Consider the following 56,655-nt stretch of genomic DNA (forward strand, 5'->3'; position numbering starts at 1 on the left):
CCGTGATCCAGCCGCGCTTCTCGACGAGATCGCGACGCATATAGCCGGCGAGCGCCACCGGGCCTCCGAACCCCAACGCGCCGAGTCGCAACATGTATCCGACCAGTTGGCCCAGCGAGTAGCCCGGCACGTTTGACGCTACCGTCCTGGTCATGGCCCACCTCCGGTTTCGCTCTTTCCGTTCGACGCGAAGTGCGCATACAGCGAATCAAGCACCGCACTCATCTGTTCCAGCAACTGATCGTCGTTTTCCGTGCGTTGACGCGTGCCGGCCATCACGGCCTCGAAGCCGACCGCTTCGGGTGCGGCGGTGCCGCCGACGTCGAGCGCATGCACGATCTCGCCGAGCCGCATCAGCGCCGGGTTCTGGTCGAGCCCGAAACTCGCCAGCAAGACCTCGAACGTCACGCGCTCGCCGACGTGCGTGAACGCGGCGCCGTCGAAATCGAAGCCCAGCGCGTCAGGCGGGCAATCCGCGGGCGACGCGAGCCAGACGAAGCGGGCGCGCGCGTCGATGAAGCGGCGGATCAGCCATGCGCTGGCAACACGATCGACCCACATCCGCTGGCGGGTGGCCCAGGTGCGTCCCTGGTACTCGTCGGCCGCAAGCCGGCGGATGACGCGATCCGCGGCGTGCGGCTCGCCCGGCGACAGCAGCGTGTCGACCAGCGCGATGAAGTCCTGCAGCGCGACTTCGGCGCGGCTCGCCGCATCGCCCGGGAAATAGTCGATCGCCCTGACGGCGTCGAAATCCTTGCGCAGGCGGCGCAACAGCCGGGCGAGTTCCGCGGCCGATTGCCCGGCGAGCGTCTTGCGCACATCCGCGAGCTCGCGGATGAAGGCGGTGTAGTCGTCGTCGCGACCGAAGCGTGCGCGGAATTCCTGCTCCTGCGATGCGTCGAGGCTCGGCGTGCGCAACAGATGGGCCGTCCCGCCGCTTTCGGTGATCGCGTTCGCGAGTTCGCGCAGCACGCGTTCGTGTTCTTCCGTGTGCGGAAGCAGGTAGACGCCGTCGCGCAGCACGGCGCAGCCCTTCGCCTTGAGCGCGCGCCAGAAACGCATGCGGGCCGTCGCGTTTTCCGTGGGAAGGGTCAGAACGAGAATCGACCAGGTCGAAAGAGGAATCATGTAGAAGATGCTACTTATCTGTCTGAATCTCTACAAGTAAACTTTCACGGATGGGCGACGTGGCGTCGTGGGCACGTGTAGCGGCAGTCAAGCGCCGGTGGTCCGCAGTTCGAGCTCTACCGCTCGTCTCGCTGAATATAGCCCTACCCCCTATATGGAAAGTCCTTTCGGGATATACTCCCCCCCGGTATATGAAAGGATCGCCATGAGCCACACCGTCAAGGAAAAGCAGAAGCTGCTGAATCGTGTCCGCCGGATCAAGGGACAGGTTGAAGCCATCGAACGCGCGCTGGAGGAAGAGCGCGGTTGCAACGAGATCCTCCAGCTCATCACGAGCGGCCGCGGTGCGATGAACGGCCTGCTCGCGGTCGTGCTCGAGGATCACATCCGCAGCCATCTCGTCGATGCCGAGGGGCACGAGGACGAGGGCAGCGCGACCGAACAGCTGATCGAAGTCGTTCACAGCTACTTCAAATGATCGAGGCAGGAATGAGCGACTTCAGGAACGACGCCTTCGGCGCAGGGCATGACCACATCTTTCTCGGTGCCGCGCACGAACAGAACGAACGCAGGACCTGGATGGTCATCGGGCTGTGCGCGGCAATGATGGTGGTCGAGATCGTCGGCGGGTCGATTTTCGGCTCGCTGGCGCTTATCGCGGACGGGTTGCACATGTCGACGCACGCGGGCGCGATGCTGATCGCCGCGCTCGCGTACACGTACGCGCGCCGGCATGCGAGCGATCCGCGATTCGTGTTCGGCACGGGCAAGCTCGGCGACCTGGCAGGCTTCACGAGCGCCATCGTGCTCGCGATGATCGCGCTGCTGATCGGCTATGAAGCGGTCGCGCGTTTGCTCGCGCCCGTTCCGATCCATTTCGGCGAGGCCATTCCGATCGCGGTTGTCGGCCTGCTCGTCAACATCGCGAGCGTCTGGCTGCTGAGCGGCGATCACCACGGGCACGGTCACGGGCATGGGCATCACCACGGCCATGGACATGACGATCACGGTCATGACCACGGCCACGATGAGGCGACGCACTCGGTCTTCGATCAAAGCGGCGCGTTTTCCGTATCGATCTTCGAAGACGGCGTGCCGCCGGTGTTCCGGATCGCTCCGGCGATTGCCGGCGCGACGCTCGGCGACATCACGACAGCATCGATCACGACGATCCGTCCGGACGGTGCGCGGCAAGCGTTCGCGATGAGCGTGCGCGGCGCATGCCTGGAGTCGGTCGAGAACATTCCCGAGCCGCATCAATTCACGGCCATTGTCCAGTTGAACGGGCGCGAGCACGAACTGGCATTCGAAGAGCACGACCATGGCGCGTCCGCGGCGGCGGCGCGCGATCACAACATCCGGTCGGCCTACATCCACGTGATTGCCGACGCGGCGGTCTCCGTGCTGACGATCGTCGGGCTGCTGCTCGCGCGCGCGTTCGGCTGGCTCTGGATGGACCCGCTGGCCGGCATCATCGGTGCGGTGGTGATCGCGAACTGGTCATACGGATTGATGCGCGACACCGGCGCGATCCTGCTCGACATGAGTTCGGACCGTCGGTTGACGAATAACGTGCGCAGCGCAATCGAAAGCGGTGGCGACACGATCAACGACCTGCACGTCTGGCGTCTCGGGCCGGGCCACATGAGCGCGGTCGTGTCGGTGGCGACGGACGACCCGAAGCGGGATTCGCGCTTCTATCACGGCGTGCTGCAGCGGTTCAAGGATCTGTCGCATGTCACCGTCGAAGTCGTGCCGGCGACGCGAGGGCAATAAGCATGGCAGTCAAATCGCCTTGCATCGACGTGTGCTCGTTCGACGGCAGGACGGGCTACTGCGTGGCGTGCCTGCGAACGCGGGACGAAGCGCGCGCGTGGAAGAAGATGACGGACCATCGGCGCCACCAGATCGTGAACGACCGGACCCGGCGGCAGGCAAAACTCGCGCGGGAAACATCGGACTGATCGCGCACGCGCGGCGATCGCGGTGGCGACGGCCGCGATCCGGAAGACCTTGCCTCGGCAAAGGCATCGATCCGTGCGCAAGCGTCGGGCCGATCGAATTCGGTGCCGACGCTTCACCATTCCGCCACGGCACAAGCGCCGTTCCCGGCGCTACCCGCGCTTGCGCACCCGCCAGCGCGCACACTTGAACAGCAACCGAAGCGCACCGACACCGCCCGCCACCGGAATCCGCGGCAGCAGAAACGGATCGTCGGACGCGTCGGCGCAACCGCGCCGGGTCGTCGTCGCATTGCCGTACCCGGCGGCGGCGACCTGGTCGCGGACGCGCGCGTCCAGATCGCCGTACGGATAGCAGAACGATTCGACGCGCCGGCCGCTCAGCGCTTCGAGCCGCCGCTTCGACTCGATTACCTGAAGGTCCGACACGTGCGCCGGCACGTGCGACAGCGCGACGTGATCCAGCGTATGCGAGCCGATTTCATGGCCGTGATCGCGCCACGCGAGCATGTCTTCGCGCGTCATCAGCGGCGAGCGTGCAGTATCGGCGCCGGCATCCCAGTCGTTCTCGCCGCCGAACCGGCCGGCGACGAAATAGCAGGTCGCGGTGAACCCGAGCTCGTCCAGCACCGGCATCGCATGCGTGAGCACGTTGAGAAAGCCATCGTCGAACGAAATGCCGAAGACCTTCCCGCTGCGCTCCCCGCGCAGATACGGCTGCAGTTCGCGCACGCTCAGGCCGCGGTAGCCGAGCCGCCCGAACAGCATCATCTGGCGGCGGAACGCGTCGGGCGCAACGCTCAGGCTGCGCAGCCGGTCGGGCGGCGGCGGCAGCGGGCGTATCTGGTGATACATCAGGATCGGATAACGCGTGGCGGACAGAAGCATCGGCGGATCGTGACAACGCAGGGTTACGCGGCCTTGCGGAAAATCCGCAGGGTCTTGAAGTCGCCGACCTCGGTGAAATCGGCATTCGCCGCCCATTGCTCGATGATCGGTTCGGCCTTCCGGTAGGCCGACGAGCCCTTGTAGAACAGCAGGTGACCTTCGCGTGCGGTATGGCGGGCGAACAGGTCGAGCACGTCCGCGTCGGTCATCGCGCCGTAGCGGCTGTTCGTTTCGTCGCGGAATTCGCACAGGTGGAACAGCGTGACGACGTCGAACGCCGGCAGCAGGTCCGAGTTGCTGGTATAGATGTCGCCGAAATACGCCAGGTAGGTCTTGCTCACCTCCGGTTGCCGCGTGACGAGATCGACATACGACTTGTATTCCTTCGGCGATGCCGTCACGCCGAAGACGGCGTTGTTCAGGTGCGGCCGCGCGCATTCGATGCCGACGTGGTGGTGGCCGCCGGTGCCGAAGTGATAGATGCGGATGCCGTTGAGGCGAACGGCTTCCAGCCACTCGACGAAGTGCACGTCGCACGGGCACTCCTGCGTCCGCAGGTCCCAGTACTTCTTCCAGATATTCATGGCCATTACATGGACCTCAAGGATGTCGCCCAGCGATGCGGGTTGTGTCGAATCGATTTTCGATAGACGGACAAGGTCGCGTCGACGAATCTGTCGAACGAGAACTCGCGCTTGCCTTTCAGCCGCGCGCTGCGTCCCATCGCGCGGACGCAGCCGGGCTCGCGCACGATCGCGCGCAGGATCTCCTCGATGGCTGCGGGCTCGCGCGGCGGAACGACCCATCCGTCCACGCCCGGTTCGACGTTCTCGGGCAGCCCGCCCACGCGCGTCACGATCGCGGGGCAGCCCAGCGACATTGCTTCGCGGCACGCGTACGACAGGCTCTCGTGGTACGACAGCACGAACGACACGTCGATGATCGAGAACGGCGCGCATACGTCGTCGAGCCGTCCGGTGAACACGGTGCGCGACGTCATGCCGTGCCGCGCGATCTGCTCGCGCTGCGCGCAGGAGGGCTCCGCACCGACCAGCAGCACGCGAAACCGCTCGCGCTCGTGTTCGGGCAGGCGGCCGAGCGCCGCGATCAGATCCATCCAGCCTTTCTCCGGTGCGGTGCCGGCGCTGCTGCCCAGCACGATCGCGTCCGCGCCGGACGGCCCGAACAGCGCGACCTTGCGGCGGCGGATCTCGTCGCCCGCCGGTCGTTCCGCGGCCTGCCTGCGCACGCCGTGCTTGACGACCGTGACGTTCCCGTACGGCGACCGGAGCGCGAGCATGCTCGCGACGTAGTCGCTGACCGCGATGGTGTGGTCGGTTGCAAGCCGCGCACGCAGCAGGTTGCCGAAGCTGTCCGCGCGATACGTGTTGTGCTTGGTGAGCACGACCGCCGGCCGGTGCCGGCACCCGAGCAGCGCCAGCATCACCTGCCGGTGATCGGCGGACCCGTTGACGTGAACGACATCGAAGCGCTCGGCGACGATCCGCTGGCGCAGCCGCACAAGCTCCTGGCATAGCCGGTTCCAGCGCGGTTTGAATTCCATGTCGAAGATGGCCACGTCGGGGCTGTCCTTCAACAGTCGGGACAGGCGGCTTCCCTCCGGCGACGCGACGGTCACGCGGTGATGCCGGCTCATCGCGGCGGCGAGATCGCGGACATAGGTATCCTGGCCGCCGCCATAGTCGCCGTGGAAGTTGGTGTACAGAATGTTCATCACGATGCCGATTTTTCCCGTTCATTCATTGGGAGGACTGCTTATCAAGCGAATGACTTGCCCTGTCTGGAACAACGGCTCGAACGCGGTCCCGCATTCCCGACTCGAGATTGCGTATTGCCGCTCGGGCGTTACGGCAACGCGAATCATTTCGAAATATTACATAGAGGTTACGTGCGGTAGTGTCGAGGTCTGCGCATCTTTGTGAGAATGTGTCGCGATGGTCTTCCCGTGTCGTCGCCGGTCGGCACGGGCGGCCTGTCCGTCGAGGTTGCAGCACTCGATGGCCGCTCGCGCCGGTCGGTGCGGATCGCGACAAATCCCGCCTTTCCGGCGCCGCATGGACGCAGATCAACCGCCTTTTCTTTCGGATTTGAAAGCATGCGGGCCGTTTGCGTTAGAATGCCCCCCCTGTCCGCCATGGCGACCGCCGGAAGCGGGCCTGTCGCACGCGTTGCGACGTGAGTTCCGATTCGCAGCCGGACGCGAATGATTTTCCAGCCGTTGGAAGCACACGCTTTGTAATTTGGATTGCTAATGAAGAAGAATCGCAACATTACCAAGTACATCGTCGTCGCGATGATTCTTGGTATTGCAGTGGGTTACGCGTGCCATAGCGCGTTTCCCGACCCGAAGATGGCCAAGGAAGTCGCCGGCTACGTGTCGTTGCTGTCCGACGTGTTCCTGCGATTGATCAAGATGATCATCGCGCCGCTGGTATTCGCGACGCTGACCGTCGGCATCGCGCAGATGGGCGACGGCGGCGCGGTGGGCCGCGTGGGCGTCAAGGCGTTCGGCTGGTTCTTCATCGCGTCGTTCACGTCGTTGCTGCTCGGCCTGCTGACCGCGACGCTCCTGCAACCGGGCAGCCACCTGAGCCTGCCGTTGCCGGCGTCCGATGCGACCCTCGGCCTGAAGACGGGCGCATTCACGCTGAAGGATTTCGTGGTTCACCTGGTACCGAAATCGATCGCCGAGGCGATGGCGAACAACGAAATCCTGCAGATCGTCGTGTTCTCGATCTTCTTCGGTACCGCGCTGTCCGCGCTCGGCGAAGCGGGCAAGCGCCTGACCGGCGTGATCGACGATCTCGCGCAGGTGATGCTGAAGGTGACGGGTGCGGTGATGTGGTTCGCGCCGGTCGCGGTGTTCGCGGCGCTGGCGTCGACGATCACGACCGAAGGGCTCGGCATCCTGCTCACGTTCGCGAAATTCATGGCGAGCTTCTATCTGGCGCTGGCGCTGCTGTGGGGCATTCTGACGCTCGCGGGCGTGACGTTCCTCGGCAAGCGCGCGTTCACGCTGATCCGGCTGATCCGCGAGCCGTTCCTGCTGTCGTTCGCGACGGCGAGTTCCGAGGCCGCGTATCCGAAGCTGCTGGACGCGCTCGACCGCTTCGGCGTGAACCGCAAGATCTCGAGCTTCGTGCTGCCGATCGGGTATTCGTTCAACCTCGACGGCTCGATGATGTATTGCACGTTCGCGGTGCTGTTCATCGCGCAGGTGTACGGCATCCATCTGCCGCTGGGCACGCAGATCACGATGCTGCTGATGCTGATGGTGACGTCGAAGGGGATGGCGGGCGTGCCGCGCGCATCGCTGGTCGTGATCGCGGCGACGCTCAACCAGTTCAACATGCCCGAAGCGGGGCTGCTGCTGATCATGGGCGTCGACATGTTCCTCGACATGGGGCGCTCGGCCACCAACGCCGTCGGCAACTCGATCGCGGCTGCCGTGGTCGCGAAGTGGGAAGGGCAGCTCGACGCGCCGCGCGACGACGACGATCCGGACGCAGGGCGCGTCATGCAGGTGAAGGTGCCGGAGACGTCGGCATCGGCATGATGCGTGGCAACGCGACGGCGACGGAGCGTTGCCTGCTCCACGGTAAATGACAAGCGCCGGCCTGGATTCGAAACGGATTCAGGCCGGCGATTTGTTTTGTGGCAATGATTCCGCATTGCATGCGGTAGCTTTTTCCCGATTCGCCGGAAACGGTATTCGCGGTTTCAATTTGTCGTCGTCGAACCAGCGACGATATTCCCGCAGGCGAACAGCCTGATTTCTCCGATTTCCCCCATTCCCGATCGAACGCGCAAGTGAACATTCACTGCCGCACAGCCGCGCCTGCCGTCGGGGTGTATGGTTGCCATGGGCAATGCGATCGAAGCCGATCCGATGAAAAGCGCAATGGCACGGACGGTCCGCATTTTTTTTCGACTTATATAACGCTATTCTCGCCCTGCTCATTATCGAAGGCATGCCGCACGTAATACCGACTGCGCCAGATGATTCAGCGGAATAATTTACGCATCGCGGATTTCAAGCCGTCTGGCCGGCCGGCCCGTCATGTGAATGTTTGCCCCATTCAGGAGAGCATCAGTCATGGTCGCTGGAAAACGTATTCAGGCTGCACTTCTTGCCGCGGCGATCGCCGCGATCGCGCCGGTCGCACACGCAGGCAACACCACCGACTGGCTGGCGAACACGTACGGCACGCTCGCGGCCCACGTCGGCAACGTCGCGCGTTCGATGTGGGTCGCGCCCGAAGGCGTCATCTACACGGCGTCGATGTGGGACGAAGATGAAGGCGGCGTCGCGATCTACCAGAACGGCAAGAGCGTCGGCTCGATGGGCACGCATTCGGAATTCCAGGGCAGCGCGATCACGGGCAACGCGACATCGCTGTTCGTCGCGCTGCAGCCCGGCAAGACTTACGGCAGCGGCGCGGTCGGGCGGTACAGCCGCGCGACGAAGTATCGCGATCGCGTGATCCAGATCAGCGCGGCGACCAACCAGCCGCGCATCGACGTCGTCACCGGGCTCGCGACGGCCGGCTCGCTGCTCTATGCGAGCGACTTCTACGGCAATCGCGTTCGCGTGTTCACCACCGACGGTGTCTGGCAGCGGGACATCAACGTGTCGGCGCCGGGCGCGCTCGCGGTGGATGGCGCGGGCAACGTGTGGGTCGCGCAGAAGAGCGCGGGCTCGGTCGTCGGCTTCAGCCCGGCCGGCGCGCTGCTGAACACGATCCGGCTGCCGGCCGGGTCGAAGCCGTCGGCGCTGTATTTCGATGCGGCGGCCGGGCAGCTCATGGTGGGCGACGAAGGCCCCGACATGAACATCAAGCGCTTTACGGTGTCGGGCCGGCCCGCGCTGGCCGGCACGTTCGGCGTGCGCGGCGGCTATCTCGACACGACGACGGGCATCAAGGGGCAGGTCGGCGCGCAACGCTTCACGCGCATCGCGGGGATCGGCAAGGACAGCGCCGGCAATCTCTATGTGCTCAACAACCCGTGGGGCGGAAGCTGGGATCTCGGCCGCAACGGCGCCACCGACATTCATGCGTACAGCAGCGCCGGCAGCCTGCGCTGGACGCTGCAGTCGCTGAACTTCGAAGGCATCGCCGCGCCGGACCCGGTCACGGACGGCGCGCTGTTCTATGGCGGCACGCACGTGTACAGCGGCAGCGCGGGCGGCACGTTCGTCGCGAACACCGTCGATCCGTTCACGTACCCGTCGGATCCGCGCATCAACATGAGCGACACGCAGCGCGACGAGCATTTCGGGCTGCTCACGTCCGTCGGCGCGAACCGGATTCTCGTCGCGGCGGGCCAGAACCCGCCGGTCTTCTACTTTTTCCATTTCAACGCGGCGAACGGCTATGTCGCGATTCCGGACGGATCGATTCCGGGCCCCGCGTTCAACACGACGCAGCGCGTCACGAGCGGGTTCAGCATCGACAGCAAGGGCGGCGTGTGGGCCGGCCTCGACAAGACCGGCGCGATCTACCACTACCCGCTGACCGGCTTCGACGCGAGCGGCAAGCCGTCGTGGGGGGCGGGCATCGCGACCCGCGTTCCCGCCAGCATCCAGCCGCTGACGCGCATCGTCTACCTCGCGGACAGCGACACGATGGTGCTCGCGCAGGGCGCGGTCGGGACCAACGACTGGACGTCGATCGGCACGCGCATCGAGGTGTATCACGGCTGGAGCGCGGGCAACACGACCAAGCCCGACCCGGTGATCACGCTGCCGCACAGCGGCGCGAAATCGATCGACGCAGCCGGCAACCATCTGTTCGTCGGCTACTGGTTCAGCAGCAGCGGGCCGCTGTGGCCGAACGTCGACGCGTTCAACCTCACCACCGGCAATCTCGACACCACGCTGGTCAACGCGAGCCCCGCGACCGTCGATACCAGCAGCGCGATCGACGCGATGTACAGCATTCGCGCGTATCGCCGGTCGAACGGCGAGTATGTGGTGATGAAGAACAACGTGAAGGGGAACAGCATCACCGTGTATCGGTGGACGCCTTGACGGCGGTGCGGCCGGTGCCGGTGAAGCATGCGTGGCGCCGCATCGACTGGCGGCCGGGCCCTCGAAGCAACGAGCGTATTCGACGTTTCCGATGAACGGCGCGCGCAACGCGCGCCTCGCCGCCTTCGGTGGCCGCCCCTAACCTCCCGACGCGCAAACGCGGTTCCGTGCACAATGACAGCGGCACGGGCGGAGGCGGCCTGTGCTCGCGATGACGAACCTGAACGACTGAACGGTTGCACCGGCGTGCGGCAACGCCGGTGAACCTGCGCGGCATGCCCCATGCCGCGTTTTCCAAACACGAAGCGACAAAATGATGAAGATGAAAACGACACCGAATCGCCTGTTGCTGATTGCCGTGCTGGCCGGCGCGCTGAGCGGTCCTGTCCACGCACAGACGGCGGCTGCGTCGCAGCCGTCCGGCACGACGGCAACCGTCGCGACCGTCAACGGCACGGCGATCACGCAGGCGGACGTCGATGCGGTGCTGCGCGCGTCGGGGCAGCCCGACTCGCCGCAGGTCCGCGACGCGATCAAGCAGCAACTGATCACGCGCGTGCTGGTTCAGCAGGCCGCCGAGAAGGCGAACTACGCGGACAAGCCCGAGGTCAAGGCAGCGATCCAGCAGGCGAAGACGAATGCCGAGGTGCAACTGTACGTGCGCGACAACGTGAAGCCCGAGCCGGTGACCGACGAACAGATCAAGGCGCGCTATGACGCGCTCGTCGCGGCGCTCGGCAAGAACGAGTACAAGCCGCGGCTGATCGTCGTCAAGGATCCTGCGACGGCGGCGACCGTGCTGAGCGAGCTGAAGTCGGGCAAGTCGTTCGACGGGCTGGCGCGCCAGTACAGCATGGCGCCGAGCCGCGATGCCGGCGGCGAGCTGCCGTGGGTGAGCTTCAATACGCCGGCGGCGGAAGGCAAGACGGCCGGATTGCCGCTGCCGATCGCGCAGGCGCTCGAGAAATTGACGGTCGGCGCCGTGACGAAGGATTCGATCCCGGTCGACGGCGTGCGGGCCATCGTGAAGCTGGATGCGAAGCGGCCGACGCAGGTGCCCGGCTTCGAGACTGCGAAGCCGGTGCTTCAGCAGCAACTGCAGGCGATCGCGGTCGAGAAGGCGAGTGCGCAGATGATCGGCAATTTGCTGAAGGGCGCGAAGATCACGCAATAACACGGCTTCGACATCTGACGCGTCACGCGCGCCAGACGAGGCTCGCGCTCGCTTCCGTTTCCGATGCGGGCCGGAAGCCGAGCCGTTCGTAGAGGCGCCGCGCCGGATTGCCGTGCAGCACGCTGAGCGACACCGGCACGTTCGCGCGTGCCGCTTCGGTCAGCAATTCGCGCAGCACGGCCTCGCCGATGCCCTGGCCCTGGCGCGCGGGCAGGAGCTGGATCTGATGGACGTGCCATTCGCCGGCGGCGCGCGTCACCTTCAGCAAGCCGATTGCATCGGCGCCTTCGCAGACGATCATCGCGTCTTCGAAATTTGCCCGGATGCGCCGGTCGTGCGCTTCGTCGTCGGTGGGTGCGCCGACCCGTTGCAGGTGCTCGGTCATCGTGAGCCGGCGGAGGGTCAGCAGGAACGGGAGATCCTCCCGGGAGGCAGGACGCAGATCGATCGCCGGTTTCATGATGGATGACGGGTTGGGTTGGGAGCGTGGCCTTCGACGCGGATCAAAGGCCGGGCAATTGAATCTGCAGGCCGGCCGGGCGATGTTCGAGGACATCCGTGACCTCGTATTCGGTTTTTGCGCCGTCCGAAGTTTGCCACTGCTGCATTCGGACATTGCAGACGAGCACGTCTCCCTTGCTGAAGCTGATCTGGCTGTTGTTCACGCGCGACAGGAAGCGGGTATCCGTGATCGCTGCGTGAATCGTCGATGAGCCGTCGTACAGTCGCCACTTGTTGTCGTCCTTGAACGCGAGCGACACGATCGAGAATGCCATCTTTCGATGCTCGTCGAGAAGGAGCGCATCGGCTGGTTCGGGCGCGATAAACCACGCGATCTCGTTGCCGGTGACCGTCTCGATGATTTCCGTATCGGTGCCGGCCGCGAACATCACGATGCCTTCGCGCGCGAGCGGCGCAAGGACTTGTGCGGTTGCGTTGCGAACGCGGACGTCGCGCAGCAGGGTGAGGACGGGCAGGTCGATCTCGAGTTCGTCGCCGTCGACGTGCAGCACCGCGGTGTGGTCGTGCATCCGCACTTGCTGGATCTCGCGCCCGCGCAGCCATTTGAGGACGGCGAAGAGCCCCTTTCTTGCCCGGGGTGCGGCGATGCCGAGCGCGGTCAGAATCGTGACCGCATTGGCGAGCGCCGTGCCTTCGTTGCCGCTCAGCATGTCGCGCATGCGGCCGAGCAGCGATGTCGCGAGCGTGAAGTCGACGCCGAAGCTGCCGGTCTTGAAGCTGCCGCGCACGTTCACCTGCGGCCGAATCCGATCGCCGCACAGCGCGCGGGTCGACGCGTCGAGCAAATCGCCGATTGCAAGCAGCGCGGGTGCAAGTTCGCGCACGTCCATCTCGGACGATTCGAGCGCGGGCCCGTCGTACGTGACGCGAAATCGGCTCATTGCATCAAAGGGGCCGATATCGGCCGGGCCGGTACTGTTTCCATTGCGTGTGGTCATACTGAATGTCGGCTGGAGACGTGGACGATACCTGAAACGAACGCTTTCGGATGCCTTTCATGTTGGGAGTGATCGACCGGCTGCGCGCGATTTTGGCCGTCCGGCCAGGACGACACGCTGACGTGTCCTGATAGCGCCCGGCAAACAACGAACTTTTCCGATACTTTCCCGGTCACACTCGCCAGCTTGCGGGCGCGCCGGCGCCCCGAACGTGCTTCCGGCTCCCGGTATTCCACCGCCCAACCCGTCCGCATATCATTCGCACATCGCGCACCTGCCAGCCACCGGCGCGCCGCCGCTTCCGAGCGGCAGCGCGCTTGCCCGCACGGCGCAATACACAGGGATTCTCGATGGATACCAAACGATCGCAGCCGGGACTCGTCGGCGCGCTGCTCTGGGCTGCGCTGTATCTCGCGACCGGCTACATCTCGCACGAGTTCAACGGCCCCGTCCGGCTGACGGGCTATATCTGGCTGCCGGCCGGCGTGACGGTCGGTGCGTTCATGCTGCGGCCGCTGCGTGAATGGCCGACGCTGGCCGGCGCGTTCCTCGTCGCGCAGCTCGCGCTGACCGGGATCGAACACGGCAGCCTGATCAACGCGGCGCTGTTCACGGTCGACGAAGTCGGCGCGGCCGCGCTCGCGGTGTGGCTCGTGCGGCGCATCCGCTTCTCGCTCGAAGGGCTGTACTTCCTGCGCTCGGTGATCCTCGCCGGGCTGATCGCGGGCGTCGTCGGCGCGATCGGCGGCGCGGCGTGGTACGCGACGCTCAAGGACGCGTCGTTCTTCGACGTGTGGTTCGTGTGGGCGGCGTCCGATTTCGTCGGCGTGCTGCTGGTCACGCCGGTGCTCGCGTCGTGGTCGCGCTTTCGCGCGCACCGTTCGGGCGATCACGAACGCTTCGACCTGATGCTCGGCGTCGTCGCGTTCGTGTTGCTCGCGATCGTCGCGCTTGTGATCTTCGACGGCGACACGTCGCGGAAATTCGGCACGGGCGCCGGGTTCGCGTTCACGTATGTCCCGCTGTTCCTGACCGTCGCGGTGACGCTGCTGCTCGGCGGCCGCGCGGGTTCGTCGTCGGTGCTGATACTTGCACTGATCGTGATCGAGCAGACCGCGCAGGGCGACGGCCCGTTCGCATCGTTCCACGAGCACTACGGCAGTTCGCTGCTCGAGGCGCAGCTCTATCTGGCGGTCGCGTCGCTGCTGGTGCTGACGGTGAGTACGCTGAAGACGACGCGCGAACGCGTGCACGAGCATGCGGCGGTGCTGCAGAACAACATGGAACTCGCGCTCGCGAGCGCCGGCCAGATCGCGTACGTGCTCGATCCGGGGTCGGGCCGGATCGAGTGGAGCGGCGACGTCGAGCGCGTGTTCGGCGTCGGCGTCGAACACGCACAGATCGCGAGCGTGCCGCTCGTGCTCGAACGCGTGCAGCCGGGCGATCGCGCTGCGCTGAGCGACTACTGGAATGCGGAAATCGCCGGTGAAGATCGCGCATCGCTGTCGCTGCGCGTCGTGCAGCGCGACGGCGGCACGCAGACGATCACCGATCACGGCGCGCCGCTGCTCGATTCGAACGTCGACGTGACGGTGGTCGCGGGCGTCTGGCAGATCGAGCGCGTGTGGCCGGCGGACGAATGAGCGGACACGTGTCATGACAGGTCGCACGGGCGTGTTGCTGATCCACGGGCTCGGCGGCACGCAATACGATCTCGGTTCGCTGCACAAGGCGATGCAGCGCGCGGGCGGCGACACGCACATGATCACGCTGCCGGGGCACGGCACGCGCCCCGAGGATCTGGTCGGCGTGCGCGCGGAGGCGTGGCTCGACGCGGTGACCGAGCAGTATCGCGCGCTGGAACGCGAGTACGACACGCTGCATGTCGCGGGCATGTGCATGGGCGCGCTGGTCGCGCTGCTGCTGTGCCACCGCGTGCAGCATGCGCGCGGCCGGCTCGCGTTGCTGGCCACGCCGGTGTTCATCGACGGCTGGTCGACGCCGTGGTATCGGTCGGTGCGGCATGTGCTGTATCGCGTGCCGGGTGTGGCCGAGCGGATGCGTGTGGAGGAAGGCGAGCCGTTCGGCATCAAGAACGCGACGATCCGCGCGATCGTGAAGAAGAAGTTCGAGCGGCAGGACGGGTTCCATTATGCGTGGGTGCCGCTCGCGTGCGTGCGGCAGGTCGACCGGATGCGCGACTGGGCGCTGGAAGCCGCAGCCGATACGCGATGCCCGACGCTCGTGCTGCATGCGCGCGAGGACGAGCTGACGAGCTTGCGCTCGGCCGATTTTCTGCTGGAGAAAATGCCCGACGCGCGCGGGATCGTGCTGGAGAACAGCTACCACATGATCTGCGCGGACAACGATCGCGACGACGTCGCGCGGCACGTGCTCGAATTCTTCGGCTTCGATCCGGGGCATGCGGTGAGTCCGGCAATGGCGCGCAGGATGGGGCGGCTGGCGTCGTGATGGTGGGTGCCGGCATGTTGCCGGCACAGCGAGCGGATGTCGGCTTACGCCACTTCCGGTCGACGCGCGATCCGCTCCCGGATCTCGGGCGACGCAAGGCATGTGGCAACCGCTTCGTAGCCGGGCGCGCCCGGGTAGGGCGCCACGCGCGAGGGCGGGCTGTGATTGGCCGGGCACAGGATGATGGTTTCGTTCGGGCCGACCGCCGACAGATCGAGGATCGCCGACGAGCGCGTCAGCACGAACAGCGGCCGCATTCCGGCGGTCGCGCGTTCGCGCAGATGGGCGATCAATGCCAGTTGCGTGGGCCGGTCGAGATCCTGTTCGATCATGTCCACGACCAGCGCACGCGGGCCGTCCGCTTCGAGACTGGCGAACAGCGCGGTGAGTGCTACCGACGGCGTTGCACCGTTGCCAACGAGCACGGCCGATGCGCGGCCGACGCGCGACTTCAGTTCCGGATCGATGCGCAACGCATCGCGTGCGGCAGCGCCATCGTTTTCCAGCCGATCGAGACCGACGAACGCGGCGCCTGGCAGCGCGTCGGCCAGCCGAAGCGCCAGCCGCGTCTTGCCGCTTCCGAGCGAGCCGATGATGTAGTTCAACGGCCGGATATCGCGACACTCGAACCACTCGCCGCCCCACGGCCACGGCAGGCTGAACGCGACGCCGGCGCCGGTATCGTCGAGCAGCCGCGTCAGTTCGCCGTCGGCCGGCATCCGGCCGCGCGCAAGGCCGGCACGGATCGCGCGCACGCTGTCGACCTTGCGCACGAGATCCTGAATGCCGTGGTCGAGCGTCGCTTCGTGAGCGGCCAGCGCGTCGTCCAGGCTGCGGGCATCGCCATCGAGCACGCTCGCCACCTGCGCGAGGCTGAGGCCGAGCGCACGCAGCGCCGCGATGTCGGCCGCGCGTGCGAGGTCGTCCGGGCCATAGGCACGGTATCCGGCAGGCGTTCGTTCAGGCGTAACGAGGCCGTGCCGCTCGTAGAGCCGCAGCGCCTTGATCGATACGCCGAGCCGCGCGGCAGCCGCCGATGCGTTCAAACGGTGCGTGGACGTACTCATCCGTCACCTCTCTCTGCTGTCGATTCGTTGCGCTCAGCATAAAGGCGACCCCAAGGGCCGGGTCAAGCACGATTGCGTGCGAAGGATCGAATACGCGAGCGCGCTGCCACTTGGTCGCCGGCCGCAGCCGGGCGCCATGCCCTGTCGACGGGTTGGGGAAAGACGCGTAAAGGCGGCTTATCCGCGAGCCGGCCGGGATGGCTCGTCGAGCGCAATCCGGTAAACGCGCACCGCGTTGTCATGCCAGATCGCGCGGCGCGCCGCGTCGTCGAGGTCCGCCATCGCGCGGGCGAATGTGCGCAGCAGCGCGGGATAGGACACGCGCAGGCCGGCCACCGGGAAGTTGCTGGCGAACAGGCAGCGCTCCCAGCCGAAGATCGCGATCGTGTCGCGGATGATCCGCGCGTTGTCCGCGTCGTTCCACACGGCGTCGCGCAAGCCGAGTTCGGAAATCTTCACGGCCACGCGCGGCGATGCCGCGAGCGCTTCCATGCCGCGGCGCCAGCGCGCGAGCCCTGCGTCCGAGCGATCCCAAGGCAGCCCGGCGTGTTCGAGCACGACGTCGACACCGGGTGCATCGGCGAGCAGCGCGGCCGCGTCGCCGAGATGCCAGAACGGCACGCGCAGATCCCAGCACAGGCCGTGCGCGGCGACGCGTTCCAGCGCGGCCGGCCAGCGCGGATCGTGCAGCGTGCCGGGCCCGTCGACGGGTGCATCCGGCGACGATGCGGTGCGCGGCTTGAAGCGCACGCCGCGCACGCGCGGCCACGCAGCCTGTTCGGCGAGCCGTTCGTCCGCATCGCCGGCCAGCAGGTCGACCCACGCGACGACTGCCGACGGCAACCCGTGCGCCGCCGCGACCTCGTGCAGCCAGCGCGTTTCCGCCAGTGCTTCGTCGCGTGCGCGTTCGGCCTCGACGTGCACGCTGGCGACGATCGGCGCGCGTTGCGCCGCGCGCCGGAAATCGTCCACGCCGAAATCGCGGCACAGTGCTGCGTAATCGCCGAACATGAAGCGCGCCGGATCGTATTGCGCCTGCAGCCACGGATAGTGCGCGCCCGCATCGAGCCGCCACAGGTGGTGATGCGCATCGACGAGCGCGTCCGGCATGCCGTCGGGCGGTGATCCGTCGGGCGGCGATCCGTCGCGCATGTCAGCGCGCTCCCGCGAGCACGTACGATGCATCGGGCTCGCGCAGCGTCGCCAGCGCACCGACGAAACGCCAGGTTTCGAGATCGAGTTCGCGCACGTAGTCGTCCTGGAACGACACGTAGGCGACGCGCCGCGACGGATGGAACGACAGCGCGGTCGGGTTCGCGGGCAGCGCGATGCGTTCGATTTCCTCGAGCTGGCGTGCATCGAACACGGAGATCGACTGTTCGCCCGAGTTGGTCAGCAGCAGCAGGTCGCGGCCGTCCGGCGCGCTGGTCCGGTAGATGCGGTTCGGATCGCTGCGCGTCTTCACGCGGCGGCCGCAGGTCATCGTTTCCGTGTCGATCTCGACCAGCGTGTCGTCGCCGCGATTCGCGACGAACAGCGTGCGTTCGTCGGCCGACAGCGCATTGCCTTCGGGGCGCGGGCCGGGCATCACCGCGCGCGGCGCGATCGTCGCGTCGCGCGGATGAAACTGCGTGACCGTGTTCGACAGCAGGTGCACGCCGTACGCGCGGCTCGCGTCGCGTGTGAGCGTCACGAGGTGCGTCTTCACGCCGCCGGACGGCACGGCCATGTTCGGCACCGGTTGCCGGGTCGGCTCGTCGAACACGAGCAGCATGTCGTGCGCCTCGCTCATCGCGTACAACCGGCCGTCACGGTCGCTCGCCATGCCGTGCGGCCGGTAGTACGGCCACAGGTCGAGCATGCGCGTGTGCGTGCGTTCGACGAGGTCGATCTCGGCGATCCGGTGGTCGCCTTCATGGCCGCGCGACCACGCGGTCTCGATCCCGAAGATGCCGACATACGCGTAGCGCTCGTTCACGTCGACGGTGAACTCGTGCGGGAAATTCGGCAGCACGATGTGCTTGAGCGCGGCTTTCGTGTCGAGGTCGTAGAAACTGAAGGTATGGGCGCATTTCTGCACCAGCAGCAGGATGTCGTTCAAGGTGTGTCTCCGTAATTTCGTTCGCGGGCCTGCATGTCAGGTATCCCGTATCAGTCTTCGCAGCGTTTCGGCAGCGTCAGCGCGAGCAGGCCGGCCACCGCGAGCGTGACCGCCAGGCTGTACACACCGGCCGCCGAGCTCACGTGCTGGGTCAGCACGCCGACCGCATACGGGCCGCAGAACCCGCCGAGATTGCCGAGCGCGTTGATCAGGCCGCGCGCACTGCCGGCCGTCTCGACGCTGCAGAGCTTCGGCGGAATCGCCCAGAACACGCCGGCGGCCGCCTGCAGGAAGAAGCCGCAGCCGATCAGGAACCCGAACGACACGGCCATCGACGCGTGCGTGAGCACCGACAGCGCAAGGCACGCGGCGAAGCCGACGAGCGGCAGCAGCACGAACAGGCGTCGCTTGCCGGTTCGGTCAGACAAATACGACGTGACGAACATCCCGATCACCATCGCGACATACGGCAGCATCGCGAGCAGGCCGACCTTTCCCATCCCGCCGTGCGTGAGGTTTTTCAGCAGCGTCGGCAGCCACATCGTATAGCCGTAGATGCCGACCTGGTAGCAGAAGTTGATCGCGATGAGCAGCCAGATCGTCGGGTTGCGCAGCATCTCGCCGAACGATGCGGCGGCCGGCGCGCCGGCCGCGCGCTTGCGTTCCTGCTCGTCGCGCAGCGCGTCGAGGATGTACGCCTTCTCGCGCGGCGACACCCAGCGCGCGGTCTCCGGGCCGTCGTCGGCGAGCAGCATCCACGCGACCAGGCACAGCAGCGACAGCGCGCCCGCGCTGTAGAACAGGTGACGCCAGTCGTACGCGGCGAGGATGAAGCCGGACAGCGGCGCGGTGATCATGCCGGCGAGCGGCACGAACATGATGACCATCGCATTCGCGCGGCCGCGTTCGCGGTCGGGGAACCAGTGGCTGACCATCGTGAGCACGACGGGCAGCATGCCGCCCTCGGCCACCCCGAGCAGGAAGCGCAGCGCCAGCAACTGCCAGGTGTGCGTGACGAGCCCGGTCAGCACCGACAGCACGGCCCAGCTCACGAGCGACCACGCGATGAATTTTTTGCCGCTGCCGAGCGCCGCGCGCCGGCCGCCGGGAATCTGCAGGAACAGGTAGCCGAAGAAGAAGATGCCGCCGGCAAGGCCGGCCATCGTCGCGTCCATGCCGAGCTCGGCGTTCATCCCGCCGGGCATCGCGAACGCGATGTTCACGCGGTCCATGTAGGAAATGATGCAGGCGAGCAGCAGCGGCGGAATCACGCGCAGCCAGCGGCGGTGCGGAATGGCTTCGCCGGCTTCGTATGCCGGGGTGGCCGGGGTCAACGAATTCATGATGTCTCCAATATTGTCGATCTGCTGCAGCGATCTTCCGATGGACCGCTGTCACGCCGTGACGAATCCGCACGGGGTTAACCGCCGATGCGCAACGCATGTGCGCATTCCCCATCGGCGCGAACGTCTGTCCGGCCGCGCGGCATGCGCCTCGGGCCGGAGCCGTGAAGCGCACACCGCATGCGCCTGAACGTCTAATGCCCCCAGCGCAGCACGAGCGGGTCGAGCCGGCGTGCGACGTCGAGCAACCCGGCACGCACCTGCGGATGCAATTCCGGCCATGGCGCGCGCGGCCGGTCGCACGCGATCACGCCGCCTTCCCGCATTAGCGCCTTCGCGGTCAGGAAGCCCGACTGGCGGTTTTCGTAGTTGATCAGCGGCAGCCAGCGCGCGTACTGCTCGCACGCTTCGTCGCGGCGCCCGGCGAAATACGCGTCGGTGATCCGGCGAATTCCGTCCGGATAACCGCCGCCTGTCATCGCGCCGGTCGCGCCGGCGTCGAGATCGGCGAGCAGCGTGATGCCTTCCTCGCCGTCCCACGGCCCCTCGATCGCGTCGCCGCCGAGCGCGATCAGTTCGCGCAGCTTCGACGCGGCGCCGGCCGTCTCGATCTTGAAGTACGACACGGCATCGATCTCGCGCGCGAGCGTCGCGAGGAACGACGCGGTGAGCGCGACGCCGCTGGCCGGCGCGTCCTGGATCATCAGCGGAATGCGGAGCCCGTCGGCCGCTTCGGCGAAGAACGCGCGAACCTGCGCTTCGGGCACGCGGAACGTCGCGCCGTGGTACGGCGGCATCACCATCACCATCGCCGCCCCCAGCGCCTGCGCGTGCCGGTTGCGTTCCGCGCAGATCCGCGCGCTGAAGTGCGACGTCGTGACGATCACCGGCACGCGGCCCGCGACGTGCTCGAGCGTGGTGCGCGTGATCAGGTCGCGTTCGTCGTCGCCGAGCGCGAACTGCTCGGAGTAGTTCGCGTGGATGCAGAGGCCCTGCGAACCGGCATCGATCATGAAGTCGAGGCAGCGGCGTTGGCCGTCGAGATCGAGCGCGCCGTGCGCGTCGAAGATCGTCGGCGCGACCGGAAAGACGCCCTGGTAGCGTGCGTTCATGGTCGGCCTCACTCGACGATGTCGAACTGGTCGAGGAATTCGGTCTTCAGCGTGAGGCCGAGGCCCGGCACGTCGTCGCGCAGTTGCAGGAAGCCGTTTTCGGCCACCGGCTCGCCGTCGAAGATGTAATAGAACAACTCGTTGCCGACCTCGACGTCGAACATCGGGAAGTACTCGCTCATCGGCGACGCGAGCGTGCTCATCGTCAGGTGATAGTTGTGCATCTGGCCCGCATGCGGAATCACCGGCACGCTGTACGCCTCGCACAGCGCGTTGATCTTGTGCGCCATCGTGATCCCGCCGACGCGGTTCGTGTCGTACTGGACGACCGACACGGCCTTGCGGTCGAGCAACTGCTTGAAGCCGTACAGCGAGAACTCGTGCTCGCCGCCGGAGATCGGAATGCGCGTCAACTGGTTCAGCTCCGCGTAACCGTCGATGTCGTCGGCGATCACCGGTTCCTCGAGCCAGCGCGGCTGGTATTTCTCGAGCTTCGGCAGAATGCGCTTCGCGTATTCGAGATTCCAGCCCATATAGCACTCGAGCATCAGGTCGTTGTCATAGCCGATCACCTCGCGGATCGCCGCGACCGACTTCAGGTTCTCGACCACCCCCTGCTGCCCGTGCGCCGGCCCGTAGCCGAAGCGCATCTTGAACGCGCGGAAGCCTTCCTTCAGATAGTGCTGCGCCTCGTCCTGCATCGCCTTCAGGTCGGTGCGGTAGAGCTTCGAGTAGTAGCAGGGGATCTTTTCCTTGGTGCGGCCGCCGAGCAGCTTGAACACCGGCTTGCCGACGCTCTTGCCGAGGATGTCCCAGATCGCGATGTCGACCGCCGAGATCGCCGCCATGCCGATGCCCTTGCGGCCCCACGCGTGGGTGGCACGATACATCCGCTGGTTCAGGTACTCGTAGTCCCACGGATCCTGGCCGATCACGAGCGGCGCGAGGTACTGGTCGATGATGACCTTCGCGACGTGCGGCGCGAGCGCGACGTTGCCGAGGCCGACGATGCCGTCGTCGGTCTCGACTTCGACGATCGTCCACGAATGGAAGCGGAACGTGCTCATCGTTTCCTGCGGCGCGTACAGCAGGTCCATCGCATTCGAGCAGAAGTTGCCCTGCGGCGGGACGGTCTTGCCCTTCCACTGGAATACGCGTGCGCGCACGGACCGGATTTTCATGGTGGTGTCTCCGAGAATCGATGTTGTCGTGTGTGAAAGGCGGGCGGCAGGCGTGGCCGTCACGCCGAAACGGCGGGAGTGCGGCGCGCGGCGCCCATCCGGCACGCGATCTGCAGCGCCTGCCAGGTCGCGCCGACGTCGGCCGTGCCGCGGCCCGCGATGTCGTACGCGGTGCCGTGCGCGGGCGTCGTGATCGGCACGGGCAGCCCGCCCTGCACGGTCACGCCGCGCGAGAACCCGAGCAGCTTGATCGCGATCTGCCCCTGGTCGTGGTACATCGTGACGATCGCCTGGTAGTCGCCGGCCTGCGCCTTCAGGAAGATCGTGTCCGCGGGGAACGGGCCGTGGAACGGCGCGTCGGTCGGCCAGTCGCGCGACTGCAGCTTGCGCACCGCGGGCTCGATGATGTCGACTTCCTCGCGGCCGCAACTGCCGCCGTCGCCGCCGTGCGGGTTGAATGCGGCGATCGCGACCTTCGGCGCGGCGACGCCGTTCGCGAGCAGCGACCGGTAGATCAGTTCGGATGCCTGTTCGATCCGCTCGATGCTCAGGCAGCCCGCCGCGTCCTTCAGCGGGATATGCGACGAGATGCGCGCGGTCCACAGTTCGCCGAGCGTGTTGAATTCGCAGAAATAGCCGGTCACGCCGAGCGCTTCGGCGAAGTGATGCAGTTCGTCGTCGTGCTTCAGCCCGCCGAGCTTCATCGCGTACTTGTTCAGCGGCGCGAAGCAGATCGCGTCGATGTCGCCGGCGAGCGCGGCTTCCAGGCACTGATCGAGCACGGCGAGCGTCGAACGGCCGCCGGCCGCGCCGGCCTGGCCGACGGTGACCTGTGCGGGATCGACCGTATCGACATCGACGAACGCGGCGCGCGCGGTCGTCGGCCGGCCGCGCGCCGCGGCGAGCGATGCGACGGGTTCGACGTCGATCAGCACGCCGGCCACGCGCTGGCCGGCTTCCCACAGCCAGCGATCGCCGATCAGCACGAGATTCGCGTGCGCTGTCGCGTCGGGCCGCGCGAGCAGTTTCGCGATCAGTTCGGCGCCGATGCCGGCGGGGTCGCCGAGCGTCAGCGCGACGACGGGCAGGGGGGCGGCGGTCGTCATGCGGCGTCTCCGTGGCGGGCCGCGCGTCGGGCGGCGGTCGGTTTCGTGTTCATGCTGCGTCTCCGGTGGCGGCGCGTGGCCGTTCGTGTATGGGGTTCATGCTAGGTAGACGGAATGAGTCGGTAAATTGAAAACTCTTGATGAATCGATAACCTGGAGTAATCGAAATGGGCTCGATCGATCGACGAGACTCGACTCCCCAATTGCTGAACCGGCTGCGCATGCGGCAGATCGCGCTGTTGCTTGCCGTGGACGAATGCTCGACGCTGCGCGCGGCGGCCGAGCAGATGGGCCTCACGCAGCCGGCCGCGACGAAGATGCTGGCCGAACTCGAGAGTGCGCTCGGCCAGCGGCTGTTCGATCGCATCGGGCGCGGGCTGGTGCTGAATCCGGCCGGCGCGCGCGTGCTCGGCTATTTCCGTGGAATCCGCGGCAGCGTGGAGGCGTTGAACCGCGAACTCGCCGAACTGCAGCTCGGCAGCGCGGGGCGGCTGGCGATCGGCAGCATCATGGCGGCGTCGCCGGGGCGGCTCACCGAGGCGCTGGTGCAGTTGAAGGCACGTTACCCGTTGCTCGCGATCGACATCGCGGTCGATACGAGCGACCGGCTGATGCCGCAGCTTCGCGAAGGCGTGCTCGAAGTGGTGATCGGGCGCAACGTCGGCACCGATTGCGACTTCCGCGTGGTCGACGACGAGGCGCTCGCGATCATCGCGGGCCGCGACCATCCGCTCGCGGGCGCCGGGCCGGTCGAATTCGACGCGCTGCTCGATTACACGTGGATCCTGCAGCCGGCCGGCAGCCCGGCGCGCGAGGTCGTCGAGCGCGAGTTCCGCGCGCGTCACCAGCCGATGCCGCGCGGGCTGGTCGAAACGGGCTCGATCCTGACGACGATGAACCTCGTCGACCGGTCTCACATGCTCGGCGTGATTCCGCTGACGGTCGCGCAGCGCAACGCGGAGCACGGGCTCGTCGCGATCCTCGATTACGAGCTCGATCAAAAGCTGCCGTCATACGGCAGCCTCGTGCGGCGCGACCGGCCGCTGAGCATTCCCGCGCAGCATTTTCTCGCGCTGTTTCACCGGGAGGGCGTTCAGGACGACGGCGATTGAAGGGAGGGCTCGCGGGGTATGCCGGGTTTGCCGATCACGCATCGCGGAACGGAGCGATGCGTGATGGCGATAGCGGCGATACCGGCAACCCGGGCGCCACGGCTGCGAACCGCTTCAGCGCGCCGACGGCGCGGCGGGCGCATCGGCGAGCGATGGCATCGATGCCGACAGCGTGCGATCCGGACGAATCCGCAGCGCGGCGACGATGCCGATCATCAGCATCGCGACCGACCCGATGAAAGGCACCGTCCAGCTGCCGGTGCGGTCGACGAGATAGCCGAACAGGATCGGCGACAGGATCCCCGCGATCGCGGAACCCGCGTTCATCATTCCGCTCGCGATGCCGGCGTGGGTCGGCGCGATGTCGCTCGGCACCGCCCAGATCGGCCCGATCGTCAGTTCGAGGCACAGGAACGACCCTGACAGGCACAGCGCGATGCCGGCCGTGGAATGCACGAACGCGAGCGGCAGCAGGCAGACGAGCGCGCCGGCGAAGCTCGTGACGATCACGCTCTGGCGCGACAGCGCGAGGTTGCCGGTCTTCCGGTAGATCCGGTCGCAGAGCCAGCCGCCGAGCGTGTCGCCGACCACGCCCGCGAAGAACACGCCGGACGCGAACAGCGCGGTCGATTTCAGGTTAAGGCCCTGGCCGTTCAGGAAGAACGTCGGCAGCCACGTGAAGAACAGCCACGCGGTCCAGCCGTAGCAGAAGTAGACGAAGATGGTCGGCGCCATCCGGCGGAACAGCGGCCCCCACGGTGTGGGCCCGGCCGGCGGCGCGGGCCGGGCGGCGGTGCGCGCGCGGCCGTCGTCGTCGCCGAGCGGGTGCTCGCGGAAGCCGACGGTCCACCACGCGAGCCACACCAGCGTCACGGCGCCGATCACGAAGAACGCGGCGCGCCACGACAGCCACGTCATCAGCGCGGCGACGATCGGCGGCGTGACCGCGTTGCCGAGCCGCGAGAACGAATGCGTGAAGCCCTGCACGACGCCGCGCCGCTCGCGCGGGAACCAGTGCGTGATCGCGCGGGCCTGGGCGGGCAGCGTCGCGCCTTCGCCGATGCCGAGCAGCAGGCGCGCGGCGAACAGCAGCGTGAGACTGTGCACGAGCCCGGTCGTGAAGGTCGAGACGACCCAGATCAGCCCGCAGCCGATCAGCGTGATGCGGGCGCCGAACCGGTCGGCGATCCAGCCGCCGCCGACCTGGCAGATTGCATACGAATACGCGAACGCGGAGAACGCGATACCGAGTTCGGTGTTCGACAACCCGAGTTCGGCCTTGATCGCGCCGGCCGCGGTCGCGAGGTTCACGCGGTCGACGTAGAGGATGAATGACAGCGCGCACAGCAGCCACAGCGTGTGGCGCCGTTGACGGTGATCGTGGGACATGTGTCTCGCTCCGTGCCCGGGCGCGGCGTTGCACAGACGCCGCGTCGATTGGCGGAGCCAGCATCGCGCGGCGGGGAAGGGCCGTCTAATGAATCTTTTGGATCGGTTGATAACCTGAGGCATTCATTTCCGCACGAGCGCGTTGACCTGATCCATGGTGGCGCGATTGACCGCAGGTTACGTGCAGTAGCACTTTCCCTCGCCCGTCGATGCGTTGACGCATCGCATGCGCCGCGTGGCACGCGCGCCATTCCGAACGTCCCGCTCCATGCGCGTTGCATGTGTGAATGCCCGAGGATGCGCTTGCTTGGCGCGGCAACCCGTCTCGCAGCGCGACAGCCGCTTCCTGCCGCGGCCGGCGCCTTGCCGCTCGACGCCTGAGCGCGGCAACCACGCGCGCTCGATCCGCCGCGAAAGGCGTTTTGCTTACCTCGTCTCGAACAATTCTTTAAATCGACTTAACAATCAGGGCTTTAAGGAGGCAATTTCCAATTTTTAGTACTTGTACTAGCAGTTTGAGTGCGTAACTCCGAATTTGTCCCATTTTCCGCCAGCAGCAATGTCCATAGACTAGCGTCAGTGGGATTTATCTCCCACACATCGAATTTCGATTGATTATTCACTAGTCGTGGTTCGATTCCAGAAACTCATTTTTCTTTTATAGAGATTATTCGATGAAACTCAGCAAACTCGTTCTGGCAATGGGCGTCACCACGGCACTGTTCGGCATGGCGCATACGGCACAGGCCGATTCGGTGTCGAAGAAGATCACGCTGACCGCCCAGATCAACGACGGCATGTTCGTGTCGAAGCCGGACGGCTCGACCTGGTACGGCACGGAAGAACTGCAGGCCACCGACTACACGCAAGCCAAGTTCGAGAAGACGCTGCCGGTCCGCGTCTGGACGAAGAACGCCGACTTCAACGTGTCGCTCGCGCAACCGCTGAAGCTGTCGAGCGGCGCGTACGAAATGAAGAACGCGAAGGTGTCGCTGTCCGGCAACGGCGGCGATGCTGAAGTCAAGTTCGGCGCGGTCCAGAAGATCACGCAAGTGACGGCTGGCAACGGCGGCTACGACGAAATCCACAACCTGAAGATCGACGTCGAAGCACCGACCCAGGTCGGCACGAACAGCACGAACGGCAGCTACAGCGGCGATCTCGTGATGGTGTTCGAGCCGGTCGCAGCAGCGGCACCGTAACCGTCCCTTACGGAGCCCCGATTCGATCGGGGCTCTTTCCGAAGAATTCCGATGCCAGCCCCTCCCACCCCTCCCTAGAAGAAATCAGCGTGGTCGCCTATCAAGCTCCTTTCCGTTTCAACAAGCTGTGGCTGGGTGCATTTCTTTTTGTTTCGTCGCACTCATTCGCAGAACTAAAGGTCACGTATGGCGTGCCTGAAGGGTTCAGTGCGGCTGAACTGGACGATAGCGCGAACTATGTTGCGACCTTCAATGGGCGCACGCTGCCGGGGTTCATCAGTTATTCATCAAAGGACGCGTCGCTTGAATTCGACGCGGCCAAGTATGCGGCAAACGGTATCTCGCCCGAAAATGTCGACACCATTCGGAGCGTGATCTCGCAGCTCGACTACAAGCGCTGCAGCAAGGGCTGCGACGACTTGATAGCCGGGTACTACGTTACCGTCGACAAGCTGAAGCGGTCGATCTCGATCCGCGATTCGCGCGAGGACTATATCGCGCCGGAAACGGGTTTCGGGCTGGTCAACAACCAGGCGCTCGACTTGCGGGCGGCGTCCGACGGCTACCGCGCGGTCAACGTGAACGGCAACACGTATGTCGGGCTTCCGTTCCAGAGCTTCGGCTACATGAGCTGGTACGCGAACCGTACCGAAACGCGCAATTCAAGCACCAGCCAGCAGGGGCTGTCTTCGTACTACCTGCAGAAGAATTTCGCCCGAACGTACGTGCGGGCGGGCAAGCAAAACAACATTGATTACGCGGCCGGCACGGTCAACACGCTGCTGTCGCCGAGCTTCGACCAGTTCGTGACGGTCGGCAGCCAGACCCACCTGCAGGTCGACAGCAAGGCCGGATCGCTGATTCTCTACGCGTCGGCCGAAGGCAACTACGAGTTCTACCGGAACGGCCGGCAGATCCTGAAACGGCCGGCCGTGCTCGGCCGCAACGAGATCAGCTTCGCCGATCTGCCGGGCGGCTACTACTCGGTCGAGGTTCGCCTCGTCGACCGGAACGGTAATGTGGTCAACCGGGAAACCCGCGAGGTCAACAACCTCAATTTCGGCGCGAACAGCGGCAACGCATGGCATTTGACGGCCGGCAAGGAGATGGGCGACGGCGGCTATCTGCTCGAGGCCGCGGTCAGCCGGAACTTCAAGCAGTTCTACCTGAACGGGTCGATGCTCGCCGGAAAGGGCGGCAAATGGGCGGCTGAAGTCAACGTCACGCGGCCGATGCAGTTGGGCGGCGTCGACATCACGCCTACTCTCGGCCTGTTGAGCGGCGAACGCAGTACGGGCGGCTACGTCAACCTGTCGATGGCGAGCGAGGCCCTCGGCAGCCTGATGGTCAGCCGCTACCAGAACACCGACGTATCGCGCTTCTACGCCGGTCAGCCGAGCACGGCGGTGTCGTATAGCCGCACGTTCCGCGGCGTGACGTTCGGCTACAACTACCAGCGCTCGGCGTTCAGCGAGTCGCAGCAGGCCGAGGCACGCTGGAACTACCGGCCGAACGGCCTGTGGGGCACGTTCGCGCTCGGCGTGCAGAAGGGCGGCTATCAGGGCAGCGGCGGCTACGGCGTGTATTTCAACATGACGATGATGCTGGACAAGGCGCAGGCGAGCTTCAGCGCCGCGCATTCCGGCGGCCAGACCCAGATCAGCGGCGACGTTCGCAAGGATTTCCAGGACGGCTTCGGCACGACATCCGTCGGGCTGTCGGCGAACCGGATCGGCACCAATTACGGCGTGAACGTGTACGGCACGCGCTCCGGCACGCGCGGCGACGCATCGTTGAACCTCGGCCAGAGCAGCGGCGGCGGCAACGTCGATTTCAACTACCGAGGCATGGTCGCGGCCAGCAAGGACGGCGTTGCGTTCGGCCGTTACAGCACGAGCGGCAGCGCGATGCTGTTGAAAACGCCGAACATCCCGGGCATGAAGTACGGGTTCAACGTCGAAGGCAGCCCGGTAGCCGGCAACAGCACGTATGCGGTGCCGCTCAATGCGTATCGCGACGTGTCGTTCGCACGCGTGATGAGCAACAGCGAGAAGTTCGACATGAACGTCGAGGTGCCGGCGAACATCGTCCGGGCCCACCCGGGCCAGGTCTACGCGGCGTCGGCGAAGGTCGACATCAATATGGTGTACAGCGGCTTCCTGAAGGATACGAACGGCAAGCCGGTGAGCGGCAAGGTGATCGAAACCGGCGACACGGTGCATCCGAACGGGCTGTTCTCGATCGTCAGCAAAACCTTGCTGTCGCAGATCACGCTCGATCAGAACGGGCATCGCTACACGTGCAGCCTGAAGGACGCCAGCGGAAACGACTTCCGTTGCCAATGACGGCGCATTCAACCATTTACAGGAATTGACGACATGAAACTGAACTTGCGAACCGCGCTTCCACTAGCGTGCGCTCTGCTGTTTGCCGCCGCTCAACCGGCGCATGCCGAAGGTGAGCTGATGGTGATGCCGGCCACGACCAAGGTATTCAACAACCACGACCAGACCGTCACCGTGAAGAACATGGGCGACGCGCCGCTCTACCTGTCGATCTCGGCGCAGAAAGTGATGAATCCGGGCAAAACGCCGGAAGAGAAACAGAGCCTTGGCGAGCTGCAGCATCCGGGCATGCTTGCGAGCCCGGACAAGCTGACGCTCGGCCCGAACCAGTCGCGCTCGATCACGCTCAGGTCGCTCGCGGAGCCTGCGAACGAAGAACTGTACCGGCTTTATATCGTGCCGGTCAGGTCGCTCAAGGTGGACGACGCGCCGCAGGACAAGATCACCGCGCCGATGTCGGTATCCGTCGGTTATGGCGTGCTGGTAAGGCACATGCCGCCGCCGGGCAAGCAGCGCGTGAGCTGGGCGCACCGTTGCGAGAGCGGCGGGCTGACGCTCGAGAATACGGGCAACGTGCGCCAGGTCTTCACCGATGTGACGTATGACGGCGCGCCGTCCGCACAGACGATCGCCGTATTTCCGGGCACGCCGCAGCACTTCGCGACGAAGCGGATGACGTTGCGTGTCGACGACAAGCCGCAGACGCTGGAGTGCCCGTGATGATGCGCGTGTCGCGCGTCGCACTCGGGATGCTGGCGGCGTTGGCTTGCACCTGCAGCATGGCCGCCGGCGTGCTGAAGCTGTCGCGCACGGAGTTGACGCTCGAACCGGAAAAGCCGGCGCCCGAACTGTATGTCGAGAACGCCGGCGATACGCCGCTTTACCTGGATATCGAGCAGCACTTGCTGGCCAATCCGGGTGACACACCCGAGCATCTGGTGCCGGTAGGCGACGTGGCGCGGCCCACATTGCTCGTGGTGCCGGGGCGCCTGACGCTGGCGCCGGGGCAGAAATATCGAATCGGACTGAAGGAACTGGCCGTTCCTTCGAAAACGCAGGTATGGCGCATCACGTTCCGGCCGAACGAGCGGATTGCTGTCGATGCCGGGCAGAGCGAAGGTGCACCGGCTCCGCTGTTCGTGAATGTCGGATATGGCGTGGTGATCTACCAACGTGCAGCGTCGGTGCAGTAACCCGCGATTGCCGAAACGATGTGCGCCGCTGCCGTCGAGATGACGTGTGGCTGAACACAATCGCACATGGAGTGTTGCGCGGATAAGGCCGTTTCCTCACGTCGCCAAGCATGCAACGCAGGTCGCAGGGGCCATTTCCAGCTATGACCAGCTTGACGTATTGACTTAATTGGAATGAAGAATCGATGAAAAACTTCGGAGTTATTCGGCGATGGCGAGGTTGCATCTTTGGCGCATGTTTGACGGTGCTTTCGTTGAACGCGTCTGCGCAATGGAGCCTAAACACGGCCAAAGTGGTCGACAGCTACGCGGGATGCACGTGGACGAACAACGGGGATGGTACCAGTACGGTCCACGTGGACTTTAATTATCGATCGGCAAAAGGAGCGACCGGAAACCACTCATTTTGGTCTCGAGGCATCCTGATCTATAGGTACGATGCCAACGGGAAGTTGCGGCCAAGCAGTGCTGTAGCAAAGTATGTCACGATAAACGGAGTGAAGAGCGGGGAGCGCCCTTATGAGGGTAACGGTTATGTAATGTATAACAAGCTGGGAACCGTGTCACCGGAATGGCAGAACCAAGAGCCATACGTGGCCCGAGTCGAGGCCTTGATCAACAATTCCGTCATCAAGGAATGGCCCGGCATTTCCATCCGTGCAGGCAACTTTACGAGCGGTTCCGACGTTGGCGAAGAAACCGGCGGAGTGTATGTCACCGCTGTCAGCGGCGCCAGCACATGCAAGGTGATCGATCCCGGAGTTCCACCGCCAGAACCGCCAGCCACTCTCGCGGTAGATGTGGTGGCACCCGACTGGAATCTCGGGGAGTTGCAGGGAGGCGATGACGAGAAGACGCTCGCCGGTGCGGAGCAACAGCTCTGCTTTACGTACACGGGGCTCGAAAGCGGTACTCGCAATTTTGTCATCAATGCGACGAGTGCGAACGGTGTTTCGGGTAACCGGTATCTGCTCAGGAATACGATCAAGCCGTCGCAGACGGTCCCGTACGACCTGACGCTGGACAGCGGCAGCGCGACATTCCGGTTGCCGAATACAAGCGCAAGCCCGGTGCTGTTGAACAACAACTTTCGCACGTGCTTTGTGCCGACGTTCAGGACCTCGGTCGACGCGACTGTGGATGCTGGCGACTACAGCGATGTGCTGTCGTTCACGGTCGTCACGAAATCATAGGAAGCGAAATGAGCAAATTCATCCTGAGCGGATTGCTGGCCGCACTGGTGCTCCAGCCGATGTACGTATCGGCGGAAACCCTGGAGATCAAAGGCAAGACGCAGAGCAAGATTACGGCCAAGATCGTCCGCCCGAACAATCTGATCATCACCGACGACAAGGGCGGCTGGTTCGGGCAGGGCCTGACGATGCAGCAGCTCGGCGGCTGGGAGACTGCGTACGAGGTGGATGCGCGGCTGCGCGTGGTATCGACGACGGGCAGATTTCAGGTTCGCATGGATCAACCGCTCGATATCCGGAACCAAGGCAAGCCGACGCTCGCGTTCCGCAAACCGGCGGTCAGCATCGGCGCCGAAGGCGCCGACCAGAAGCCGCTCGTCGTCGGGCAGGTGGTCGAGTTCGACAACCCGGCGCCGCCGTCGCCCAACGTCGATTCCGAAGGCTATTACCGTCTCGCCGTTTCCGCGTATCCGCCGGAAGGCGACTTCAGGAGCACGGTCGGTACCTATACGGGCACACTGTCGCTCGTGTTCGAGCCGGTCGTCGTGAAACAGCAGTAGTGGTGGCCGTCTCCCCATCGCGGAGACGTTCCGGCTTCTCACCGCCCGCCGTGTTGCGGGCGGTGTGCTTTGGATTTTCCGTTTCCGAGTGTCGTCTGCGTCAAAGCTTGCATGCGCGCATGCGAATGGCAAACTGCGCACGACGGCAGCACCGGCATGCCTTCCCGGGGTGCCGATTCAACTGGACCCCAACATGAGATTGCGTTCATTCTTTCTTCCGATTGCGGCCACGCTCGCCGCGCTGATTCCTGGCGTCGCGGTTGCGACGATCGATGTATTTCCGAAGGAAATCCCGATCGATTCGGGTACAACAAGCGTGCAGATCGTCAACAACGGCGATCGCCCCGAGTACGTGACCATTTCATTGTCGCGCTTGCTCAATCCCGGCGTGCCGCTGAAAGACGAGAAACTCGAGCCGGTCGGCAACGAGGCGAAGCCGGCGCTCTATGCATTTCCATTCAAGCTGACGCTCGCGCCCGGGCAGACCAAGAACATTGCATTGAAGCCGTTGCGGGCGGTTCGGGACGAGACGGTGTATCGGCTGGACGTCAAACCCGAGATCAAGGTGATGCCGCAGGGGCAGCAGAAGGCGACCGGGAGCATCGTCGTCAATCTTGGATTCAGTGCGCTTGTCCGGCAGATGCCGGAGAGCCGGAAAGAGGCATTGTCCGTCGCGTGCGACGCGCACGGCGCGCGGCTCACGGCGACGGGAACCGTGCGTTATGCGGTGAAGGAAGCGAAGGTGGACGGGCAGGCCGTCGAACCCTTCAATGTGTATCCGGGCGTGCCGCGGCCGCTGCACGGGCGCGTCGTCGAGATTCCGGGGCAGCCGACGTGTCGCGGTGGGTCCGCTTCGCCGGACGCGAGCGCAAGCGGAACTGCCGGCCTTTGACCGCGTTGATAGGCGAGGCCGGCATCGCACGTCGGCGAAGGGAGCGAATGAATCTTCCGGATCATTTGATAACCTGACGCATTCGTTTGCTAGTCGGCCTGCTGCCGGCGCCGGATCGGGCGAGACAACCCGATGCCCGGCGGGCCGGAATGGCACGGGCAGGTGAGACCGTGAACGATATCGACGAACTTTCGCTCCACCGGGACAGCCGCTTCCGGCAGTTGTCGCTGGTCGGCGCCACCGGCCCGCGCCCGCGCCCGCGTGCCATCCGCATCACCGATGCGCGGCGAACGCGAACACGATCTCGTCGATCGCCGCGCGGATGCGCGCGGTGTGGCGCAGGTCGCGGTGCGTGACGAGCCAGACCTCGTAAGGCGCCTGCCTCACGCGCTCCGGCCACAGGCGGACGAGCCCGTCGCGCTCGCCCATGTAGACCGGAATCTCGCCGATGCCGAGGCCCGAGCGCACCGCGGCGCGCGCCATCAGGTTCGAGTTCATGCGCGCGACGATGCGCCCGCCGTCGATCGACTCGCCGACGAGGGTCGGCTTGCGGCTGGCGTCGATGTACGGCTGGTAGACGACGAGGTCGTGGCCCGCGAATGCGTGGCCGCGCTCGGGCTCGCCGTGCCGGTGCAGATAGTCGTGCGACGCGAACAGGCCCATGTCCCAGTGCGCGAGGCGGCGTGCGACCAGATCGGGGTTGTCGGGCCGCACCGTACGGATCGCGATGTCGGCTTCGCGCTTCGCGAGATTCAGGATTTGCGATGACGTGTTCAGCGCGAAGGAGACGTCGGGATGCTTCGCATGCAGCCGTGCGATCGACGGCATCACGAACTCGATCGCGAGCGCATCGGTCGTCGTGATCTTCACCTCGCCGGCAAGCCGCCGGTCGACACCCTGCGTCAGCCGCACCAGCTCGTGTGCATGTTGCTCCATCGCCTCGGCGGCGCGCAGCGCCAGTTCGCCGACCGGCGTGGGCAGATAGCCTTTCGACGAGCGCAGGAACAGCGTCGCGCCGAGCATATGCTCGAGCGTCGCGAGCCGCCGCCCGACCGTTGCCTGATCGACGCCGAGCGTCTGTGCCGCGCGGCGCAGCGTGCGCTCGCGATGAATCGCGAGGAATACGCGTGCGTCGTCCCAATTCATCGTTTGTCCCGACTGATGCATTTTTGCATTCCCCGATCGGCAATTCGCTGCGTGCCCGCGAGCGGCATCGCCCATAGACTGGCCTCACACACATTGCGATGCCGCGATTCGGGGATGGCCCGCGAATCGGCCGCGCATCGACGAACGTTGAGGATCATATCGTGATTGACGATGCCCAAACCCTCCCCGCCGACATGACCGCGATCGAAATCGTGCGTCCCGGCGGCCCTGAAGTGCTCGTACCGGCCACGCGCGCAGTGCCGTCGCCGGGGCCCGGCGAAGTGCTGATCCGGATTCACGCGGCCGGCGTAAACGGCCCCGACGTATTCCAGCGCAAGGGGCTGTACGATCCGCCGCCCGGCGCGTCCGACATTCCCGGCCTCGAGATCGCCGGCGACGTCGTCGCGGTCGGGCGCGACGTCACGCGGTTCGTTGTCGGCGATCGTGTCTGCGCGCTGATTCCCGGTGGCGGCTATGCGCAATACGCGGTGGCGAACGAGAACAACACGCTCGCGATTCCCGACGGCCTCGGCATGGCCGAAGCAGCGGCGCTGCCGGAGACCTTCATGACGGTCTGGCTGAACCTGTTTCAGCGCGGGCAGTTCGAAGCCGGCGAGAGCGTGCTGATCCACGGCGGTGCGTCGGGGATCGGCACGACGGCGACGATGCTGGCGAAGGCGTTCGGCGCGTCGACGATCATCACGACCGTCGGTTCGGACGCGCAGCGCGACGCGAGCATGCGTCTTGGCGCGGATCTCGCGATCGACTACCGCAACGAGGATTTCGTCGAGGAGGTCGCGCGCTTCACGGGCGGCAAGGGCGTCGACGTGATCGTCGACATCATCGCCGGCGACTATGTCGCGCGCAATTTCGCGGCGGCCGCGATAAACGGCCGCATCGTGCAGATCGGCGTGATCAAAGGTCCCGCGAAGGAGCTCGACCTGTTTCCGATGCTGACGAAGCGGCTCACGCACATCGGCTCGACGCTGCGCTCGCGCACCTACGCGGAGAAGGCGCAGATCATTCGCGAGCTCGAAGAGGCCGTGTGGCCGCTGATCCGGCAAGGGGCCGTCAAGCCGCAGGTCTACCGGCTGTTCGATTTTCGCGACGCGCGCAGCGCACACGAGCTGATGGATTCGGGCCGCCACATCGGCAAGATCGTACTGGTGACGCCCGCGGCGGAACGATCGCTGCAGGCGGCCATCGACGGAAGCGCCACGCATTCCGCGTGACCGGCCGGCACTTCGGCCCCCGGCCGGGGGCTGAAGCCGCGGCGGGGAATGCCCGACGATCCGTGATACTGGATGTGTCGCCGCATCCCGCCGGAACAAGCTTCCCGGCAACACGACCGGTGCCGCCGGGCCTCAAATTTGGCCCAGCAGCACCAGCACGACGACGATGACGACGATCAGCCCGACCGTGCTCGAAGGCCAGTAGCCCCAGCTTCGGCTGTGCGGCCATGTAGGAAATGCTCCGATGAGCAACAAAATCAGTATGACGATAAGGAGCGTACCGAGCATCGCACCCCTCCTGGAACGTTGTGGACTTGACGGTGGTGGGCGCCGCAATTCGCGTGCCGCCGGGCGGTGTCCGGCAAACGAGCCCGATGGGAGGGCGACCGAATTCATGAAATGAATACCGGCCAATTCAAAAAATAAATTTCAAAAATGCATGGCCGCCCCCTATGCTGAATCCTTCTGATCTGGCGGGCATGCGATGGCTGAACTCTTTCTGGTACGGCACGGGCAGGCGTCGTTCGGCACCGACGACTACGACCGGCTGTCCGCGGCCGGCGAGCAGCAGGGCGTGTGGCTCGGCGAATACTTCGCGCGGCAAGGCCTGGCGTTCGATCGCGTGATCTGCGGCACGCTGAACCGCCACGCGCAGACGGTCGACGCGATCCTGCGCGGGATGGGCCGCGAAGGCGTGTCGTACGACCGCCATCCGGGCCTGAACGAATACGACTTTCACGGGCTGTTCGCGGCGGCCGCCGGCGACTATCCGGAGATCGCGCGGCTCGCGGCCGGATCGATGAAGGAATATTTCCGTGCGCTCCGGCAGGTGCTGCAGCTGTGGTCCGAGGACAAGCTCGGCGACGCGGCCCCCGAGACCTGGGCGCACTTCCAGCAGCGCGTCGCCGATGCGCGCGCCGCGATTCGCCACGGCGACGGCCAGCGCGTGCTCGCGGTGAGCTCCGGCGGCCCGATCGCGGTCACCGTGCAGCAGGTGCTCGCGGCGCCACCGTCGAGCGCGATCGCGCTGAACCTGCAGATCCGCAACAGCAGTCTTTCGCAGTTTTTCTTCAACGCCGATGCGTTCCACCTCGCGTCGTTCAACGGCATCCCGCATCTGGAGGATCCCGAACGACACGCGCTGCGAACCTACGGCTGACCCACGAACGATCGCGACGATGACGAACCCCTCCCAGCAACTCGATGTGGCCCGCCTCACGCGCTATCTGGAAGCGCACGTGCCGGGCTTCGAAGGCCCGGTCGACGCGGAGAAGTTTGCCGGCGGCCAGTCGAATCCGACTTTCCTGCTGCACGCGAAGAGCGGCCGCTACGTGCTGCGCCGCCAGCCGCCGGGCGAACTGCTGAAATCCGCGCATGCGGTCGACCGCGAATTCCGCGTGCTGACCGCGCTGTCGGGCACCGCGGTGCCGGTCGCGCGTCCGTATCACCTCTGCGTCGACCGCGACGTGATCGGCAGCATGTTCTACGTGATGAGCTTCGAGGACGGCCGGATCTTCTGGGATCCCGCGCTGCCGGAGCTGCCGAAGGCCGATCGCGCGGCCTGCTACGACGCGCTGCTGCGGACGATGGCCGCCTTGCACGACGTCGACGTCAACGCGGTGGGCCTCGCCGACTACGGCCGCCCCGGCAATTACTTCGAGCGCCAGATCGGCGTGTGGACGAAGCAGTATCGCGCGGCCGAAACCGAGCGCCTCGACGCGATGGAGACGCTGATCGACTGGCTGCCGAAGGCGTGCCCCGAGGACACGGGCCGGCCGGCGCTGGTGCACGGCGATTTCCGGATCGACAACCTGATGTTCGCGCGCGACAGCTATCGCGTGCAGGCCGTGCTCGACTGGGAGCTGTCGACGCTCGGCAACCCGCTCGCCGATCTCGCGTATTTCTGCATGTGCCTGCGGCTGCCGTCCGGCGGGCAGGTGCGCGGGATCGCGGGCCAGGATCGCGCGGAACTCGGCATCCCGGACGAAGCGGCGATCGTCGCGCGTTATTGCGAACTGCGCGGGATCGAGCCGATCCGCGACTGGCATTTCTACCTCGCATTCAGTTTCTTCCGCCTCGCGGCGATCGCGCAGGGCGTGAAGGCGCGCGCGCTGCAGGGCAACGCGTCGAGCGAGCAAGCGCTGCGCGTCGGCGAAATGGCCGGGCGGCTGGCCGAACTGGCCGTGAGCGTGATCGACGCGCATCGCTGAAATCGCCGACATCGCCGGGATCGCCGACATCACCGACATCACCGACATCACCGACATCACCGACATCACCGACATCATCGACATCGCAGACATCGCAGACATCGCAGACATCGCAGACATCGCCGGGATCGCAGAGCAGCGACACGACAAACCATCAATGGAGGAGCACAACGACATGGCAACGAATCTGTTCGACCTGACCGGCAAGATCGCGCTGGTGACGGGCGCGAGCCGCGGCATCGGCGAGGAAATCGCGAAGCTGCTTGCAGAGCAGGGCGCACACGTGATCGTGTCGAGCCGCAAGCTCGACGATTGCCGGGCCGTGGCCGACGCGATCGTCGCGGCAGGTGGCCGCGCCGAGGCGCTGGCGTGCCACGTCGGGCGGCTGGAAGATATCGCCGCGACGTTCGAGCATATCCGCGGCAAGCACGGGCGGCTCGACATCCTCGTGAACAACGCGGCCGCGAACCCGTATTTCGGGCACATCCTGGATACCGACCTCGCCGCGTACGAGAAGACCGTCGACGTGAACATCCGCGGCTACTTCTTCATGTCGGTCGAGGCCGGCAAGCTGATGAAGGAGAACGGCGGCGGCGCGATCGTCAACACGGCGTCGGTGAATGCGCTGCAGCCGGGCGACCGGCAGGGCATCTACTCGATCACGAAGGCGGCGGTCGTCAACATGACGAAGGCGTTCGCGAAGGAATGCGGGCCGCTCGGCATCCGCGTGAACGCGCTGCTGCCGGGCCTGACGAAGACGAAGTTCGCGGGCGCGCTGTTCGCCGACAAGGACATCTACGAAACCTGGATGGCGAAGATCCCGCTGCGCCGCCACGCGGAGCCGCGCGAGATGGCCGGCACCGTGCTGTATCTCGTGTCGGACGCGGCGAGCTACACGAACGGCGAATGCATCGTCGTCGACGGCGGCCTGACGATCTGAGCGCGCGATGAAAATCGACAGTTACGCCGGGCAGGCCGTGATGATTACCGGCGCCGCGAGCGGCTTCGGCGCGTTGCTCTCGAGCGAGCTGGCCGCGATGGGCGCGCGGCTGGCACTCGGCGACCTGAACGGCGACGCGCTCGAACGCGTGGCCGCGCCGCTGCGCGCCGCCGGCGCCGACGTGATCGCGCAGCGCTGCGACGTGCGTGTCGAAGCCGACGTCGCGGCGCTGGTGCACGAAGCCGCTGCGCGCTTCGGGCGGCTCGACGTCGGCATCAACAACGCAGGCATTGCACCGCCGATGAAGGCGCTGATCGACACCGACGAAGCCGATCTCGACCTGAGCTTCGCGGTGAACGCGAAGGGCGTGTTCTTCGGGATGAAGCACCAGATCCGCCAGATGCTCGCGCAGCGCGAAGGCGTGATCCTGAACGTCGCGTCGATGGCCGGGCTCGGCGGCGCGCCGAAGCTGGCCGCGTACGCGGCGTCGAAGCATGCGGTGGTCGGGCTTACGAAGACGGCCGCACTCGAATACGCGCGCCACGGCATTCGCGTGAACGCGGTGTGCCCGTTCTACAGCACGACGCCGATGGTCATCGACAGCGATCTCGGCGACCGCCAGGATTTTCTCGCGCAGGGCTCGCCGATGAAGCGGCTGGGCCGGCCCGACGAAATCGTCGCGACGATGCTGACGCTGTGCGCGAAGGAAAACACTTACCTGACCGGGCAGGCCGTCGCCGTCGACGGCGGTGTCTCGGCTTTCTGACCGAACCGAACACGGAATCTCGAGGAGTCGATCATGGACTTTGGCTACACCCCGAAAGTGGAAGAACTGCGCGAGCGCGTGCGCGCGTTCATGGACGCACACATCGTGCCGCGCATCCGCCAGTGGAACGAGGAAGTGCATGCGGGCCAGTATCCCGTGTCGTTCATGGAGGAGCTGAAGGAACGCGCGAAGGCGGAAGGGCTGTGGAACCTGTTCCTGCCGCACCTGAAGGGCGACGAGCCCGGCACGGGCCTGACGAACCTCGAATACGCGCCGCTCGCCGAGATCATGGGGCGCGTGAGCTGGGCGTCGGAGGTGTTCAACTGCAATGCGCCGGACACGGGCAACATGGAGCTGCTGCACATGTTCGCGACGCCCGAGCAGCGCGAACAGTGGCTGCTGCCGCTGCTGCGCGGCGAGATCCGTTCGGCGTTCGCGATGACGGAGCCCGACGTGGCGTCGTCGGATGCGACGAACATCACGACACGCATCGAGCGCGCGGGCGACGAGTACGTGATCAACGGCCGCAAATGGTTCATCACGAACGCCGCGCATCCGAACTGCAAGATCTTCATCGTGATGGGCAAGACCGATCCCGGCGCCGAGTCGCATCAGCAGCAGAGCATGATTCTCGTGCCGCGCGACACGCCGGGCGTGACGGTCGTGCGCAACATCACGGTGGTCAATCACCACGCGCCGGAAGGGCATTGCGAGATCACGTTCGACAACGTGCGCGTGCCGGCGCGCAACCTGCTCGGCGACGAAGGCAGCGGCTTCGCGCTCGCGCAGGCACGCCTCGGGCCGGGCCGCATTCATCACTGCATGCGTTCGATCGGCGCGGCCGAGCTCGCGCTGGAGCTGATGGTCGATCGCGCGCAGTCGCGCGTCGCGTTCGGCAAGCCGCTGAACCGGCACGGCACGGTCGGCGAATGGATCGCGCGCTCGCGCATCGAGATCGACCAGGCGCGCCTGCTGGTGCTGAAGGCTGCATGGATGATCGACAAGGTCGGCGCGAAGGCCGCGCGCAAGGAAATCTCGATGATCAAGGCGCTCGTGCCGACCGTGTATACGGACGTCTGCGACCGCGCGATGCAGGTGTTCGGCGCGGCGGGGTTGAGCCCCGATACGCCGCTCGCCGACCTGTGGACCTGGGGCCGCGCGCTGCGCTTCGCCGACGGCCCGGACGAGGTGCACCTGCAGGCGATCGCGCGGATGGAGATCAAGGATGGCGAGCCGGGCTCGACGGCGCCTTACCTGACGCCGCCGCCGCGCGGTTGAGCGGCGCGCCGGGATGCGCAACGCACCCGGTGCCGCTCGCGGGGCCGGCGTGGACGAACGAATGGCGCACGCCTTAAGATGCCGGCAAGGAGATCCGGCGATGCGCCTTTCGAAGATTGATCTGAACCTGTTCGTCGTATTCGAGGCGATCTACAACAAGCGCAACCTGACGCGGGCGGCCGAGGTGCTGAACCTCACGCAGCCGGCCGTCAGCAACGCGCTGGCGCGGCTGCGCAAGACGCTGAACGATCCGCTGTTCGTCAGCACGCCGGCCGGGATGATGCCGACGCCGATGGCCGAGAACATCGTCGGCCGCGTGCGCGAGGCGCTGCAACTGCTCGATTCGAGCGCGCACGAAGGCGACGTGTTCGATCCCGCTTCGTCGGCGCGCGTGTTCCGGCTCAGCATGAGCGACCTGACCGAAGCGCTGCTGCTGCCGGCGCTCGGCGAACTGCTGCAGCGGGAAGCGCCCGGCATGCACGTGCGCAGCTATACGATGGACCGCCGCGAAGTGGCCACGGCGCTCGCGAACGGCTCCGTCGACATCGCGATCGACGCGCCGCTGATCGGCGATCCGCATCTGCACCAGGCGCTGCTCGTGCGCGACCGCTACGCGTGCATGATCCGCGACGACCACCCGTTCGAGGGCAACACGCTGACCATGGACGACTACCTGTCGATGGGGCACATCCACGTATCGAGCCGCCGCAAGGGCAGCGGGCACGTCGACGCGGAACTGACGCGACTCGGGCTGCGCCGCACTATCCAGATGCGCGTGCAGCACTACATGGTCGCGCCGCTGATCGCGATGCGCGGCGATCTCGCGCTGACTGCGCCGCTGCGGCTGCTGCAGCGCTATCCGGCGCGCATCCTCGAACTGCCGTTCGAGATGCCGGGCCTCGATTACTTCTGCTACTGGCATCGCAGCGCCGATCAGGACCAGGGCAGCCGGTGGCTGCGGGATCGGCTCGTGGAGTTGATGGGCGATATGGGCTGATGCGTGGGCAGCGCGCCTACAGCACCGCCATCGATTCCGTCATGTTCTGCTTCATGTAGTCGAGGAACCGCTTCTGGAACAGCATCGTGTGCTCGTGCGCGGCCCGTTCGGCGGCATCGGCGTCGCGTCGCGCGATCGCATCGATCAGTTCGTCGTGGTCGCGGCCGAGCTTGGCCGCCGTGGGCGAGCTGACCGTGAAGTCGAAGTGCAGATGGAGCAGGCGCTGCCCTTCGCCGAGCAGTCGCTCGTAGTAACCGACGAAATACGGATTGTTGGCCGCGTGAGCAATCGCCATGTGGAGCGCCTTGTTGGTCTCCGACATCGCCTGGAAGTCGCCGCTGGCAACGGCCTCCATGTAGACGTCGTCGGCCCTGCGGATCTTGGCGAGGTCGGCTTCGGAGCGTTGCGTGGCCGCGAGCCGCGTGACCGCACGCTGGATCAGGTCGAGCGCCGAAATGTATTTCGGGAATTCCTCGATTTCGAACGGCGTGACGAGCGTCGTGCGGTTCGGCAGGATCGTGACGAGCCCCTCGCTGCTCAGTCGCGCGATCGCGTCCCGCACCGGCGAACGCGACAGGCCGAACTGCGCGGCCAGAGAGATCTCGTCGAGCTGCACGCCGGGTTTCAGCTTGAGCGTCAGGATCTGCTTGCGCAATTCCTCATACACATACCGCCCGCCGTGCCGGCGGCCGCCACCTTCGGTTTCAACGGCCTCTTTGCTCATCTCGCCATCCTTCCTGTAATCGGCCCGGAGCGCCGGGCGCGCTCTGGAGTTTAGCATCGCGTCCTCACGTGCCTGACGGCCCGAATCCGTCGCCCCACGTGTCGCTCAGCATGAACCCGGCGGCCAGCGGATCGTCGGGATCGACGCCGAGCTGCTGGAACCCGAGCACCCACGCACGCCCGGTCACGCGCGGCAGTACGGCCGGCCGGTCGCCCACTTCGGTCGTGCCCAGCAGTTCGACGCGGAATTCCCCGCCGATCGTGGAGCGTGACGTGAGGCGATCGCCGACCTGCACGCGCCCGCGGGCCGCGAGCGTCGCCAGATTGGCCGAGCTGCCGGTCCCGCACGGCGACCGGTCGACCCGGCCGGGCGGCAGCGTCGTACAGGTCTGGTACACCGTGTCGGCGACACGGTTGCGAAACATCACGTATGCGACTTCGTCGATGTCCGGGTACAGCGGATGCCGTACGGCGACTTGCCGGTTGATGATCTCCTTGAGCCGCACGCCATGCGTCGCGAGTTGCCGCGCGTTGCCCGGTGCGATATCGAGCCCGATCTGATCGACGTCGACGAGTGCGTAGTACACGCCGCCGAACGCGATGTCTGCCTTGATCGTGCCGAATTCCGGCGTGTGTACGTCGACGTCGAGGTGTTCGACGAACGACGGCACCATGTCGAGCGACACGCCGGTACAGCGGCCGTCTCGGCACGCCGCCCGCGCCGTGACGAGCCCGGCCGGCGTGTCGAGCACGACCGTGGTTTCGGGCTCCTGCATCGGCACCATGCCGAGTTCGAGCAATGCCGTCACGACGCAGATGCAGTTGCTGCCCGACATCGGGTGTGCCTTGTCGGCCTGCAGCACGATGAAGCCGGCATGCGCTTCCGGCCGCGTCGGCGGCAGCAGCAGATTGACCGACATCTGCAGGCAGCCGCGCGGTTCGAGCACGACGAGCCGCCGCAAACTGTCGTCGGTCTCGTTGATGTAGTTCATCTTGTCGAGCATGGTCTTGCCCGGCACGTCGAGGACGCCGCCGGTGATGACCTTGCCGATCTCGCCCTCGCAATGCACGTCGACGAGCTGCAGCGTTTTGTTCCAGCGCATGATCGATTCACCTTACTTGATGTACCAGCCCCACGGCTTGTCGCTGTCGTAGCGCGTGATCTGCTTGATCTCGAGGTAGTTGTTCAACCCCCACTCGCCGAGTTCTCGCCCGATCCCGCTCTGCTTGTAGCCGCCCCACGGCGCCTCCGTGAACGTCGGCTGAGAACAGTTGATCCACACGATGCCCGCGCGCATCGCGCGTGCCACGCGTTCGCAGCGCGGCAGGTCGGCCGACATGACCGCCGCGGCGAGGCCGAAGCGCGAATCGTTGGCCGACCGGATCGCTTCCTCTTCCGTATCGAACGGCCGCACGCAGACGACCGGCCCGAAGATTTCCTCGCGCCAGATCCAGCTATCCTCCGGCACGTCGGCGAATACGGCCGGCTCGATGAAATAGCCGCGTTCGACGTGTGCGGGCCGGCCGCCGCCGGTCACGAGCCGCGCGCCTTCGTCGCGGCCGCGTGCGACCGCCGCGAGCACCTTGTCGTACTGCCCGCGGCTCACCAGCGGGCCGAGCAGCACGCCGTCGTCACGGCCGTTGCCGATCCTGATTTTGCGCGCTTCCTGCGCGAGCCGCTCGACGAGCGGCGCGTACAGCGAGCGCTCGACGAGCACGCGCGACGTGGCCGAACACACCTCGCCCTGGTTCCAGAAGATGCCGAACAGGATCCATTCGACGGCGGCGTCGAGATCGCTGTCGCCGAACACGATGAACGGCGACTTGCCGCCGAGTTCGAGGCTCACGTTCTTGATGTCGCGTGCGGCGGCCTGCATGATGCGGCTGCCGGTCGGCACGCTGCCGGTGAACGCGAGCTTGTCGATGCCCGGATGCGCGGCGAGCGGCGCGCCGGCATCCGCGCCGAGGCCCGTCACGACATTCAGCACGCCGGAAGGCAGCCCGGCCGACTCGGCGATGCCGGCCAGCTCCAATGCCGTGAGCGGCGTCAGTTCGGACGGTTTGAGTACCATCGTGCAGCCGGCCGCGAGCGCGGGCGCCACCTTCCACGCGGCCATCAGCAGCGGGAAATTCCACGGGATGATCGCACCGGCGACGCCGATCGGTTCCTTGCGGACGACCGTACTGAAGCGCTCGTCGGCCAGTGGCACGGGCGTTTCGGCGTTGCCGTCGAGCTGTTCGGCAAGCCCTGCGTAGAAGTCGAAGCAGCCGGCGGCATCGCCGAGATCCCACAGCGCTTCGGGTAGCGGCTTGCCGTTGTCGCGCACTTCGAGCTCGGCCAGCTCGGGCAGGCGGTCGCGGATGCCCTGGGCGATCGCGCGCAGCACCGCGGCGCGCGCGGCACCGGTCATGCGCGGCCACGGGCCTTCGTCGAAGGCGCGCCGCGCCGCGTTGACGGCGAGGTCGATGTCTTCGGCCGTGGCGGCTGCCACTTTCGCGATCACGGTTTCGTCGCTCGGGTCGATCGTGTCGAAGGTATGGCCCTGAACGGGCGCCGCCCAGCGGCCGGCGATGAAAAGTCGTTCGTAGGATTGCATGACGGGTCTCTAATGTCAGATGAAGCGATAGGCGCTGAACGGCGACAGGTCCTGCCGCGTCGGGCGGCCGGCGACGAGGTCGCCGATCAGGCGGCCGGTCGTCGCGCCGAGCGTGAGGCCGAGCTGGCCATGGCCGAATGCCATGTACGTGTTGGGTAGTCGCGTCGAGCGGTCGATCACCGGTTTCGTGTCGGGCAGGAACGGCCGATAGCCGACGCCGTATTCGACGCGAGCGGTCTGCAACTCGGGCAGGATGCGTTTGGCCTTTTCCAGGATGATGTCCGCGCGCCGGAAGTTCGGCTGCGCGTTGCGACCCGCGAACTCGATGGTGCCGCCGATCTGCAGGCCGCGCGTCATCGGGCTGAAGCAGAAGCCGCCGTCCGCGTAGATCACGGAATGACGGAATTCGACACCCGGGTCGGCGAGCAGCACCTGGTAGCCGGCGATACCTTCGAGCGGCACGCGCACGCCGAGCTGACCGAAGAACTGTCGCGAACCGGTACCGGCCGCGACAACGACATGGTCGGCCGCGAGGCGCTCGCCGTTGGCGAGCGCGACGCCCGTTGCACGTCCGGAGGCCTCGTCGATGCGCGCGGCATTCGCGCGGACGCGGCGCCCGCCTTGCGCTTCGAAGCTGGCCGTCAGTGCCGCGATGAAGCCTTCGGTATCGCTGACCGCGCGCCAGTCCGGAAACAGCAGCCCGTGCCGGAACCGGCCGGCGAGAGCCGGTTCGAGATCGCCGATGTCGGCGGCCGTCAGCCGTTGCGATTCGAATCCGAGCGATTGCCGCAAGTCCAGATGCGGCTGCTCGTGCGTGATGCCGGCCGGATCGTCGAACACCTCGAGCACGGGGCGCTGGCCCATCAGCGCCCGGTCGCCGCACGCATCGAGCAGCGGCGCATAGTCGGGATAGACGTCGTGCGTCAGCGTGGCCATTGCCTGCGCGATCGACACGATCTTCGCGTGGCGGGCCGATGCGACGAACCGGAAGAACCACGGCAGGATGCCGGGCAGTGCGCCGGGCCGCAGCGCGAGCGGCCCCTTCTGATCCATCAGCCAGCGCGGTACCTTCATCAGGATGCCGGGCTTCGACAGCGGGATGACCTCGCTGACCGCCATCTGGCCGCAGCTCCATTTCGCCGTGCTGTCGCCGGGGGCGGCCGGATCGATCAGCATGACGGCATACCCGTCGCGCTGCAGATAGAGCGCGCAGCACACGCCGACGATCCCGCCGCCGATCACGACAGCCGTTTCATCACGCGCCGCACCCGGTGCCGCGGGCGCGTCATCTCGCGCAATCGCGTTCAATTGACGAACTCCTGAAGGCTGAAGCCGTATGCATACGGCTGGGACGAATCGACGCGATACTGCGCGCGCCCGGTGACCCATGCGCGCCCTTCGATGCTCGGCCGCACCGCGTCGAGCCCGCTGTCGAGGCGCACGACCGACTCTACGCGGCCGATGAAGCGGCTGCCGATCAGGCTCTCGTGGCAATACGCGTCGCCGGCCTTCAGCCAGCCGCGCGCGAAGCGCTGCGCGACGCGTGCCGAGCTGCCGGTGCCGCACGGCGAACGGTCGACGAGGCTGTCGCCGGCGATCACCACCGCGCGCCCGTGCGCATCGTCGGCAATCGGCTTGCCCGTCCACATGCAATGCCGCACGCCGCGAATCGCCGGATGCTCGGGGTGTACGACGTCGAGCGCCGCGTTGACCGCGCGCTGCACGTCGCGACCCCATGCGAGCAGTTCGTCCGGCGTGAAATGCTCGCAACCGGGGAAGTTCGGCTGGACCTCGACGATCGGATAGAAGTTGCCGCCGTACGCGATATCGACGGCCAGCCTGCCGAGCGCGGGAATGTCGATCTTGACGTCGCGCGCGAACAGAAAGCTCGGCACGTTCGTGAAGCGCACCGACGTGACGCGTTCGCCGTCCATCTCGTAACGCGCGACGATCTGCCCGGCCGGCACGTCGACCGTGACGGTACCCGGCTCCTTCGGCACGACGAGGCGTTCCTCGATCGCGAACGCGATCGAGCCGATCGTCGCGTGGCCGCACATCGGCAGGCAGCCCGACGTCTCGATGAACAGCAGGCTGAAATCGGCGTTGCCGCTGACCGGCGGATAGAAGATCGTGCCCGACATGTGTGCGTGGCCGCGCGGCTCCAGCATCAGCGCGCGGCGCACCCAGTCGTGATGCGCGACGAAGTCCTCGCGGCGCGCGTTCATCGTCGCGCCCTGCAGCGTCGGCGCGCCGTCGATCACCATGCGCACCGGCATACCCTCGGTGTGGCCTTCGATGCAGGTAAAGCTTTGAATCGTCATGTTGAGGTTCCTCGGTCGGCGTACCGGCACCGAGCGGCGCCGGTACGGGGGCGCATTACGCCTGCGACGCCTCGAAGACCGCGCGGAATTCCGCCTTCTCCGCGTCGGTCAGCGGCTGCAGCGGCATGCGGGCGATGCCGACCTTGAAGCCGGCGAGCTCGCAGCCGTATTTCACCTTCTGGATGAATTTTCCCGACTCCATGCTTGCCATCACCGGGAACAGCGAACGCATCACATTCTGCGCGCCGGCGATGTCGCCCGCCGAGAATTTGTCGTAGAAGCTCACGACCTGTTTCGCGAAGCAGTTTGCCGGTCCGCAGATCCAGCTCGTCGCGCCCCACAGGAAGAAGTCGAGCGCCTGGTCGTCGGAGCCGCACGACAACTGGTAGTGGTCGCGGTACTTGCCGCCGATCTCGATCGCGCGCAGCAGGTTGCCGCTGCTTTCCTTGATGCCGATCACGCGCGGATGATCCTTGAACGCGTCGAGTACGCCGAAGCCGACCTCGACGTTCGTGCGCACCGGGTAGTTGTAGAGGATCACGTTCACGTCGGTCACCGTCGCGAGAATCGCGTCGTAGTGCCCGATCAGTTCGTCCTGCGACGGCAGCGCGTAGTACGGCGGCGCGATCAGGATGTTCGTGTAGCCGGCATCGCGCGCCTGGCGAACCTGCTCGATCACCTCGCGCGTCGAAGAACCGTTCGCGCCAGCAATCAGCGTGCCACGGTTGCCGACCACTTCGCGCACGGTCTTCATCACCGCACGGCGCTCGTCGTTCGTGAGCGCGTAATACTCGCCGGTCGACCCCAGCGGCACGAAGCCGCTGACGCCCGCGGCGAGCTGAAATTCGAGGATCGACGCGAGCGTGTCGTGATCGACCGCACCCGATGCATCGAACGGCGTGACGAGGGCGGGCAGAATGCCTTTCAGTTGCATGAGATTTCTCCGGCTTGATGAAAGCGTTGCGAGTTAATAGGCATAGCGCCTGAGCATCCTGGACTCCACTACGCCGACCAGGCGGGTCAGCGGAAAGGCGACGAGGAAATAGATGACGGCGACGGTGGTCAGGAACTCGACGGGCCGCGCGGTACTGTTCGACACGTTCTGGCCGACGAACATCAGGTCGGCGATCCCCACCGACGAGATGAGCGCGCTCTCCTTGAACAGGCTCACGACGTTCGACAGTAGCGGCGGGATCGCGCGCAGCAGCGCCTGCGGAAAGATCACGTAGACGATCTTCACGTGCGGCGACAGGCTGAGCGCGATGCACGCGTCGTGCTGCTCGCCGGCGATCGACTTCAGCGAACCACGGAACGTCTCGCTCGTGATCGCGCCCATGTACAGCGTCAGCGAGATCAGCACCGACAGGTACGGCGGGATCGGCAGCCGCAGCACGACCGGGAAGCAGAAGAACACCCAGAACAGCTGAATCAACAGCGGCGTGCCGCGAAAGAATTCGACGAACGCGGCGACCGGCCCGCGGAGCCAGCGCGACGGCGACATCCGCAGCAGGCTCAGCACGAAGCCGAGCAGGCTGCCGACGATCGCGCACGTCACGGTGAACGAAAGCGTCAGCCCGAGGCCTTTCGCGAGCACGAGCCAGTACGGCCAGACGACGGCAAAATCGAGATTCACGGCGGGCTCCTCAGCGCTGGACGGCAGCGTCCTGGCGACGCTCGATGACGTGGACGAGTTTCGCGATCGGCAGCGACAGCGCGAAATACACGAGCGCGACCACCGAGTACGTTTCGAGCGGCCGGTATGCTTCGGTCGCGATGCTCTTCGCGACATACATCAGGTCGGCCACCGCGACGATCGCCACCAGCGCGCTTTGCTGCAGGCTGCCGATGCCGTTCGTCAGCAGCACGGGCATCGCGCCGCGCAGCGCCTGCGGCAGCACGACGAAGATCGTGCGTTGCCACGGCCGCAGGCCGAGCGCCACCGCGGCATCGAGATGCTCCTTCGGAACCGCCTGCACGCCGGCGCGATACGCCTCCGCGTTGAACGCGGTCAGATTCAGGCCGAGCGCGAGCACGCCCATCGCGATCGGGTCGATGAACACGTCGACCATCATCGGGATGCAGTAGAAGAACCAGATGATCTGCAACAGCGCCGGCGTGCAGCGGAAGAACTCGATGAAGAGCTGCGCGGGCCAGCGCACGAGCGCCCAGCGGCTCATCGCGAGCAGGCACAGCGCGAAGCCGAGCACGAGCCCCATCGCATTCGCGGCGACGGCCAGCACGACGGTCACCTTCAACCCGTCGAGCAGCGCACCGATACTGCCGGCGAGGAAACTGAAATCGAAGTGGTAGTTCATGGCTTCGGCCTTAGTCGAGATGCAGGACTTTCTCGAGGAATTCCCGCGTGCGCGCTTCTTTCGGACACTTGAAGATTTCGTCCGGTGAACCTTCCTCGACGATCTTGCCGTTTGCGCAGAACACGACACGCGTCGCGATGTCCCGCGCGAAGTGCATGTCGTGCGTGACGATGATCATCGCCATCTTCTGCTCGGCGAGCTGCAGCATCACGTTCTGGACTTCGACGACCATTTCCGGATCGAGCGCGGACGTCACTTCGTCGAACAGCATCAGCTTCGGTTCGAGCATCAGCGCGCGGGCGATCGCCACGCGCTGCTTCTGGCCGCCGGAGAGCTGGCTCGGATATGCATGCAGCTTGCTTTCGAGGCCGAGGCGCGCGAGATACAGGCGCGCGCGCTCGGTGGCCTCGGCCTTCGACAGCCCGCCGACGCGCACCGGCGCGAGAATCAGGTTGCCGAGCACCGACAGGTGCGGAAACAGCGTGTAGTGCTGGAACACCATGCCGACCTGCTTCTGCAGTTTCGCGTCGATGCGCCATCCGCCGCGCGCGTCGCCGCCGCGGATGTACGACGCGCCCTGGAACGCGATCTCGCCGCTCTGGATGCCTTCCAGGCCCATCATCACGCGCAGCAGCGAGCTCTTGCCGCTGCCGCTCGGGCCGATGATGACGAGCCGGTCGTCGGCGCGCATGTCGAGGCTCATGCCGTCCATGACGACGAGGTTCGGGCCGTACGACTTGTGCACGTCGCGCAGCCGCACGAAGTCGTCGGCCGGCGCGGGCGCAGCGAAGCGCGTTGTCGAAAGGGGTTGCATTGCCGACCTGACGGCCGTCGTTTGAGGCGACAACATGACTGTCTCTCCAGCGGCGCCCGACGTCGGCGCGCAAAGTGCGAATCGGAAAATCGACACCCGGCGGCGATTCGCCGGGCCCGTCAGCGCGGTCGGCGCTTATTTGCCCGGAACGAGCATCGCCTGCACGGACGTCTTGATCAGGCGATTCACGGCGCCCGACTTGACTTGCTGCGCGAGGTAGCCGTTGAGCACGTCGAGATCGGCTTTCGGCGTGTCCTTGCGCAGGCCGAACGCCACCTCCTGCTGTGCGAGCGGCGGCGCGGGATTGAAGCTCGCAGCCCAGTCAGGGTGCGCTTCCGTCAGCAGCATGTTGGTGATGTTCGCGTCGGCGAGCAGGTCGGCGCGCTTCGAGATCAGTGACAGGCGCGTCTCGTCGTTGCCAGGCAGCCGCATGATCCGCGCCTGTTTCAGTTCCGCCGAAATCGCCTTGTCCTGCGACGTGCCGGACATCACCGCGACCGTCACGTTCGGCTTGTCGATGTCGGCGAGCGAGCGCAGGTTCTTCGCGATCTTCGGATTGTTCCTGTTGTAGACGAACGAGACGTTGTAGTCGGTCGCCGGCGCGGAGAAGGCGACGGCCTTTTCGCGCTCGGGCGTGTCGTTCAGCGCGAGCGACAGGTCCCACTTGTCCGACTGCAGGCCGGCCACGATGTTGTCCCAGCTCGTGTCGACGAATTCGACCTTGACCTTCAGCACGTTCTGTCCGAAATCGCGGCACAGATCGGAGAAGAAGCCGCTGTAGGCGCCGGTCTTCGGATCGCGCATCACGTACGGCGGCGCGACCGCGGCGCCGCAGCGCAGCACGCCTGCCTTTTTCACGCCGGCCCATGCGTCGGGGCCGGCGGCGTGCGATGCGGTAGCGGCGAACAGCGATGCCGCCGCCACGGTGCATGCGGCGATTTGACGGGAGAAACGAGACAGTCGATTCATGGTGTCCTCACTGGAGATGGGTAAACCCGTATGCTTACTCTAACTGACACACAATTATGTGTTCTGTGTTGTGTGCAACGTTGTGTGCATATTAGAAGGGCGAAAATCGCTGTGTCAACGAGAACTTGTCCTGAGGGAAGGCGGGGTTTTCCCCGGTATGAGATGCGGGGAGTGCGGGCTGGCGGCGAAAGGTGCGCGGAAACGAAAGGGAAAGAGGGACGGCGGTGGGACGGACGTACGCGCCCGGTGAGCGGAAATGTCTGGCGATTGTCGCGGCAGGCCGGGTGCGGGTGCGGGAGCGGCGAAGGCACCGGCGTGGCGGGGAGGAGTTCGGGTGCCGGTCAGACGGTTTCGTTGCTGTTGGCTGAACTAGCGGGCCAAGTTCGGGAACCAGGATCGGCAGGGCAAACCGCGATTCCTGGCGGGTTGTGTTCCAGAATGAGCGAGAGTGAGGGACGCGCGCGGCGTCTGCGCCGATCGGTTTTACTTGTCGCGCGGAATGCGGACCGGTGTGAATGCCGAACGGTGACGCAGCGCGCCGCCGTTCCGTCAAGCCGGCTACGCGCTCGCCGTTCCGCGGGCAGCGCGTGCGCGCTTAAAACGGATCGTCGTCGAAGCGGGAGGATGCCTGCCGGCGCTTCATGTCTTTCAGCCAGTCCCTGACCTTTTCCGGATCGTCGAACTCGCGCAGCGCCACGGTCAGGTCGTGGTTGCTGCGCTGCATGCCGGCAATGTCGCGCGTGAGCATGCGGACGACGGTATCGGGCGCCAGCTTGACGGACCGCGCGATTCCGTACGTCCGCCGGAAACCGGTCTCGACGTGCAGGATCTCCTGATCCAGCTCGCGGAGCTGTTCCTCCAGGATGCCGTTGTAGCGCGTCAGCCGATCTTCACCGAGGCCGTCGATCGCGCGCCGGTCGATCTGCTCGATCTCCAGTTGCAGTTCCAGCAGTTGCAGGAGATTGCCCTTCGCATAAGCGTGGTTGACCCGCTGCATCAGCACGGTCTTGCGTTGCTGCTCCTGCGGATCGGTTTCGCGATCGGGATGCAGCGCGCTCGCGAGCTTGCGATAGACCTCGCGGATCGACTTGCTCGACTCGGCCTGCTCGGCTTCGCGTTTGGCTGCCGCGGCGGATTGCCGGGGTGCTTTCTTGCGCTTCGCGCGCTGTGCCTCGCGGGCCTCGTGGGCGGCCATGTCGCGCCTGAACTGTTCGTCCTGTTCGGCTTGCATGCGCTCGGCAAGTTCGTCGGGAGACAGCGTGTCGAGATCGTCCGCCGGGTCAGCGGCGGGTGCCGGCTCTGATGCTTGCTTCGTCGGTGCGCGATCGGTCGTTGCGCGGTCGTCGTCGCCGGATGCGGCGTGCCGGTTGTAGATGACTTTCAACTGCGCGTCGTCGCTGACGTCAAGCAGGTTGCGCGCCATATCGGCGATCAGCGCGGACAGCGTGCGCTGCTCGGCCTTGCTCAAACCCTTCTGCAGGAACGCGTCGTCGAGCAGATTGAGCAATCTGATCCGCAATGCCGTCGACGCCTGTTCGAGCGGCAACAGCCCATCGACGAATTTCTTCTGGAAGACCGGCATGACGGCTTCCCACGCACCGAGACGTTCGCGCCGTTTTTCGATTTGCTCGACGAGCGTATTGAACGTCTTCTGGGCTTTCGACAGGCTGGCTGTCTCGTGGCTGGTCGCGATGACGACCGCGGCTCCGCGACGTGCGGTCATGATCGATGTCCTCCGGCCACGGCGGGAGGCGCGGCAGGCCGGTATTTTAGCCGGACGGGCGCTCCTCCGGCTTCCGGCTCCGTGCCCTGCGTCGTATCGGGCGCCTGGCCGTCCGGGCGATAGCGAGCAACGCTACGCGCCATGGAGGTCTCGGTCGCCGGCGGCCCGGAAGGGCCTTCTCCTCAGAAACGACCGGCAGCGCGTTATTGCTTGACCGCCGCAACCGCCGGCGCGCCCGAATCCGTGCCCGGTGCGCCGTTCGCCCCGTAGGCGGCTTCCGCGCTCTTGCGTTCGGCGAGGCGCTTGGCGGCCAGGCGTTCCTGCGCGGCGACGATGTCGCCCGGATAGTTGTCGCCGTCGCCGGCAACCGGCTCGTAGCCGACCGATTCGAGGTCGAGCAGTTCCTGGCGTACTTGTGCACGCGTGAGCGTCGAGTGCGACGACTGCGCGTACGACGCGGCCGGTGCGGCGAGAAGGGCGGTGGCGGTAGCGGCGACAGCGGCGATGGTGACGATGATGGATTTCACGGTTTCCTCAGACGATTTCGTTGCGGTTCGGCATGAATTCGCTTGGCTGAACCGACGAGACAAGTTTAGGAACCCGGACTGGCTGGATAAATGGCGAATCCTGACCAGCTGTGTTGCAGAATGAGTCAGAGTGAGTGATGCGTGCGGAACGCGACGGAGATCGACGTCACGCGGACAAGAGGTTTCGGTGACTGCGCTGCGGCTTGCGCGGCGCGTCATCGTTCCATCAATCGCCGAACAACTGCCCCTGCCCGGAGATCACGCGTTCGAAATCGTCGCGCAGGAACGGCAGGATCGCGTCGGCGACGGGCTGCAACTGGCGGCTCAGGTAGAACGCATAGTCGATCGGCGAGCGCATCGTTTCGAGCGGCTCGGGGCCGGCCGTCGTCATCACGTAGCTGATCCAGCCGCCGCGCTGGTACTGCATCGGCCGGCCCTGCGCCTGGTTGAACTCGTCGGCGATCCGCGCAGCACGCACATGCGGCGGCACGTTGCGCTCGTACTCGCGCAGCGGCCGGCGTACGCGCTTGCGATAGACGAGCTGGTCGTCGAATTCGCCGGCGAGCGTGCGCTGCACGTAATCGCGGATGAAGTCCTGGTAAGGCTCGCGCCGGAACACGCGCCGGTACAGCTCGCGCTGGAAGTGCTGTGCGAGCGGCGTCCAGTCGGTGCGCACCGTTTCGAGCCCCTTGAAGACGAGGTCCTCGCCGCCGTCGGCCGTCGCCGCGAGGCCCGCGTAGCGCTTCTTGCTGCCTTCTTCCGCACCGCGCACGGTCGGCATCAGGAACCGGCGGTAATGCCGCTCGTACTGCAGCTCCAGCGCGCTTTCGAGCCCGAAGCGGTCGCGCAGGTGCGTGTGCCACCAGCGGTTCACCTGCTCGACGAGCGCGCGGCCCTTGGCGCCGGCTTCGTCGTCGTCGTGCGCGCGACCGAGCCACACGAACGTCGAATCGGTATCGCCGTAGATTACTTCGTAACCCTGAGCTTCTATCAGCTCGCGCGTGCGGTGCATGATCTCGTGGCCGCGCATCGTGATCGACGATGCGAGGCGCGGGTCGAAGAACCGGCAGCCCGTCGAGCCGAGCACGCCATAGAACGAATTCATGATGATCTTTAGCGCCTGCGACAGCGGCGCGTTGCGCTGGCGTTTCGCATCGTCGCGGCCCTCCCACACGCGGCGCACGATATCGGGCAGGCAATGCGCGGTGCGCGAGAAGCGCGCGCCGAGAAAACCGGGCACCGATGCGTCGTCGCCGGGGTTCGCGAGCCCTTCGATCAGCCCGACGGGATCGATCAGGAACGTGCGGATGATCGACGGATAGAGGCTCTTGTAGTCGAACACGAGCACCGAGTCGTACAGGCCGGGGCGCGAATCCATCACGAAGCCGCCGGGGCTGTTTTGTCCCGTCACGTCACCGAGGTTCGGCGCGACATAGCCGAGCCGGTGCATGCGCGGCAGGTACAGGTGCGTGAACGCCGCGACCGAGCCGCCGGTGCGATCGGCGGCGAGCCCCGTGACGCTCGCGCGTTCGAGCGCGAAGGACAGCAGGTCGGCCTTGTCGAAGATGCGCGTGACGAGCTCGCAGTCCTTCAGGTTGTAGCGCGCGAGCGCGGGCTTGTCGTGATCGAAGCGGCGCTGGATCTCGTCCATCCGCTGGTACGGATTGTCGATCGACTTGCCTTCGCCGAGCAGCGCCTGCGACACGTATTCGAGACTGAACGACGGGAATGTCCACGTCGCGGATTTCAGCATGTCGATGCCGTCGAGGATCAGGCGGCCGGCCGCGCCCGCGAAGAAGTGGTCGGGCTGCTGGCCGTGCGCGCGCCAGTCGAGCACGCTGCCGCCGCGCCCGAGCTTCAGCGGCACGCCATATTGCTCCGCATGAGCATGCAGGATGCGCAGGTCGAACTGCACGAGGTTCCAGCCGATCACCGCGTCGGGATCGTGTTCGTCGAACCAGTCGTTCAGCCGCGCGAGCATCGCGGGCCGGCTGTCGCAGTAGTCGAGGCGGAAGTCGATGGCGCCTGCGTCGCCGCTTTCGTCCCCGTTCGGCGGGCCGAGCATGTAGACCTGTCGTTGCCCGCAGCCTTCGAGCGCGATCGAATACAGCTCGCCGTGGACGCTCGTTTCGATGTCGAGCGACACGCAGCGCAGCGCCGGGCGGTAGCCGGTCGCGGGTTTCAGCTCGCCGCCGGTCAGCGTGTTGTCGTTGCCGGGCTGGCCGCGAAACTGCACGCACGCCGTGATGAAGCGCTCCATCGCGTAGCGGTCGGGCGGCTGCACATCGGCTTCGTAGACGTCGACGCCGGCCGCCGCGAGGCGCTTCTGGAGCCCGGACAGGTGGCGGTAGCGCCGGCAATAGAGGCCGACGACCGGGCGCTGGCTGAAATCGCGCAACGCGAGCGGGCGCAGTTCTGCATCGCGTTCGCCGGCCAGTGCGCGTTCGGCGAGCGCCTGCTGTTCGGCTGGAATGAACGCGACGGCTTCCTGCGGGCGCAACCGCACGCGGCGCGGACCGTGCTCGGTTGCCAGCCAGAACTCGATCTCGATACCGGTCGCGGTGTCCCGCCAGTGGCGGGTGAGGATGAAACCCTGCTCGAACGCCGTCAAAACGCTTGCTCGTCGTGAATGCTCAGGCGGCGGATTTTAGCGCTTGGGCGGGGTCCGTGCCGATGGCGGGCGCATATGGCATCAGGTGGCAGGAGCCGCTGTGCGCCGCGCCATCCTGTGTGTGCCGCATCGGTTGAGGGCTGGGCGTCGAATCTTCGCGCGCGGGAGGGGCGATCCCTTGTTCCGAATGGGCGCGCGGTTGCTGCGCTCGATCGCAGCGCGCCGGCAATCAGCGGTGCCCAATTCGTTCCCGTGACCGGCTACTGGCTGGCACTGTAGAACATTGCCCGACTCGAAACCTGTGCCGGGGACCGGACTCGAACCGGCACCCTCAAACATGCCCCTCATGCTCGATCGCCCCACCGCGCCCCGCCCGTGCCGCAACCATCACCGGCGCCCCTGAAACCCTGGCCGCCCGCCGCGCCCACATCGCCGTCAGAATCGGCACGAGTATCGCCGTAACGAGACAAGCAGTCGCGACGATCGCCGTTGCAGCCGGCACCATCGGTTTGAACTTCGGAATCATCTCGCCGATGATCGCCGGGTTCGCGACCG

General features: G+C 65.9%; 54 protein-coding genes (1 of these 54 only partly in view). 23 read left to right on the plus strand and 31 right to left on the minus strand.

The genetic code is table 11. The annotated features are described in order from the left end of the window. Both OEJ37_RS05595 and OEJ37_RS05600 read right to left on the minus strand, forming a co-directional pair. On the minus strand, positions 1-154 hold a 154-nt coding region (locus OEJ37_RS05595; protein WP_263343838.1), incomplete at its 3' end, for a chromate transporter. After that, positions 151-1,128 carry a chromate resistance protein gene (locus tag OEJ37_RS05600; RefSeq protein WP_263343451.1) on the minus strand — a complete coding sequence of 326 codons (978 nt, stop codon included), beginning with the start codon at positions 1,126-1,128 and terminating at the stop codon, positions 151-153. The genes OEJ37_RS05595 and OEJ37_RS05600, both read right to left, overlap by 4 nt. Positions 1,129-1,333: 205 nt before the next feature. Here OEJ37_RS05600 and OEJ37_RS05605 point away from each other — a divergent pair, with 205 nt between their 5' ends. Genes OEJ37_RS05605 through OEJ37_RS05615 form a run of 3 tightly spaced genes read left to right on the plus strand, consistent with a single transcriptional unit; the run spans position 1,334 to position 3,092 of the window. Next, on the plus strand, positions 1,334-1,606 hold the full coding sequence (locus OEJ37_RS05605) for a metal/formaldehyde-sensitive transcriptional repressor (protein WP_072438025.1): 273 nt from the start codon (positions 1,334-1,336) through the stop codon (positions 1,604-1,606). A gap of 11 nt (positions 1,607-1,617) precedes the next feature. Next, positions 1,618-2,904, plus strand: coding sequence for a CDF family Co(II)/Ni(II) efflux transporter DmeF (dmeF, locus tag OEJ37_RS05610; RefSeq protein WP_263343453.1), 1,287 nt, complete (start codon positions 1,618-1,620; stop codon positions 2,902-2,904). Between the two features lie 2 nt (positions 2,905-2,906). Then, positions 2,907-3,092, plus strand: coding sequence for a DUF1289 domain-containing protein (locus OEJ37_RS05615; RefSeq protein WP_175917266.1), 186 nt, complete (start codon positions 2,907-2,909; stop codon positions 3,090-3,092). Positions 3,093-3,242: 150 nt separating this feature from the next. On the opposite strand, the gene OEJ37_RS05620 is transcribed toward OEJ37_RS05615, so the two are convergent. Genes OEJ37_RS05620 through OEJ37_RS05630 form a run of 3 tightly spaced genes read right to left on the minus strand, consistent with a single transcriptional unit; the run spans position 3,243 to position 5,712 of the window. Beyond that, positions 3,243-3,977 (minus strand): polysaccharide deacetylase family protein, encoded by a 735-nt coding sequence (locus OEJ37_RS05620; protein ID WP_263343455.1) that lies wholly within the window; start codon positions 3,975-3,977, stop codon positions 3,243-3,245. 23 nt (positions 3,978-4,000) lie between these two features. After that, entirely contained in the window at positions 4,001-4,561 is a 561-nt protein-coding gene (locus tag OEJ37_RS05625) for a hypothetical protein (protein WP_175917268.1), read from the minus strand. Between the two features lie 5 nt (positions 4,562-4,566). Further along, a complete protein-coding gene (locus OEJ37_RS05630; RefSeq protein WP_174416833.1) occupies positions 4,567-5,712 on the minus strand; it encodes a glycosyltransferase in 1,146 nt (381 codons plus the stop codon). Between the two features lie 537 nt (positions 5,713-6,249). Between OEJ37_RS05630 and OEJ37_RS05635 the strand changes: the two genes are divergently transcribed. The 3 genes from OEJ37_RS05635 to OEJ37_RS05645 all read left to right on the plus strand — a co-directional run bounded on the left by OEJ37_RS05635 (position 6,250) and on the right by OEJ37_RS05645 (position 11,203). Further along, a complete protein-coding gene (locus OEJ37_RS05635) occupies positions 6,250-7,554 on the plus strand; it encodes a dicarboxylate/amino acid:cation symporter (RefSeq protein ID WP_174416832.1) in 1,305 nt (434 codons plus the stop codon). A 540-nt stretch (positions 7,555-8,094) separates the two neighbouring features. After that, on the plus strand, positions 8,095-10,029 hold the full coding sequence (locus tag OEJ37_RS05640) for an SMP-30/gluconolactonase/LRE family protein (RefSeq protein WP_263343458.1): 1,935 nt from the start codon (positions 8,095-8,097) through the stop codon (positions 10,027-10,029). 316 nt (positions 10,030-10,345) lie between these two features. Then, positions 10,346-11,203 (plus strand): peptidyl-prolyl cis-trans isomerase, encoded by an 858-nt coding sequence (locus tag OEJ37_RS05645; protein WP_263343841.1) that lies wholly within the window; start codon positions 10,346-10,348, stop codon positions 11,201-11,203. A 22-nt stretch (positions 11,204-11,225) separates the two neighbouring features. On the opposite strand, the gene OEJ37_RS05650 is transcribed toward OEJ37_RS05645, so the two are convergent. Further along, entirely contained in the window at positions 11,226-11,663 is a 438-nt protein-coding gene (locus tag OEJ37_RS05650; protein WP_175917271.1) for a GNAT family N-acetyltransferase, read from the minus strand. A 43-nt stretch (positions 11,664-11,706) separates the two neighbouring features. Next, positions 11,707-12,663: a hypothetical protein gene (locus tag OEJ37_RS05655; RefSeq protein WP_317891516.1), complete on the minus strand. Its 957-nt coding sequence runs from the start codon at positions 12,661-12,663 to the stop codon at positions 11,707-11,709. A gap of 350 nt (positions 12,664-13,013) precedes the next feature. On the opposite strand from OEJ37_RS05655, the gene OEJ37_RS05660 reads away from it, so the two are divergent. Both OEJ37_RS05660 and OEJ37_RS05665 read left to right on the plus strand, forming a co-directional pair. Continuing rightward, positions 13,014-14,306 (plus strand): MASE1 domain-containing protein, encoded by a 1,293-nt coding sequence (locus OEJ37_RS05660; protein ID WP_263343460.1) that lies wholly within the window; start codon positions 13,014-13,016, stop codon positions 14,304-14,306. 13 nt (positions 14,307-14,319) lie between these two features. Then, entirely contained in the window at positions 14,320-15,135 is an 816-nt protein-coding gene (locus OEJ37_RS05665) for an alpha/beta hydrolase (RefSeq protein WP_263343461.1), read from the plus strand. 44 nt (positions 15,136-15,179) lie between these two features. Here the strand turns inward: OEJ37_RS05665 and OEJ37_RS05670 are convergent, their stop codons facing one another. From OEJ37_RS05670 to OEJ37_RS05700, 7 genes are all read right to left on the minus strand, one after another. Then, positions 15,180-16,202 (minus strand): MerR family transcriptional regulator, encoded by a 1,023-nt coding sequence (locus OEJ37_RS05670; protein ID WP_263343462.1) that lies wholly within the window; start codon positions 16,200-16,202, stop codon positions 15,180-15,182. Between the two features lie 177 nt (positions 16,203-16,379). After that, positions 16,380-17,354: an amidohydrolase family protein gene (locus tag OEJ37_RS05675; RefSeq protein ID WP_263343463.1), complete on the minus strand. Its 975-nt coding sequence runs from the start codon at positions 17,352-17,354 to the stop codon at positions 16,380-16,382. A 1-nt stretch (position 17,355) separates the two neighbouring features. Further along, complete coding sequence (locus tag OEJ37_RS05680; RefSeq protein ID WP_263343464.1) at positions 17,356-18,303, minus strand: YncE family protein; 948 nt, start codon at positions 18,301-18,303, stop codon at positions 17,356-17,358. A gap of 50 nt (positions 18,304-18,353) precedes the next feature. Next, positions 18,354-19,646 carry an MFS transporter gene (locus tag OEJ37_RS05685; RefSeq protein WP_263343465.1) on the minus strand — a complete coding sequence of 431 codons (1,293 nt, stop codon included), beginning with the start codon at positions 19,644-19,646 and terminating at the stop codon, positions 18,354-18,356. 194 nt (positions 19,647-19,840) lie between these two features. Next, positions 19,841-20,758, minus strand: a complete 918-nt coding sequence (locus OEJ37_RS05690) for a dihydrodipicolinate synthase family protein (protein WP_175917279.1) — start codon at positions 20,756-20,758, stop codon at positions 19,841-19,843. Between the two features lie 8 nt (positions 20,759-20,766). Continuing rightward, the gene (locus tag OEJ37_RS05695) at positions 20,767-21,939 is read right to left on the minus strand and encodes an L-rhamnonate dehydratase (protein WP_174416821.1); all 1,173 of its coding nucleotides are present in this window, start codon (positions 21,937-21,939) and stop codon (positions 20,767-20,769) included. A 59-nt stretch (positions 21,940-21,998) separates the two neighbouring features. Further along, positions 21,999-23,045: a 4-hydroxythreonine-4-phosphate dehydrogenase PdxA gene (locus tag OEJ37_RS05700; RefSeq protein WP_263343466.1), complete on the minus strand. Its 1,047-nt coding sequence runs from the start codon at positions 23,043-23,045 to the stop codon at positions 21,999-22,001. A 167-nt stretch (positions 23,046-23,212) separates the two neighbouring features. On the opposite strand from OEJ37_RS05700, the gene OEJ37_RS05705 reads away from it, so the two are divergent. Next, positions 23,213-24,157, plus strand: a complete 945-nt coding sequence (locus OEJ37_RS05705; RefSeq protein WP_263343467.1) for a LysR family transcriptional regulator — start codon at positions 23,213-23,215, stop codon at positions 24,155-24,157. A 114-nt stretch (positions 24,158-24,271) separates the two neighbouring features. Here the strand turns inward: OEJ37_RS05705 and OEJ37_RS05710 are convergent, their stop codons facing one another. Continuing rightward, the gene (locus OEJ37_RS05710) at positions 24,272-25,546 is read right to left on the minus strand and encodes an MFS transporter (protein WP_263343468.1); all 1,275 of its coding nucleotides are present in this window, start codon (positions 25,544-25,546) and stop codon (positions 24,272-24,274) included. A gap of 674 nt (positions 25,547-26,220) precedes the next feature. Between OEJ37_RS05710 and OEJ37_RS05715 the strand changes: the two genes are divergently transcribed. The 7 genes from OEJ37_RS05715 (at position 26,221) to OEJ37_RS05745 (ending at position 32,931) form a co-directional block, all read left to right on the plus strand. After that, complete coding sequence (locus tag OEJ37_RS05715; protein WP_175917283.1) at positions 26,221-26,748, plus strand: CS1 type fimbrial major subunit; 528 nt, start codon at positions 26,221-26,223, stop codon at positions 26,746-26,748. Between the two features lie 89 nt (positions 26,749-26,837). Further along, positions 26,838-29,093: a TcfC E-set like domain-containing protein gene (locus OEJ37_RS05720; protein ID WP_263343469.1), complete on the plus strand. Its 2,256-nt coding sequence runs from the start codon at positions 26,838-26,840 to the stop codon at positions 29,091-29,093. Between the two features lie 33 nt (positions 29,094-29,126). Next, positions 29,127-29,813, plus strand: coding sequence for a pilus assembly protein (locus OEJ37_RS05725; protein WP_263343470.1), 687 nt, complete (start codon positions 29,127-29,129; stop codon positions 29,811-29,813). Next, positions 29,813-30,286: a hypothetical protein gene (locus OEJ37_RS05730; RefSeq protein WP_263343471.1), complete on the plus strand. Its 474-nt coding sequence runs from the start codon at positions 29,813-29,815 to the stop codon at positions 30,284-30,286. The genes OEJ37_RS05725 and OEJ37_RS05730 overlap by 1 nt, the downstream gene beginning before the upstream one ends. A 539-nt stretch (positions 30,287-30,825) precedes the next feature. Further along, the gene (locus tag OEJ37_RS05735) at positions 30,826-31,479 is read left to right on the plus strand and encodes a hypothetical protein (RefSeq protein WP_263343472.1); all 654 of its coding nucleotides are present in this window, start codon (positions 30,826-30,828) and stop codon (positions 31,477-31,479) included. Positions 31,480-31,487: 8 nt separating this feature from the next. Next, positions 31,488-32,039, plus strand: coding sequence for a hypothetical protein (locus OEJ37_RS05740; protein ID WP_263343474.1), 552 nt, complete (start codon positions 31,488-31,490; stop codon positions 32,037-32,039). A gap of 193 nt (positions 32,040-32,232) precedes the next feature. Beyond that, positions 32,233-32,931, plus strand: a complete 699-nt coding sequence (locus tag OEJ37_RS05745) for a hypothetical protein (protein WP_263343844.1) — start codon at positions 32,233-32,235, stop codon at positions 32,929-32,931. A 273-nt stretch (positions 32,932-33,204) separates the two neighbouring features. Here OEJ37_RS05745 and OEJ37_RS05750 read toward each other — a convergent pair whose 3' ends face one another. Next, entirely contained in the window at positions 33,205-34,077 is an 873-nt protein-coding gene (locus OEJ37_RS05750; protein ID WP_263343476.1) for a LysR family transcriptional regulator, read from the minus strand. A 194-nt stretch (positions 34,078-34,271) separates the two neighbouring features. On the opposite strand from OEJ37_RS05750, the gene OEJ37_RS05755 reads away from it, so the two are divergent. After that, entirely contained in the window at positions 34,272-35,309 is a 1,038-nt protein-coding gene (locus tag OEJ37_RS05755) for an NAD(P)H-quinone oxidoreductase (RefSeq protein WP_263343845.1), read from the plus strand. A gap of 132 nt (positions 35,310-35,441) precedes the next feature. Here the strand turns inward: OEJ37_RS05755 and OEJ37_RS05760 are convergent, their stop codons facing one another. After that, on the minus strand, positions 35,442-35,597 hold the full coding sequence (locus OEJ37_RS05760; RefSeq protein ID WP_175917290.1) for a DUF3309 family protein: 156 nt from the start codon (positions 35,595-35,597) through the stop codon (positions 35,442-35,444). A 196-nt stretch (positions 35,598-35,793) separates the two neighbouring features. On the opposite strand from OEJ37_RS05760, the gene OEJ37_RS05765 reads away from it, so the two are divergent. The 6 genes from OEJ37_RS05765 to OEJ37_RS05790 all read left to right on the plus strand — a co-directional run bounded on the left by OEJ37_RS05765 (position 35,794) and on the right by OEJ37_RS05790 (position 41,500). Further along, complete coding sequence (locus OEJ37_RS05765) at positions 35,794-36,468, plus strand: histidine phosphatase family protein (protein WP_263343479.1); 675 nt, start codon at positions 35,794-35,796, stop codon at positions 36,466-36,468. A gap of 19 nt (positions 36,469-36,487) precedes the next feature. Continuing rightward, complete coding sequence (locus OEJ37_RS05770; protein WP_263343481.1) at positions 36,488-37,519, plus strand: phosphotransferase; 1,032 nt, start codon at positions 36,488-36,490, stop codon at positions 37,517-37,519. Positions 37,520-37,694: 175 nt separating this feature from the next. Continuing rightward, positions 37,695-38,459 (plus strand): SDR family oxidoreductase, encoded by a 765-nt coding sequence (locus tag OEJ37_RS05775; RefSeq protein ID WP_263343483.1) that lies wholly within the window; start codon positions 37,695-37,697, stop codon positions 38,457-38,459. Between the two features lie 7 nt (positions 38,460-38,466). Then, positions 38,467-39,225, plus strand: a complete 759-nt coding sequence (locus OEJ37_RS05780; protein ID WP_263343484.1) for an SDR family NAD(P)-dependent oxidoreductase — start codon at positions 38,467-38,469, stop codon at positions 39,223-39,225. A gap of 33 nt (positions 39,226-39,258) precedes the next feature. Further along, on the plus strand, positions 39,259-40,503 hold the full coding sequence (locus tag OEJ37_RS05785) for an acyl-CoA dehydrogenase family protein (protein ID WP_263343485.1): 1,245 nt from the start codon (positions 39,259-39,261) through the stop codon (positions 40,501-40,503). 100 nt (positions 40,504-40,603) lie between these two features. Next, the gene (locus tag OEJ37_RS05790) at positions 40,604-41,500 is read left to right on the plus strand and encodes a LysR family transcriptional regulator (protein ID WP_263343486.1); all 897 of its coding nucleotides are present in this window, start codon (positions 40,604-40,606) and stop codon (positions 41,498-41,500) included. A 16-nt stretch (positions 41,501-41,516) separates the two neighbouring features. Here OEJ37_RS05790 and OEJ37_RS05795 read toward each other — a convergent pair whose 3' ends face one another. The 14 genes from OEJ37_RS05795 to kdgT all read right to left on the minus strand — a co-directional run. Next, entirely contained in the window at positions 41,517-42,224 is a 708-nt protein-coding gene (locus OEJ37_RS05795; RefSeq protein ID WP_263343487.1) for a GntR family transcriptional regulator, read from the minus strand. A gap of 64 nt (positions 42,225-42,288) precedes the next feature. After that, on the minus strand, positions 42,289-43,326 hold the full coding sequence (locus OEJ37_RS05800; RefSeq protein ID WP_263343489.1) for a proline racemase family protein: 1,038 nt from the start codon (positions 43,324-43,326) through the stop codon (positions 42,289-42,291). Positions 43,327-43,338: 12 nt separating this feature from the next. After that, complete coding sequence (locus OEJ37_RS05805) at positions 43,339-44,820, minus strand: aldehyde dehydrogenase family protein (RefSeq protein WP_263343490.1); 1,482 nt, start codon at positions 44,818-44,820, stop codon at positions 43,339-43,341. Positions 44,821-44,835: 15 nt separating this feature from the next. Beyond that, on the minus strand, positions 44,836-46,119 hold the full coding sequence (locus tag OEJ37_RS05810; RefSeq protein WP_411859244.1) for an NAD(P)/FAD-dependent oxidoreductase: 1,284 nt from the start codon (positions 46,117-46,119) through the stop codon (positions 44,836-44,838). Between the two features lie 5 nt (positions 46,120-46,124). Beyond that, a complete protein-coding gene (locus OEJ37_RS05815; RefSeq protein WP_263343493.1) occupies positions 46,125-47,141 on the minus strand; it encodes a 4-hydroxyproline epimerase in 1,017 nt (338 codons plus the stop codon). A 55-nt stretch (positions 47,142-47,196) separates the two neighbouring features. Beyond that, a complete protein-coding gene (locus OEJ37_RS05820) occupies positions 47,197-48,075 on the minus strand; it encodes a dihydrodipicolinate synthase family protein (RefSeq protein WP_263343494.1) in 879 nt (292 codons plus the stop codon). A gap of 33 nt (positions 48,076-48,108) precedes the next feature. Continuing rightward, on the minus strand, positions 48,109-48,774 hold the full coding sequence (locus OEJ37_RS05825) for an amino acid ABC transporter permease (RefSeq protein WP_263343495.1): 666 nt from the start codon (positions 48,772-48,774) through the stop codon (positions 48,109-48,111). A 10-nt stretch (positions 48,775-48,784) separates the two neighbouring features. Then, complete coding sequence (locus OEJ37_RS05830; RefSeq protein ID WP_263343496.1) at positions 48,785-49,456, minus strand: amino acid ABC transporter permease; 672 nt, start codon at positions 49,454-49,456, stop codon at positions 48,785-48,787. Positions 49,457-49,466: 10 nt separating this feature from the next. Beyond that, positions 49,467-50,306 carry an amino acid ABC transporter ATP-binding protein gene (locus OEJ37_RS05835; RefSeq protein ID WP_317891517.1) on the minus strand — a complete coding sequence of 280 codons (840 nt, stop codon included), beginning with the start codon at positions 50,304-50,306 and terminating at the stop codon, positions 49,467-49,469. A 99-nt stretch (positions 50,307-50,405) separates the two neighbouring features. Further along, positions 50,406-51,239 (minus strand): substrate-binding periplasmic protein, encoded by an 834-nt coding sequence (locus tag OEJ37_RS05840; RefSeq protein ID WP_263343497.1) that lies wholly within the window; start codon positions 51,237-51,239, stop codon positions 50,406-50,408. 595 nt (positions 51,240-51,834) lie between these two features. Beyond that, on the minus strand, positions 51,835-52,962 hold the full coding sequence (locus tag OEJ37_RS05845; protein WP_263343498.1) for a J domain-containing protein: 1,128 nt from the start codon (positions 52,960-52,962) through the stop codon (positions 51,835-51,837). A 203-nt stretch (positions 52,963-53,165) separates the two neighbouring features. Then, positions 53,166-53,489: a DUF4148 domain-containing protein gene (locus tag OEJ37_RS05850; protein ID WP_263343499.1), complete on the minus strand. Its 324-nt coding sequence runs from the start codon at positions 53,487-53,489 to the stop codon at positions 53,166-53,168. 226 nt (positions 53,490-53,715) lie between these two features. Then, positions 53,716-56,100 carry a DNA polymerase II gene (locus OEJ37_RS05855; protein ID WP_263343500.1) on the minus strand — a complete coding sequence of 795 codons (2,385 nt, stop codon included), beginning with the start codon at positions 56,098-56,100 and terminating at the stop codon, positions 53,716-53,718. Between the two features lie 331 nt (positions 56,101-56,431). Continuing rightward, positions 56,432-56,655, minus strand: partial view of a 2-keto-3-deoxygluconate transporter gene (gene kdgT / locus OEJ37_RS05860; protein WP_263343501.1) — the 3' portion only. 796 nt of this gene lie beyond the right edge of the window; only the last 224 of its 1,020 coding nucleotides appear in the window; the start codon falls outside the window, past its right edge; the stop codon is at positions 56,432-56,434.

It is taken from the genome of Burkholderia sp. BKH01 (assembly GCF_025685725.1).
Taxonomy (GTDB): Bacteria; Pseudomonadota; Gammaproteobacteria; order Burkholderiales; family Burkholderiaceae; genus Burkholderia; species Burkholderia pyrrocinia_C.

What these genes read in the sequence shown, in the direction of transcription:
- OEJ37_RS05760 (WP_175917290.1), bottom strand. Translation starts at nt 35,597, where the DNA reads ATGCTCGGTACGCTCCTTATCGTCATACTGATTTTGTTGCTCATCGGA.
- OEJ37_RS05795 (WP_263343487.1), bottom strand. Translation starts at nt 42,224, where the DNA reads ATGAGCAAAGAGGCCGTTGAAACCGAAGGTGGCGGCCGCCGGCACGGC.
- OEJ37_RS05820 (WP_263343494.1), bottom strand. Translation starts at nt 48,075, where the DNA reads ATGCAACTGAAAGGCATTCTGCCCGCCCTCGTCACGCCGTTCGATGCA.
- OEJ37_RS05660 (WP_263343460.1), top strand. Translation starts at nt 13,014, where the DNA reads ATGGATACCAAACGATCGCAGCCGGGACTCGTCGGCGCGCTGCTCTGG.
- OEJ37_RS05815 (WP_263343493.1), bottom strand. Translation starts at nt 47,141, where the DNA reads ATGACGATTCAAAGCTTTACCTGCATCGAAGGCCACACCGAGGGTATG.
- OEJ37_RS05705 (WP_263343467.1), top strand. Translation starts at nt 23,213, where the DNA reads ATGGGCTCGATCGATCGACGAGACTCGACTCCCCAATTGCTGAACCGG.
- OEJ37_RS05750 (WP_263343476.1), bottom strand. Translation starts at nt 34,077, where the DNA reads ATGAATTGGGACGACGCACGCGTATTCCTCGCGATTCATCGCGAGCGC.
- OEJ37_RS05675 (WP_263343463.1), bottom strand. Translation starts at nt 17,354, where the DNA reads ATGCGCGACGGATCGCCGCCCGACGGATCACCGCCCGACGGCATGCCG.
- OEJ37_RS05730 (WP_263343471.1), top strand. Translation starts at nt 29,813, where the DNA reads ATGATGCGCGTGTCGCGCGTCGCACTCGGGATGCTGGCGGCGTTGGCT.
- OEJ37_RS05600 (WP_263343451.1), bottom strand. Translation starts at nt 1,128, where the DNA reads ATGATTCCTCTTTCGACCTGGTCGATTCTCGTTCTGACCCTTCCCACG.
- OEJ37_RS05765 (WP_263343479.1), top strand. Translation starts at nt 35,794, where the DNA reads ATGGCTGAACTCTTTCTGGTACGGCACGGGCAGGCGTCGTTCGGCACC.
- OEJ37_RS05690 (WP_175917279.1), bottom strand. Translation starts at nt 20,758, where the DNA reads ATGAACGCACGCTACCAGGGCGTCTTTCCGGTCGCGCCGACGATCTTC.
- dmeF (WP_263343453.1), top strand. Translation starts at nt 1,618, where the DNA reads ATGAGCGACTTCAGGAACGACGCCTTCGGCGCAGGGCATGACCACATC.
- OEJ37_RS05710 (WP_263343468.1), bottom strand. Translation starts at nt 25,546, where the DNA reads ATGTCCCACGATCACCGTCAACGGCGCCACACGCTGTGGCTGCTGTGC.
- OEJ37_RS05630 (WP_174416833.1), bottom strand. Translation starts at nt 5,712, where the DNA reads ATGAACATTCTGTACACCAACTTCCACGGCGACTATGGCGGCGGCCAG.
- OEJ37_RS05830 (WP_263343496.1), bottom strand. Translation starts at nt 49,456, where the DNA reads ATGAACTACCACTTCGATTTCAGTTTCCTCGCCGGCAGTATCGGTGCG.
- OEJ37_RS05655 (WP_317891516.1), bottom strand. Translation starts at nt 12,663, where the DNA reads ATGACCACACGCAATGGAAACAGTACCGGCCCGGCCGATATCGGCCCC.
- OEJ37_RS05685 (WP_263343465.1), bottom strand. Translation starts at nt 19,646, where the DNA reads ATGAATTCGTTGACCCCGGCCACCCCGGCATACGAAGCCGGCGAAGCC.
- OEJ37_RS05780 (WP_263343484.1), top strand. Translation starts at nt 38,467, where the DNA reads ATGAAAATCGACAGTTACGCCGGGCAGGCCGTGATGATTACCGGCGCC.
- OEJ37_RS05625 (WP_175917268.1), bottom strand. Translation starts at nt 4,561, where the DNA reads ATGAATATCTGGAAGAAGTACTGGGACCTGCGGACGCAGGAGTGCCCG.
- OEJ37_RS05670 (WP_263343462.1), bottom strand. Translation starts at nt 16,202, where the DNA reads ATGAGTACGTCCACGCACCGTTTGAACGCATCGGCGGCTGCCGCGCGG.
- OEJ37_RS05620 (WP_263343455.1), bottom strand. Translation starts at nt 3,977, where the DNA reads ATGCTTCTGTCCGCCACGCGTTATCCGATCCTGATGTATCACCAGATA.
- OEJ37_RS05650 (WP_175917271.1), bottom strand. Translation starts at nt 11,663, where the DNA reads ATGAAACCGGCGATCGATCTGCGTCCTGCCTCCCGGGAGGATCTCCCG.
- OEJ37_RS05845 (WP_263343498.1), bottom strand. Translation starts at nt 52,962, where the DNA reads ATGACCGCACGTCGCGGAGCCGCGGTCGTCATCGCGACCAGCCACGAG.
- OEJ37_RS05770 (WP_263343481.1), top strand. Translation starts at nt 36,488, where the DNA reads ATGACGAACCCCTCCCAGCAACTCGATGTGGCCCGCCTCACGCGCTAT.
- OEJ37_RS05775 (WP_263343483.1), top strand. Translation starts at nt 37,695, where the DNA reads ATGGCAACGAATCTGTTCGACCTGACCGGCAAGATCGCGCTGGTGACG.
- OEJ37_RS05615 (WP_175917266.1), top strand. Translation starts at nt 2,907, where the DNA reads ATGGCAGTCAAATCGCCTTGCATCGACGTGTGCTCGTTCGACGGCAGG.
- OEJ37_RS05695 (WP_174416821.1), bottom strand. Translation starts at nt 21,939, where the DNA reads ATGAAAATCCGGTCCGTGCGCGCACGCGTATTCCAGTGGAAGGGCAAG.
- OEJ37_RS05800 (WP_263343489.1), bottom strand. Translation starts at nt 43,326, where the DNA reads ATGCGCTGGAACAAAACGCTGCAGCTCGTCGACGTGCATTGCGAGGGC.
- OEJ37_RS05700 (WP_263343466.1), bottom strand. Translation starts at nt 23,045, where the DNA reads ATGACGACCGCCGCCCCCCTGCCCGTCGTCGCGCTGACGCTCGGCGAC.
- OEJ37_RS05835 (WP_317891517.1), bottom strand. Translation starts at nt 50,306, where the DNA reads ATGTTGTCGCCTCAAACGACGGCCGTCAGGTCGGCAATGCAACCCCTT.
- OEJ37_RS05790 (WP_263343486.1), top strand. Translation starts at nt 40,604, where the DNA reads ATGCGCCTTTCGAAGATTGATCTGAACCTGTTCGTCGTATTCGAGGCG.
- OEJ37_RS05805 (WP_263343490.1), bottom strand. Translation starts at nt 44,820, where the DNA reads ATGCAATCCTACGAACGACTTTTCATCGCCGGCCGCTGGGCGGCGCCC.
- OEJ37_RS05645 (WP_263343841.1), top strand. Translation starts at nt 10,346, where the DNA reads ATGAAGATGAAAACGACACCGAATCGCCTGTTGCTGATTGCCGTGCTG.
- OEJ37_RS05640 (WP_263343458.1), top strand. Translation starts at nt 8,095, where the DNA reads ATGGTCGCTGGAAAACGTATTCAGGCTGCACTTCTTGCCGCGGCGATC.
- OEJ37_RS05725 (WP_263343470.1), top strand. Translation starts at nt 29,127, where the DNA reads ATGAAACTGAACTTGCGAACCGCGCTTCCACTAGCGTGCGCTCTGCTG.
- OEJ37_RS05665 (WP_263343461.1), top strand. Translation starts at nt 14,320, where the DNA reads ATGACAGGTCGCACGGGCGTGTTGCTGATCCACGGGCTCGGCGGCACG.
- OEJ37_RS05740 (WP_263343474.1), top strand. Translation starts at nt 31,488, where the DNA reads ATGAGCAAATTCATCCTGAGCGGATTGCTGGCCGCACTGGTGCTCCAG.
- OEJ37_RS05755 (WP_263343845.1), top strand. Translation starts at nt 34,272, where the DNA reads ATGACCGCGATCGAAATCGTGCGTCCCGGCGGCCCTGAAGTGCTCGTA.
- OEJ37_RS05745 (WP_263343844.1), top strand. Translation starts at nt 32,233, where the DNA reads ATGAGATTGCGTTCATTCTTTCTTCCGATTGCGGCCACGCTCGCCGCG.
- OEJ37_RS05715 (WP_175917283.1), top strand. Translation starts at nt 26,221, where the DNA reads ATGAAACTCAGCAAACTCGTTCTGGCAATGGGCGTCACCACGGCACTG.
- OEJ37_RS05605 (WP_072438025.1), top strand. Translation starts at nt 1,334, where the DNA reads ATGAGCCACACCGTCAAGGAAAAGCAGAAGCTGCTGAATCGTGTCCGC.
- OEJ37_RS05785 (WP_263343485.1), top strand. Translation starts at nt 39,259, where the DNA reads ATGGACTTTGGCTACACCCCGAAAGTGGAAGAACTGCGCGAGCGCGTG.
- OEJ37_RS05840 (WP_263343497.1), bottom strand. Translation starts at nt 51,239, where the DNA reads ATGAATCGACTGTCTCGTTTCTCCCGTCAAATCGCCGCATGCACCGTG.
- OEJ37_RS05735 (WP_263343472.1), top strand. Translation starts at nt 30,826, where the DNA reads ATGTATAACAAGCTGGGAACCGTGTCACCGGAATGGCAGAACCAAGAG.
- OEJ37_RS05635 (WP_174416832.1), top strand. Translation starts at nt 6,250, where the DNA reads ATGAAGAAGAATCGCAACATTACCAAGTACATCGTCGTCGCGATGATT.